Annotated in this window: 48 protein-coding genes (2 of these 48 only partly in view); 23 read left to right on the top strand and 25 right to left on the bottom strand. The window is 67.0% G+C overall.

The window, feature by feature from the left end; translation table 11 throughout:
* From BLS50_RS20195 to BLS50_RS20175, 5 genes are all read left to right on the top strand, one after another.
* On the top strand, window positions 1-265 hold the final stretch of the coding sequence (locus BLS50_RS20195) for a C45 family autoproteolytic acyltransferase/hydolase (RefSeq protein WP_074803720.1). The gene continues 785 nt to the left of window position 1, outside the view; the window shows 265 of its 1,050 coding nt (coding positions 786-1,050); its start codon lies beyond the left edge, outside the window; it ends in the stop codon at window positions 263-265.
* A 15-nt stretch (window positions 266-280) separates the two neighbouring features.
* Entirely contained in the window at window positions 281-1,615 is a 1,335-nt protein-coding gene (locus BLS50_RS20190) for an aspartate aminotransferase family protein (protein WP_074803718.1), read from the top strand.
* A gap of 25 nt (window positions 1,616-1,640) precedes the next feature.
* Window positions 1,641-2,195, top strand: a complete 555-nt coding sequence (locus tag BLS50_RS20185) for a carboxymuconolactone decarboxylase family protein (protein ID WP_074803716.1) — start codon at window positions 1,641-1,643, stop codon at window positions 2,193-2,195.
* A 205-nt stretch (window positions 2,196-2,400) separates the two neighbouring features.
* Window positions 2,401-3,300 (top strand): lipid A hydroxylase LpxO, encoded by a 900-nt coding sequence (lpxO, locus tag BLS50_RS20180; protein WP_074803714.1) that lies wholly within the window; start codon window positions 2,401-2,403, stop codon window positions 3,298-3,300.
* 156 nt (window positions 3,301-3,456) lie between these two features.
* Window positions 3,457-4,290, top strand: a complete 834-nt coding sequence (locus tag BLS50_RS20175; RefSeq protein WP_074803712.1) for an extensin — start codon at window positions 3,457-3,459, stop codon at window positions 4,288-4,290.
* A 95-nt stretch (window positions 4,291-4,385) separates the two neighbouring features.
* On the opposite strand, the gene ahpF is transcribed toward BLS50_RS20175, so the two are convergent.
* The 4 genes from ahpF to BLS50_RS20155 all read right to left on the bottom strand — a co-directional run bounded on the left by ahpF (window position 4,386) and on the right by BLS50_RS20155 (window position 8,064).
* Window positions 4,386-5,987, bottom strand: coding sequence for an alkyl hydroperoxide reductase subunit F (ahpF, locus tag BLS50_RS20170; RefSeq protein WP_011547974.1), 1,602 nt, complete (start codon window positions 5,985-5,987; stop codon window positions 4,386-4,388).
* Between the two features lie 118 nt (window positions 5,988-6,105).
* Complete coding sequence (gene ahpC / locus BLS50_RS20165; RefSeq protein ID WP_011547973.1) at window positions 6,106-6,669, bottom strand: alkyl hydroperoxide reductase subunit C; 564 nt, start codon at window positions 6,667-6,669, stop codon at window positions 6,106-6,108.
* Window positions 6,670-6,842: 173 nt separating this feature from the next.
* Complete coding sequence (locus BLS50_RS20160) at window positions 6,843-7,052, bottom strand: CopG family ribbon-helix-helix protein (protein ID WP_043887649.1); 210 nt, start codon at window positions 7,050-7,052, stop codon at window positions 6,843-6,845.
* 115 nt (window positions 7,053-7,167) lie between these two features.
* On the bottom strand, window positions 7,168-8,064 hold the full coding sequence (locus BLS50_RS20155; protein WP_074803710.1) for a LysR substrate-binding domain-containing protein: 897 nt from the start codon (window positions 8,062-8,064) through the stop codon (window positions 7,168-7,170).
* Between the two features lie 178 nt (window positions 8,065-8,242).
* Here BLS50_RS20155 and BLS50_RS20150 point away from each other — a divergent pair, with 178 nt between their 5' ends.
* The 3 genes from BLS50_RS20150 to BLS50_RS20140 are packed head-to-tail and all read left to right on the top strand — an operon-like array spanning window position 8,243 to window position 11,214.
* Window positions 8,243-9,409, top strand: a complete 1,167-nt coding sequence (locus tag BLS50_RS20150) for a branched-chain amino acid ABC transporter substrate-binding protein (RefSeq protein ID WP_074803708.1) — start codon at window positions 8,243-8,245, stop codon at window positions 9,407-9,409.
* Window positions 9,410-9,440: 31 nt separating this feature from the next.
* Window positions 9,441-9,965 (top strand): L-2-amino-thiazoline-4-carboxylic acid hydrolase, encoded by a 525-nt coding sequence (locus BLS50_RS20145; RefSeq protein WP_011547968.1) that lies wholly within the window; start codon window positions 9,441-9,443, stop codon window positions 9,963-9,965.
* Window positions 9,958-11,214 (top strand): Zn-dependent hydrolase, encoded by a 1,257-nt coding sequence (locus tag BLS50_RS20140; protein WP_074803706.1) that lies wholly within the window; start codon window positions 9,958-9,960, stop codon window positions 11,212-11,214. Before BLS50_RS20145 ends, BLS50_RS20140 begins: the two co-directional genes overlap by 8 nt.
* Window positions 11,215-11,247: 33 nt before the next feature.
* Here the strand turns inward: BLS50_RS20140 and BLS50_RS20135 are convergent, their stop codons facing one another.
* The 10 genes from BLS50_RS20135 to BLS50_RS20085 all read right to left on the bottom strand — a co-directional run bounded on the left by BLS50_RS20135 (window position 11,248) and on the right by BLS50_RS20085 (window position 25,069).
* Window positions 11,248-12,084 (bottom strand): c-type cytochrome, encoded by an 837-nt coding sequence (locus BLS50_RS20135; protein WP_074803704.1) that lies wholly within the window; start codon window positions 12,082-12,084, stop codon window positions 11,248-11,250.
* A 289-nt stretch (window positions 12,085-12,373) separates the two neighbouring features.
* Complete coding sequence (locus BLS50_RS20130) at window positions 12,374-13,642, bottom strand: hypothetical protein (protein ID WP_074803702.1); 1,269 nt, start codon at window positions 13,640-13,642, stop codon at window positions 12,374-12,376.
* Window positions 13,639-15,462 (bottom strand): glutamine--fructose-6-phosphate transaminase (isomerizing), encoded by a 1,824-nt coding sequence (gene glmS, locus BLS50_RS20125; protein ID WP_074803699.1) that lies wholly within the window; start codon window positions 15,460-15,462, stop codon window positions 13,639-13,641. The genes BLS50_RS20130 and glmS overlap by 4 nt, the downstream gene beginning before the upstream one ends.
* A gap of 118 nt (window positions 15,463-15,580) precedes the next feature.
* Complete coding sequence (locus tag BLS50_RS20120) at window positions 15,581-16,069, bottom strand: hypothetical protein (protein WP_027809774.1); 489 nt, start codon at window positions 16,067-16,069, stop codon at window positions 15,581-15,583.
* The gene (pgaC, locus tag BLS50_RS20115) at window positions 16,047-17,318 is read right to left on the bottom strand and encodes a poly-beta-1,6-N-acetyl-D-glucosamine synthase (RefSeq protein WP_011547962.1); all 1,272 of its coding nucleotides are present in this window, start codon (window positions 17,316-17,318) and stop codon (window positions 16,047-16,049) included. The genes BLS50_RS20120 and pgaC overlap by 23 nt, the downstream gene beginning before the upstream one ends.
* The gene (gene pgaB / locus BLS50_RS20110; RefSeq protein WP_074803697.1) at window positions 17,315-19,408 is read right to left on the bottom strand and encodes a poly-beta-1,6-N-acetyl-D-glucosamine N-deacetylase PgaB; all 2,094 of its coding nucleotides are present in this window, start codon (window positions 19,406-19,408) and stop codon (window positions 17,315-17,317) included. The genes pgaC and pgaB overlap by 4 nt, the downstream gene beginning before the upstream one ends.
* Before the next feature lie 13 nt (window positions 19,409-19,421).
* Entirely contained in the window at window positions 19,422-22,052 is a 2,631-nt protein-coding gene (pgaA, locus tag BLS50_RS20105; protein ID WP_074803695.1) for a poly-beta-1,6 N-acetyl-D-glucosamine export porin PgaA, read from the bottom strand.
* Window positions 22,053-22,171: 119 nt separating this feature from the next.
* Entirely contained in the window at window positions 22,172-22,948 is a 777-nt protein-coding gene (locus BLS50_RS20100) for a hypothetical protein (RefSeq protein WP_074803693.1), read from the bottom strand.
* 67 nt (window positions 22,949-23,015) lie between these two features.
* Window positions 23,016-23,441, bottom strand: coding sequence for a hypothetical protein (locus BLS50_RS20095; protein ID WP_011547958.1), 426 nt, complete (start codon window positions 23,439-23,441; stop codon window positions 23,016-23,018).
* 632 nt (window positions 23,442-24,073) lie between these two features.
* Window positions 24,074-25,069: a LysR substrate-binding domain-containing protein gene (locus BLS50_RS20085; protein ID WP_011547957.1), complete on the bottom strand. Its 996-nt coding sequence runs from the start codon at window positions 25,067-25,069 to the stop codon at window positions 24,074-24,076.
* Window positions 25,070-25,657: 588 nt separating this feature from the next.
* Between BLS50_RS20085 and BLS50_RS20075 the strand changes: the two genes are divergently transcribed.
* The 8 genes from BLS50_RS20075 (at window position 25,658) to BLS50_RS20040 (ending at window position 37,922) form a co-directional block, all read left to right on the top strand.
* Complete coding sequence (locus BLS50_RS20075) at window positions 25,658-27,073, top strand: circularly permuted type 2 ATP-grasp protein (RefSeq protein ID WP_074803689.1); 1,416 nt, start codon at window positions 25,658-25,660, stop codon at window positions 27,071-27,073.
* 64 nt (window positions 27,074-27,137) lie between these two features.
* Window positions 27,138-28,079 (top strand): alpha-E domain-containing protein, encoded by a 942-nt coding sequence (locus tag BLS50_RS20070; protein ID WP_011547955.1) that lies wholly within the window; start codon window positions 27,138-27,140, stop codon window positions 28,077-28,079.
* Between the two features lie 8 nt (window positions 28,080-28,087).
* Window positions 28,088-29,101 (top strand): transglutaminase family protein, encoded by a 1,014-nt coding sequence (locus tag BLS50_RS20065; protein ID WP_074803687.1) that lies wholly within the window; start codon window positions 28,088-28,090, stop codon window positions 29,099-29,101.
* 93 nt (window positions 29,102-29,194) lie between these two features.
* Entirely contained in the window at window positions 29,195-32,608 is a 3,414-nt protein-coding gene (locus tag BLS50_RS20060) for a transglutaminase family protein (protein ID WP_074803685.1), read from the top strand.
* Window positions 32,609-32,822: 214 nt separating this feature from the next.
* On the top strand, window positions 32,823-35,429 hold the full coding sequence (locus tag BLS50_RS20055) for a circularly permuted type 2 ATP-grasp protein (protein ID WP_074803683.1): 2,607 nt from the start codon (window positions 32,823-32,825) through the stop codon (window positions 35,427-35,429).
* Complete coding sequence (locus BLS50_RS20050) at window positions 35,423-36,508, top strand: transglutaminase family protein (RefSeq protein ID WP_074803681.1); 1,086 nt, start codon at window positions 35,423-35,425, stop codon at window positions 36,506-36,508. Before BLS50_RS20055 ends, BLS50_RS20050 begins: the two co-directional genes overlap by 7 nt.
* 177 nt (window positions 36,509-36,685) lie before the next feature.
* Window positions 36,686-36,958: a hypothetical protein gene (locus BLS50_RS20045; protein WP_027813189.1), complete on the top strand. Its 273-nt coding sequence runs from the start codon at window positions 36,686-36,688 to the stop codon at window positions 36,956-36,958.
* A gap of 73 nt (window positions 36,959-37,031) precedes the next feature.
* Window positions 37,032-37,922: a hypothetical protein gene (locus tag BLS50_RS20040; RefSeq protein ID WP_256334101.1), complete on the top strand. Its 891-nt coding sequence runs from the start codon at window positions 37,032-37,034 to the stop codon at window positions 37,920-37,922.
* Window positions 37,923-37,932: 10 nt separating this feature from the next.
* Here the strand turns inward: BLS50_RS20040 and pip are convergent, their stop codons facing one another.
* Window positions 37,933-38,865: a prolyl aminopeptidase gene (pip, locus tag BLS50_RS20035; protein ID WP_074803679.1), complete on the bottom strand. Its 933-nt coding sequence runs from the start codon at window positions 38,863-38,865 to the stop codon at window positions 37,933-37,935.
* A 330-nt stretch (window positions 38,866-39,195) separates the two neighbouring features.
* Here pip and BLS50_RS20030 point away from each other — a divergent pair, with 330 nt between their 5' ends.
* Window positions 39,196-40,347, top strand: coding sequence for an acyltransferase family protein (locus BLS50_RS20030; RefSeq protein WP_074803677.1), 1,152 nt, complete (start codon window positions 39,196-39,198; stop codon window positions 40,345-40,347).
* Between the two features lie 29 nt (window positions 40,348-40,376).
* Here BLS50_RS20030 and BLS50_RS20025 read toward each other — a convergent pair whose 3' ends face one another.
* Entirely contained in the window at window positions 40,377-41,201 is an 825-nt protein-coding gene (locus BLS50_RS20025; RefSeq protein WP_074803675.1) for a PA3715 family protein, read from the bottom strand.
* A 334-nt stretch (window positions 41,202-41,535) separates the two neighbouring features.
* On the opposite strand from BLS50_RS20025, the gene BLS50_RS20020 reads away from it, so the two are divergent.
* Genes BLS50_RS20020 through BLS50_RS20010 form a run of 4 tightly spaced genes read left to right on the top strand, consistent with a single transcriptional unit; the run spans window position 41,536 to window position 44,443 of the window.
* Window positions 41,536-42,165 carry a helix-turn-helix transcriptional regulator gene (locus BLS50_RS20020; protein ID WP_027807044.1) on the top strand — a complete coding sequence of 210 codons (630 nt, stop codon included), beginning with the start codon at window positions 41,536-41,538 and terminating at the stop codon, window positions 42,163-42,165.
* A complete protein-coding gene (locus BLS50_RS35440; protein ID WP_143028357.1) occupies window positions 42,155-42,361 on the top strand; it encodes a hypothetical protein in 207 nt (68 codons plus the stop codon). Before BLS50_RS20020 ends, BLS50_RS35440 begins: the two co-directional genes overlap by 11 nt.
* Complete coding sequence (locus tag BLS50_RS20015) at window positions 42,358-43,503, top strand: threonine synthase (RefSeq protein WP_074803673.1); 1,146 nt, start codon at window positions 42,358-42,360, stop codon at window positions 43,501-43,503. Before BLS50_RS35440 ends, BLS50_RS20015 begins: the two co-directional genes overlap by 4 nt.
* A 10-nt stretch (window positions 43,504-43,513) precedes the next feature.
* Entirely contained in the window at window positions 43,514-44,443 is a 930-nt protein-coding gene (locus BLS50_RS20010) for an asparaginase domain-containing protein (protein WP_074803671.1), read from the top strand.
* Window positions 44,444-44,605: 162 nt separating this feature from the next.
* Here the strand turns inward: BLS50_RS20010 and BLS50_RS20005 are convergent, their stop codons facing one another.
* From BLS50_RS20005 to BLS50_RS19970, 8 genes are all read right to left on the bottom strand, one after another.
* Window positions 44,606-45,751, bottom strand: a complete 1,146-nt coding sequence (locus tag BLS50_RS20005; RefSeq protein WP_027807041.1) for a branched-chain amino acid ABC transporter substrate-binding protein — start codon at window positions 45,749-45,751, stop codon at window positions 44,606-44,608.
* A 431-nt stretch (window positions 45,752-46,182) separates the two neighbouring features.
* Window positions 46,183-47,247, bottom strand: coding sequence for a 2-aminoethylphosphonate aminotransferase (locus BLS50_RS20000; protein ID WP_027807040.1), 1,065 nt, complete (start codon window positions 47,245-47,247; stop codon window positions 46,183-46,185).
* A complete protein-coding gene (gene aepY / locus BLS50_RS19995; protein WP_074803669.1) occupies window positions 47,247-48,443 on the bottom strand; it encodes a phosphonopyruvate decarboxylase in 1,197 nt (398 codons plus the stop codon). Before aepY ends, BLS50_RS20000 begins: the two co-directional genes overlap by 1 nt.
* Window positions 48,440-50,125, bottom strand: a complete 1,686-nt coding sequence (gene aepX, locus BLS50_RS19990; RefSeq protein WP_023477253.1) for a phosphoenolpyruvate mutase — start codon at window positions 50,123-50,125, stop codon at window positions 48,440-48,442. Before aepX ends, aepY begins: the two co-directional genes overlap by 4 nt.
* The gene (locus BLS50_RS19985) at window positions 50,122-50,889 is read right to left on the bottom strand and encodes a phosphocholine cytidylyltransferase family protein (protein WP_012338349.1); all 768 of its coding nucleotides are present in this window, start codon (window positions 50,887-50,889) and stop codon (window positions 50,122-50,124) included. Before BLS50_RS19985 ends, aepX begins: the two co-directional genes overlap by 4 nt.
* A 35-nt stretch (window positions 50,890-50,924) precedes the next feature.
* Window positions 50,925-51,926 (bottom strand): HpnL family protein, encoded by a 1,002-nt coding sequence (locus tag BLS50_RS19980; RefSeq protein WP_023477255.1) that lies wholly within the window; start codon window positions 51,924-51,926, stop codon window positions 50,925-50,927.
* Window positions 51,923-52,732 (bottom strand): HalD/BesD family halogenase, encoded by an 810-nt coding sequence (locus BLS50_RS19975; protein WP_011694707.1) that lies wholly within the window; start codon window positions 52,730-52,732, stop codon window positions 51,923-51,925. The genes BLS50_RS19980 and BLS50_RS19975 overlap by 4 nt, the downstream gene beginning before the upstream one ends.
* Complete coding sequence (locus BLS50_RS19970) at window positions 52,729-53,424, bottom strand: CDP-alcohol phosphatidyltransferase family protein (RefSeq protein ID WP_011547939.1); 696 nt, start codon at window positions 53,422-53,424, stop codon at window positions 52,729-52,731. Before BLS50_RS19970 ends, BLS50_RS19975 begins: the two co-directional genes overlap by 4 nt.
* 654 nt (window positions 53,425-54,078) lie before the next feature.
* On the opposite strand from BLS50_RS19970, the gene BLS50_RS19960 reads away from it, so the two are divergent.
* Window positions 54,079-55,593, top strand: a complete 1,515-nt coding sequence (locus BLS50_RS19960; RefSeq protein ID WP_011547938.1) for an acetyl-CoA hydrolase/transferase family protein — start codon at window positions 54,079-54,081, stop codon at window positions 55,591-55,593.
* 30 nt (window positions 55,594-55,623) lie between these two features.
* Here the strand turns inward: BLS50_RS19960 and BLS50_RS19955 are convergent, their stop codons facing one another.
* Window positions 55,624-57,162: a DHA2 family efflux MFS transporter permease subunit gene (locus BLS50_RS19955; protein ID WP_074803665.1), complete on the bottom strand. Its 1,539-nt coding sequence runs from the start codon at window positions 57,160-57,162 to the stop codon at window positions 55,624-55,626.
* 134 nt (window positions 57,163-57,296) lie between these two features.
* Here BLS50_RS19955 and BLS50_RS19950 point away from each other — a divergent pair, with 134 nt between their 5' ends.
* Window positions 57,297-57,671, top strand: the 5' portion of a protein-coding gene (locus BLS50_RS19950; protein WP_011547936.1) for a MarR family winged helix-turn-helix transcriptional regulator. It continues 66 nt past the right edge of the window; the window shows 375 of its 441 coding nt (coding positions 1-375); its start codon is at window positions 57,297-57,299; its stop codon lies off the right edge, out of view.

Here is a 57,671-nt window from a genome sequence, read left to right as displayed (position 1 = left end):
CGACCGCCAGCGCCGCGTCGATGCGCTGACGCCCGGCATCGACACGATCGACGCCGCCGCGCTGCTGAGCGTGCTCGGCGATCGCGCGCCGGAAGGGCTGCCGATCTATCGCGACGATCCGGCCGATCCCGACGACGAGAACACGCTGGCGACCGCGGTGTTCGAGATTCATGACACCGCGATCGACTTCACTGTCCATCAACACGGCACGCAGCGCTTCGCGACGCGTATCGTGCCGTCCGGACGCGCACACCGCGCATCCTGATCCATGAGGCCACGCATGACGACCGTTTTCCATCGCGCCCCGCGCGCCACCTTGCCCGTTGCCGTCGCAGGCGACGGCATCGAGATCATCGATTCGACCGGCAAACGCTATATCGATGCGTGCGGCGGCGCGGCCGTATCGTGTCTCGGCCACAGCAACCAGCGCGTGATCGACGCGATCAAGCGACAGGCGCAGCAGTTGCCTTACGCACATACGTCGTTCTTCACGACCGATGTGGCCGAGGAACTGGCCGACCGGCTCGTCGACGGCGCGCCGGCCGGGCTCGACCACGTGTACTTCGTGTCGGGCGGCTCGGAGGCGATCGAAGCCGCGTTGAAGCTCGCGCGCCAGTATTTCGTCGAGAAGGGCGAGCCGCAGCGTCGTCATTTCATCGCCCGGCGCCAGAGCTATCACGGCAACACGCTCGGCGCGCTCGCGATCGGCGGCAATGCCTGGCGGCGCGAGCCGTTCCTGCCGCTGCTGATCGAAGCGCACCACGTGAGCCCGTGCTATGCGTACCGCGACCAGCAGGCGGGGGAAACCGACGAAGCGTACGCGCAGCGCCTCGCGGACGAGCTCGAACGGAAGATCGTCGAGCTCGGCGCGGAAAACGTCGCGGCGTTCGTCGCGGAAACGGTGGTGGGCGCGACGGCTGGCGCGGTGCCGCCGGTGCGCACGTACCTGAAGAAGATTCGCGCGGTGTGCGACAAGTACGGTGTGCTGCTGATTCTCGACGAGATCATGTCGGGGATGGGGCGCACGGGCTATCTGTATGCATGCGACGAAGACGACGTCGCCCCCGATCTGCTGACGATCGCGAAAGGGCTCGGCGCGGGGTACCAGCCGATCGGTGCGACGCTGGTGAGCGACCGCATCTATCGAACGATCGTCGACGGCTCGGGCTTCTTCCAGCACGGCCACACTTACCTCGGCCACGCGACCGCCTGCGCGGCCGCGCTCGAAGTGCAGCGTGCGATCGCCGAAGACAAGCTGCTCGACAACGTGAAGGCGCGCGGCGAGCAACTGCGTGCGTCGTTGCGCGAGCATTACGGCACGCATCCGCATGTCGGCGACGTGCGCGGCCGCGGGCTGTTCGTCGGCGTCGAGCTCGTGCGCGATCGCGACACCAAGGCGACCTTCGATCCCGCGTTGAAGCTACATGCGGCGGTCAAGCGCGAAGCGATGCAGCGGGGGTTGATGGTGTATCCGATGGGTGGCACGATCGACGGCGTGCACGGTGATCACATCCTGATTGCGCCGCCGTTCGTGTGCACCGCGCAGCAGATCGACACGATCGTCGAGCGGCTGTCCGGCGCGATCGGCGCGGCGCTCGCGTCGGCCGGCGCATGAACCCCGATCTCACCGAATCCTCACCATGACAGACAGACTGCCTCCCTTCGATCCCGCATCGGCCACCGACGAACAGAAGGCCGTGCTCGCCGACATTCTCAGCGGCCCGCGCGGCAACCTGAACGGGCCGTTCCTCGGCTGGATCGCCAGCCCCGAACTGGCCCAGCACGCGCAGAAGCTCGGCGCGTTCTGCCGCTATCGCACCGGGCTGCCGCTGCGCCTGTCGGAGCTCGCGATTCTCGTGACGGCCGCGCGCTGGCGCTCGCAGGCCGAGTGGCACATCCATCATCCAATCGCGCTCGAGGCCGGCGTGCCGGCCGCGACGGCCGACGCGATCCGCCGCGGCGTCGCGCCCGTATTCGAATCGGACGACGATGCGCTGATCCATGCGTTCGCCACCGAGCTGTACGACACGCGTCGCGTGAGCGATGCGACGTTCGCGCATGCACAGGCGCGCTTCGGCCACGAAACCGTCGTGAATCTCGTCGCGCTGCTCGGCTATTACGCGCTCGTGGCGATGACGCTCAACACGTTCGGTATGCGCGCAGAAGGACAAACTGATTTGCCGTTTCCGGAATAATCGCTGCCGGCGCGTGCGTCGGTAGCCTGTCGCGCATGCATGCAGATTGCCCGAAAAGCCCGTATATACGGGCTTTTCGGCGTTTTGGCACGGATCGATTGGCCATCTCGTCCGTTGCGAGACCCACACATGCGATCTCACCGTCAGAGCAAGAAATTTTCCTCGTCTCTAGAATTTCTTCAAAAGAGCTATGGGGGAAATATCGATGCGCTGGGTCCTGTTGATCGTGTTCATTGCGTGTGTCGTGTACACGCATCGGCGCGGCAAGGTTCGGCACCGGTTGTTCAGGCAACTCTCCGACCACTCGACCTTTACCGCACCGCTGAACTGCTTTTCATACGCGTTCTCGTCGGTGCCGACCACGCCGTTTCTCGACACGGAGCACTTTCCGGAGCTCGCGGTGCTGCAGCGCGAATGGCGCACGTTCCGCCGCGAAGCGCTCGCGTTGCGCGATGCGAGCCGGATCAGGGCGTCGGGCGAGTACAACGACATCGGCTTCAATTCGTTCTTTCGCCACGGCTGGAAGCGTTTCTACCTGAAGTGGTACGACGCGCCGCATCCGTCCGCGCAGGCGTTGTGTCCGCGCTCGGTCGAGATCCTGTCGCGGATTCCGTCGATCAAGGCGGCGATGTTCGCGCAGTTGCCGCCGGGCGGGACGCTCGGGCTGCATCGCGATCCATATGCGGGCTCGTTGCGCTACCACCTCGGGCTCGACACGCCGAACGACGACGCGTGCCGGATCGTCGTCGACGGCGAGTCGTACGCATGGCGCGACGGCGAGGCCGTGATGTTCGACGAGACGTACCTGCACTGGGCCGAAAACCGCACCGCGCACGATCGCGTGATCCTGTTTTGCGACATCGATCGCCCGATGAAATATCGCTGGGCGCAGCGCGTCAACGATGCGTTCGGGCAACTGCTGATGCGCGCGGCCGCGTCGCCGAACGAAACGGGCGATCGCACGGGCGGGCTCAATCGTGCGTTCCGGTACCTGTATGCGATTCGCCGCGCGGGCAAGCGCTTGAAGGCGTGGAATCGCACCGTGTACTACATCGTCAAATGGCTGCTGTTCGGCGGGATCGCGGTCGCGATCTTCTGCATCTGACGGGCGCGGGCGGGCGGTTTTTTCCGTCTGACGATAGTACGGCGCGGCGCCGATGGCCTCGCGCCGTCATCAATGCAACCAAATGTATTCGTACGAGATCAACGCGCATTGGCCGCGTATGATGGCTTGTTCACATCGATATGTCGGTGAGCAAGCATGACGAGTACCCGTAAAACCATCATGATCGCTGGCGGGCTCCTGGTAGCCGCGGCCGGCACCGCGTACGTGATGCTGCTGCGCGCGGACCACCGTGCGATCGAAGACGCCGGCATCGGCGATTCGGCCGCGCCTGTTGCCGCGGCGCCCGCAGGCAACGATCACGCGGTACAGGGCGCGATCGCGCCGCCCGCACCGGCCGCCGCGACGGCGCCGAAGCAGGCGGCTGCCGTGCCACCTCCCGCACCAACCGCACCCACGCCCGCACCGGCCGCAACCGCGCGCGTCGATGCCGCGCCTGCACCGGTTCCGGTCGTCAGCGACAAGCCGCAACCGGTGACGAAACCGGCCGCACCGCCGCCGAAGGTCAACGTCGTGACGGTGAACCCGGAGGATTCGACCCCTCCGGCGCCGGCCCCGGCTCCGGCCCAGACTGCGGCCGTTCAACCCACCCAATCGGTCCAACCCGCTCGGTCGGCTGCGCCCGCACAGAGCACGCAGCGAGCACAGGTCACGCAACGCGCGCCGCGCAAGCGCGACGGCCTCGAACGCCACGCCGCCGCTGCCGCGCCGCCGGCCGCGATGAAATCCGAAACGCCGGAGACGGCCGCGCTCGTCAGGGAATCGGCGAAGCTCGACCCGTCGTTGCCGCCGCCGTCGATGTCGTCGATCTCTTCGATGCCGGCGAGCACCGGTTCGTACCGGCAGGGAAGTGCGTCGTCCGGCGCGAATCCGGTGGCGGCCGCGATGACCGAGCAACTGGTCAGGCAGTCGAGCAGTATCAAGTCGACGGCGCCCGTCCCGGCGGACGGCGGCACGGCCGCGACCAAGTAACCGCGAACGCCTTCGGCATAAAAAGGGCCCCGCACGCCGACCAAAGCATGCGGGGCCAAGAGAGACAAACTGTGATGCCGGTGCGTTGACGCCCGTCAGGCGGCGACCGCTTCTTCGGCCTGCGGCTGCGCAGTGGCCGCAGGCGCCGCCACGTCCTGCCGGATCAGGTAATCGAAGGCGCCGAGCGACGCCTTCGCCCCTTCGCCGACCGCGATCACGATCTGCTTGAACGGCACCGTCGTCACGTCGCCGGCCGCGAACACACCCGGCACCGACGTCGCGCCGCGTGCATCGACGACGATCTCGCCGTGCTTCGACAGTTCGACCGTGCCTTTCAGCCATTCGGTGTTCGGCACGAGGCCGATCTGCACGAACACGCCTTCGAGGTCCACGCGCTTCGTTTCACCGGAACGCAAATCCTTGTAGACGAGCCCGTTCAGCTTGCTGCCGTCGCCGGTCAGTTCGGTCGTCTGCGCCTGCGTGACGATCGTCACGTTCGGCAGGCTGCGCAGCTTGCGTTGCAGCACTTCGTCCGCACGCAGTTGCGCGCCGTATTCGATCAGCGTGACTTCCTTCACGATGCCGGCGAGGTCGATCGCGGCCTCGACGCCCGAGTTGCCGCCGCCGACCACCGCGACACGCTTGCCCTTGAACAGCGGGCCGTCGCAGTGCGGGCAGTACGCGACCCCGCGGTTACGGTATTCGCGCTCGCCCGGCACGTTGATTTCGCGCCAGCGTGCGCCGGTCGCGAGGACGATCGTCTTCGCCTTCAGCACCGCGCCGTTCGCGAGGCGGATCTGGTGTACGTCGCCCGGAATCAGCGCGTCGGCGCGCTGCACGTCCATGATGTCGACGTCGTACTGCTTCACGTGCTGCTCGAGTGCGGTCGCGAACTTCGGCCCTTCGGTTTCCTGAACCGACACGAAGTTCTCGATCGCCATCGTGTCCAGCACCTGCCCGCCGAAGCGCTCGGCCACGACACCCGTCGCGATGCCCTTGCGTGCCGAGTAGATCGCGGCAGCGGCGCCCGCCGGGCCACCGCCGACGATCAGCGTGTCGAACACCGGCTTGTTTTCGAGCGACTTCGCCGCGCGTTCGCCGGCGCCCGTATCGAGCTTCGCGAGGATTTCCTTCACGCTGCTGCGGCCCTGGCCGAACGATGCACCGTTCAGGAACATCGTCGGCACGGCCATGATCTGGCGCGACTCGACTTCATCCTGGAACAGCGCGCCGTCGATCGCGACGTGGCGAATGCGCGGGTTGATCAGCGACATCACGTTCAGCGCCTGCACGACTTCCGGGCAGTTCTGGCACGACAGCGAGAAAAACGTTTCGAACGCGTAGTCGCCGTCGAGTGCGCGAATCTGTTCGATCACGTCGTCGTCGAGCTTGATCGGATGGCCGCCCGTCTGCAGCAGCGCGAGCACGAGCGACGTGAATTCATGGCCCATCGGGATGCCGGCGAAGCGGATGCCGGCCGGCTTGCCGGGCTCGCCGATCGAGAACGACGGCTTGCGCTCGGCGTCGTCGCGGCGTTCGGTTACGGTCACGCGATCCGTCAGCGACGCAATCTCGTTCAGCAGCGCCAGCAGTTCCTGCGATTTCGCGCTGTCGTCGAGCGAGGCGACGAGTTCGATCGGGCGCGTGATCTTTTCGAGGTACGCTTTGAGTTGGTTCTTGAGATTGGCGTCGAGCATGGCGTTTCGGATTCCGTATTGATAATGCTGGTCGGGCACGTCGTGCCGGAGGAGGGCGCGGGCCGCGCGAGGCGTGGCCCGCCGTCGCGCGCCTCGGGCGAGGTGCGCGGAACGATCGTCAGATCTTGCCGATCAGGTCGAGCGACGGGGTCAGCGTTTCCGCACCCGGCGTCCACTTGGCCGGGCACACTTCACCCGGGTGCGCGGCGATGTATTGCGCGGCCTGGACCTTGCGCAGCAGTTCGCCTGCGTCGCGGCCGATACCGTTGTCGTGGATTTCGCACAGCTTGATCTCGCCTTCCGGGTTGATCACGAACGTACCGCGCAGCGCCATCCCTTCTTCCTCGATCAGCACGTCGAAGTTGCGCGACAGCGTGAGCGTCGGGTCGCCGACCAGCGGGTACTTGATCTTGGCGATCGTGTCCGACGTGTCGTGCCATGCCTTGTGCGTGAAGTGCGTGTCGGTCGACACGCCGTAGATTTCGACACCCAGCTTCTGGAATTCCGCGTAACGGTCGGCGAGGTCGCCCAGTTCGGTCGGGCAGACGAACGTGAAGTCGGCCGGGTAGAACACGACGACGGACCACTTGCCCTTGAAGTTCTCTTCCGACACGGGCACGAATTCGCCGTTGTGGTAAGCGGTTGCCTTGAACGGCTTGATTTGGGTGTTGATGATCGGCATCTGGACAATTCCTTTTCGTCAGTGGTGAGTGGAGTGTTGCCAGTATCCGGGTTCACCCTGAGCTTGTGAAATTGCTTGTTTCAATCCGAGGCATCGGGATTTTCTATCTGCTTCCGGCCCTTGATTGGCGGGGGCCGAAGGCAATTCGTGCGGGGCAGAGGCTGTACATGCCTTCACCATTCCGAACGCAGGTCCTCCTGGCTGGCAATCTCGCGCCCCTTCCATAGACCGAACACATTGTTGACAAGTGTGTGTTCGTGTCGCGCGATATAGGCATCGATTGCGTCGCCGATGATTTCGGCGCGGGGGCGGTCCCTGGCCCCTGCGATGATGCTCAACGCGGCATGCTGGTCATCCGACAGGTCGACCGGGATCGTATGCATTGCAACCTCCATGACTTGACGCAGTCATCATCGATATCCGGCCGCGCAAATGCAAGATCGCCGCCTGTCCGAAGCGAATGCCGATTCCCGGTTCGGCAGGCGGGGCACACCCCGCTCAAATCCCCGCCATCTCCCGCAACCACTCCGCCAGCCGCCGCGCCCCGTCCGGCATGTCCGCGTCCTCGCGCGTGCACAGGTAGTAGTCGCGCCCATCGTCGAGCGCGTGGTCGAACAGTTGCACCAGCTCGCCGTTCGCCAGTTCGCGCTGGACCAGCGGCGCGCGCAGCAGCGCGGCGCCGAGATCGGCGCGGGCGGCGCTCAGCGTGAGCTGGCCGTCCTCGAACATCGGCCCCACCGCGTGCGACACGTGCCGTACGCCGGCGCCCTGCAGCCAGTTGACCCACGTGCTGCGATCCTCGTCATGCACCAGCGGCGCGCGCGCGAGATCGGCCGGCGTGCGGAACGGCCCATGACGCTTCAGGAACGACGGGCTGCACATCGGCACCATCGCGCCCGGCAGCAGCCGCTCGCAGCGGTAGCCGGGCCAGTCGCCGGTGCCGAAGCGGATCGACAGATCCGACGCATCGCTTCGGTAGTTGCGGTGATGCGCGTACAGCACCGTGACGTCGACGTCGGTGTTGTCGGCCAGGAACGCATGCAGCCGCGGAATGAACCAGCCGATGCCGAGCAGCGGAATCAGGCTGACGGTGATCTGGCGCAGCGACGAACGATCGCGCACGAAGCGCGTGGCGCTGCGCAGCACCGAGAACGCCGCGCTGATCGACCGGTAGTAGTCGCGTCCCTCGTCGGTGAGCGCGAGCAGCCGGCCTTCGCGTACCGTCAGCGGCGTCTGGATGAACGCCTCGAGCAGTTGCAGCTGATGGCTGACCGCCGACGGCGTGATGTCGAGTTCGCCCGCCGCCGCGGTGACCGAGCCGAGACGCGCGAATGCTTCGAATGCACGCACCGCGCGCAGCGGCGGATCGTGCGGCAATTGTTCGATATTTTTCATGTATCGAATTTTATCGAAAAGTCGGGGTAAGCGACAACACAAAAATATCCTGTATTTACAGGGATATACGCTAATGTGACGGGAACGGTATAAGCATCCAATAATTGGGTATTTGGGGTTTGGATGTCGAATATTTAATATTTTTCATGTTTTTTGATCCGACTGACCGACCCCGCACATGAAAATCGCCTTCTTCTCCACCCGCCTTGCCTTCTCCGCGGCCGCCCTGGTGGCCACCGTTCCCGCGTTCGCGCAGTCCGCTCCGCAGACGGTCCTGATCGGTCTCGCCGCGCCGCTCACCGGCCCGTCCGCGCGGATCGGCAAGGACTTGCAGAACGGCGCGCAACTCGCGATCGACGACGCGAACGCGAAGCATCCGACCATCGGCGGCAAGCCGGTCGTCTACAAGCTCGTCGCGGCCGACGACCAGTCCGACCCGCGCACGGCCGTCGCGGTCGCGCAGCAACTCGTCGACCAGCACGTGATCGGCGTCGTCGGTCACTGGAACACGGGCTGCAGCGTGCCGGCGTCGCGCGTGTACCGCGATGCGGGCATTCCGCAGATCGCGCCGGCCTCCACCGGCCATCAATACACGCAGCAGGGCTACGCGACGGCGTTCCGCATCATGGGTCACGACGATGCAGGCGGACACTTCACCGGTGCGTACGCGGTGAAGACGCTGAAGGCGAAGCGCATCGCGGTGCTCGACGATCGCACGTCGTTCGGCGCGGGGCTGGCCGACCAGTTCATCAAGGGCGTGCAGGCGAACGGCGGCACGATCGTCGATCGTCAGTACGTGAACGACAAGACGACCGACTTCAGCGGCGTGCTGACCGCGATCAAGGGCAAGCGCGCGGACCTCGTGTTCTTCGGCGGCCTCGACGCGCAGGCCGCGCCGATCGCGCGCCGGATGCGCCAGCTCGGCGTGAACGCGCCGCTGCTCGGTGCGGGCGGCTTCGTGAGCCAGACCTTCCTGTCGCTCGCCGGCAAGGACGGCGACGGCGTGACGGCGCTCGAACCGGGCCTGCCGCTCGACCGGATGCCGGGCGGCAAGGCGTTCGACACGCAATACCAGGCGCGCTTTCACGCGCCGATCGAGCTGCATGCGCCGTTCGCGTACGACGCGGCCGCCACGCTGATCGCGGCCGCGCAGAAGGCCGGCACGACCGAGCCGGCGAAGCTGGTCGCGGCCGTTCGTGCGATCGATCGGCCGGGCGTGACCGGGCGCGTCGCGTTCGATGCCGAAGGCAACCTGAAGGACCCGGCCTTCACGATCTACCAGGTGCGCGGCGGCAAGTGGGCCGTCGTCGACGTGCTCGGCGGCTCGCGCACCGCGGCCAAGTAACAACAAAACGACAAAAACCAGGACGATCCCCATGACAGAAGCGCACCCGACATCCGCCGCCGCACCCGAGGACACACGCCTCGGGATCCTCGCGCGACGCCGCATCGAAGCGGAAATCATCAAGCCGATCTACGAGATCATGAAGCGCGAGTTCGGCGCCGAGCGCGCGCAGGCCGTGATCGCGGAAGCCGTGCGCGGCGCGGCCGTCGACGCGGGCCGGACGTTCGCCGCGCAGGAGCCGGACGGCACGAGCGTGAAGTCGTTCATCGCGCTGCAGGTGCTGTGGGAGAAGGACGATGCGCTCGACGTCGAGGTGCGGCGCGCGGACGACGCGCACTACGACTACGACGTGCATCGCTGCAGCTATGCGGAGATGTATCACGCGATGGGGCTCGGCGAGATCGGCCACCTGCTGAGCTGCGCGCGCGACAGCTATTTCATTCAGGGCTATGCGCCGGACATCGCGCTCACGCGCACCAGCACGATCATGCAGGGCGGCAAGCGCTGCGATTTTCGCTATGCGCTGCAACGCGCGCCGGAGAACGGCGATGCGTAACGATGCCGATACCGCGAGCATGCCGCGCGTCGACGGCGACCGCCTGTGGGCATCACTCGAACGGATGGCGCAGATCGGCGCGACGCCGAAGGGCGGCGTGTGCCGTCTTGCGCTGACCGATCTCGACCGCGAGTCGCGCGACCTGTTCGTGCAGTGGGCGCGCGACGCCGGCTGCACGGTGCGCGTCGACCGGATGGGCAACGTGTTCGCGCGCCGCGCAGGCCGCAATCCGGACGCCGCACCGGTGATGACGGGCTCGCATGCCGATTCGCAGCCGACCGGCGGCCGCTACGACGGCATCTACGGCGTGCTCGGCGGGCTCGAAGTCGTGCGCGCGCTGAACGACGCGGGCATCGAGACCGAGCGCCCGGTCGACGTCGTGATCTGGACCAACGAGGAAGGCTCGCGCTTCGCGCCGGCGATGGTGTCGGCCGGCGTGTTCTCGGGTGTCTATACGCTCGAATACGGGTTGTCGCGCAGCGACGGCACGGGCCGGACGATCGGCGAGGAGCTCGAACGGATCGGCTACGCAGGCGCGGAGCCGGTCGGCGGCTATCCGGTGCACGCGGCGTACGAACTGCATATCGAGCAGGGCGCGATTCTGGAACGGGCCGGCAAGACGATCGGCGTCGTGACGGCCGGGCAGGGGCAGCGCTGGTACGAGGTGACGCTCACCGGGGTCGACGCGCATGCCGGTACGACGCCGATGGCGTTCCGTCGCGACGCGCTGGTGGGCGCGGCACGGATGATCTCGTTCATCGAAGTGCTCGGCCGTCGCTACGCACCGGATGCGCGCGCAACGGTCGGGATGATCGAGGCGCGGCCGAATTCGCGTAACACGGTGCCGGGCGGCTGCTTCTTCACGGTGGAATTCCGTCACCCCGACGATGCGGTCCTCGATGAACTGGACGCCGCGCTGCGCGCGGAACTCGCGCGCCTGGCCGACGAAACCGGCCTCGGCGCGCGGATCGAGCAGATCTTCACGTATGCGCCGGTGCCGTTCGCGCCACGCTGCATCGACACGGTGCGTGACGCGGCGCGTTCGCTCGGACTGTCGCACATGGACATCGTGTCCGGCGCGGGGCATGACGCGTGCTATGTCGCGCGTGTCGCGCCGACCGGCATGATCTTCGTGCCGTGCGTCGACGGGCTGAGCCACAACGAGGCCGAAGCGATTACGCCGGAATGGGCGACGGCCGGCGCCGACGTGCTGTTGCGCGCGGTGTTGCAGAGCGCGCAGGAAGCGTAAGCGCGGCGGGTGCGGCCGGATGGATGGCGCGCGTTATCTTGCCGCCTTGCGCCGCGCCATATACGCGAGATACGCGACGATCTGGTCGAGTTCGCGATCGCTCAACTGATCCGGAGGAAACGCCGGCATGCTGCGGCCCGGCCAGTCGCGTACCGATGCCGGATTGCGGATGTAGCGGCGCAGCGCGGCGGGCTGGAAGTAGTCGACCGGGTTCATCGGCGTGTTCAGGTCGGGGCCGGCGTGGCTGCTGCCCGCGCCGTCGACGCGGTGACACGCGAGACATTGCGTGACGAACAGGCGCTGGCCCGCGCGGGCCGGGTCGTTCGCGGGCAACGCGGTGTCGACCGCGAGCGACGGCCAGCGCGCGAGCGGCGACGATTCGATCGTGATGCGCACGATCTGGTACGGCCACTGCTCGCCGCGCACCGACGACGCGTCCGGTCCGAGCCAGACGAGATAGAACGGCCCCGCGCCGACCTGCTTGCCGGGCAGCTTCGGCCATGGATGGGCCGGGTCCTCGATCGCGAGCCACGGGATCGCGCCGGCCGGCGCGCGGCGGCGCACGAGCTCGAGCGGCAGTTGCGCGGCAAAACCGTCGGCCGCGCGCGTTTCGAGCACGCCGTCGGCCGGCAGCGGCGTGTCGCCGAGCAGCGCGGCGAACGGCACCGCGCGGAACGTCATCGGCCTGCCGTAGGCGATATCGCGCGGCACGTGGATGTCGGCCGCATCGGCGCGCGCGAGCAACGTCTGGCGGGTGAGGGCACGCGTCGTGCCGTCGGTGTCGAGTTCGAGCGTGGACTGGGCCGACGCGCGTTGCCCGAGCAGGCAAACCGTCAGCAGCACGAGCGAAAACCACTGGCGCTTCAGCATTCGTTCTCCGGGAAGGGGCGTTCCGGCGGCGGCAGGAGGCGGGACGCCGCGGCCGATAGAAGGAATCGGGCGACAGTCTAGCCGGTACGGGCGGCGCTGGCGAATTCGGCAGAGGAAAGGCGCGGCAGTTGTGGTCGGGCAGGCCCGCGACGGCATGCCCGACTACCGGGCGACCGAGTGGGCGAGGTGTCGTCTGTCGCGGCGTGGTTCGGACGGCGGAAAGACGAAGGGCACGGGGAGACACGCGGCCTGTCCGCGTTCACGACGACAGTGCGTTACCGGAGCGCCGTCAATGACTCGAACACGACACTTCGTTCTTCGGCATCGGCGTGTCCTGCTTCGGATCGAAATCGGCTTCGCGCAGCCCCGACGGCGTCAGCGACACGAAATGCATCGCCGTGCCGCGCGCCGGGAAGCCGGCGATGCCGGTCGAGCCCCACGGAATCGGCGAGCGCTGCACGCCGCTTACCTTCATGTCCGCCGGCGTGAGCGCGAGCGTCAGCAGCCGCCCGTCGCGGGTCGGCACATACGCATGCGTGCCGACGACGCCGAGGCCCGATTCGCGTACCGACGCGGGCAGGCAATCGAGCGTCGCCGTGCGGCGGCCGTCCGGCGCGATCAGCATCGCGACGCCGCGCTCGTCCGCGGTCGTCGTGACGACGATGAAACGGTCGATCTCCGGCACATAGGCGGCTGAATACACGTAGTACTGGATCGCATCGTTCAGCGATCCGAGTTTGTCCAGTTTCGCGGTGACCGGATCGAACATCGCGTATTCGAGCGTCGCGTCCGTGCTGCCGTCGATGAATTTCTGCCACACGAGCAGCGCGTTGCGCGGCGAGCCCGCGATCACGGGCCACCACTCGCGGCGGCGCGGCGCGACCGCGACATGGTTCAGCACGCGCCCGGCCGCGTCGTAGGTTTTCAGGTAGACGCCGTTGCCGCTGCCGAGGTTGTCGACCCCGCCGCCGTTGACCCAGTCGGCCGAATAGAACACGACGAAGCGGTCGGCGACCGTCGCGACGTGACCCGAGTGGCCGCCCGATTCGACGTCGTTCGGGTAGGGCTTGATCGGTTTCAGGTCGCGGCGGTAGACGCCGTAGCGCTGGCTGACTTCCTGCGACGTATTCCAGCCGTCCTCGAACGTGACGAAGATGTCGCCGTGCGCGTTCTGCGCGATCGAGACGGGCTCCTGCGCCTCGGGGCGGCTGATGAACGTGCGCACGCGCAGCACGCGCGGCTCGCCGGGCGCCCATTCGCCGACGTATATGTCGTGCGGCCAGCTGCCGCCGCGCAGCGCGCCGCGCGGCACGATGCCCGAGCTGCTGAAGAACACCCAGCGTTTGCCGTCGCCGGCGTCGGCCACACCGATGCCGTGCATGAAGCGCCGCGGGTCACCGCTGTCCTGCGGCGCCGGGGCGCTCGGCACGGTGACCGTATGCACGACCGGCGCGCCGGCAAAGGCCGGCGGCGACGCCGTGCCGATGCCGCCCGCGCCGCAGAGGGCAGCCATGGCCAGCCGCATGACCGCCTGTACCGGGCGCGTTCGTCGCGTCATTCGACGGTCACCGATTTCGCGAGGTTGCGCGGCTTGTCGACGTCCGCGCCGCGTGCGCAGCCGACGTGATACGCGAGCAGTTGCAGCGGAATCACGTTGACGATCGGCGACAGCAGGTCGCCCGATTCGCGCACGCGGATCAGGTGCGTGTCGCGGTCGGCGTCGATCTCGAGCTGATTGCCGGCCAGCACGTAGAGCCGCCCGCCGCGCGCGCGCACCTCGGCCATGTTGGACTTCAGCTTCTGGAACAGGCGGTCGTCCGGCGCGATCGTGACGACCGGCATCGCGCTCGTGACGAGCGCGAGCGGCCCGTGCTTCAGCTCGCCGGCCGCATAGCCTTCCGCATGGATGTACGACACCTCCTTCAACTTCAGCGCGCCTTCCAGCGCGATCGGGAAATGGATGCCGCGCCCGAGGAACAGCGCGTTCTCGGTGCGGGCGAACTTCGTGGCCCAGCCCATGATCTGCGTTTCCAGCGCGAGCGCGTGGCTGATGCGATCGGGCAGCGCGCGCAATTGCTTCAGGTGCGTCGCGACTTGTGCGGCATCGAGCCGGCCGCGCAGTTGCGCGAGCGTCAGCGTCAGCACGAACAGCGCGACGAGCTGCGTGGTGAACGCCTTGGTCGACGCGACACCGAGTTCGGCGCCGGCCCGCGTCAGGAACCGCAGCGGCGCATTGCGCGCGATCGTGCTGGTCGCGACGTTGCAGATCGCCATCGACAGGTCCTGGCCCATCGCACGCGCCTGCTCGATCGCGCCGATGGTGTCGGCCGTTTCGCCCGACTGCGAGATGCCGACGACGAGCGTGCGCGGATCGGCCACCGTGTCGCGGTAGCGGTATTCGCTGGCGATCTCGACCTGCGCCGGCACGCCCGCGATGCTTTCGAGCCAGTACTTCGCGGTCAGGCCCGCGTAGTAGCTGGTGCCGCAGCCGAGCAGCAGCACGCTTCTCACCCGCGACAGCAGCGCGCGCGTGGCTTCCGTCGCGTCGAACAGCGCCGGCGAGATCGCGTCGATGCCGTCGAGCGTGCTGTCGATCGCCTTCGGCTGCTCGAAGATTTCCTTCTGCATGAAGTGCTGGTACGGGCCGAGCGCGGCGTCGTCCGCGCGCGCCTTCACTTCGCACAACGGACGCCGCGCTTCCTGCCCACCCGCATCGACCACGGCGATGCGCTCCGGCGTGATCAGCGCGACGTCGCCATCCTCCAGGTACACGAAGCGGTCGGTCAGGTCCCCGAGCGCCGCGCAGTCGGACGCCAGGTAGTTCTGCTCGGCGCCGATGCCGATCACGAGCGGCGAGCCGGCGCGCGCGGCGACGAGGCGCTGCGGCTCGAGCGCACTGAGCACCGCGATCGCGTACGCACCGTGCAGCCGCTTGACGGCGCGTACGACCGCGTCGAACAGGTCGTCGCGATAGAGGCTGTGGATCAGGTGCGCGATGACTTCGGTATCGGTCTGCCCGCGGAACGTATAGCCGCGTTGCTTCAGTTCGGCGCGCAGCGTGTCGTGGTTCTCGATGATCCCGTTGTGCACGACCGCGATCGTGTCGCCCGACATGATCGGGTGCGCGTTCATTTCCGATGGCGCGCCGTGCGTCGCCCAGCGCGTATGCGCGATGCAGGTCTGCGCTTCGAGACCGAGCGTCAGCACGCGGTCCTGCAAATCGGTCACGCGTCTCAACGTACGTTCGCTGCGCAGGCGGCCGTCGCCCTGCACGGCGATGCCGCACGAATCGTAGCCGCGATATTCGAGCCGGCTCAGCGCGTTGACCAGTTGCGGCACTTGATTGTTCCGGCCGCTTGCTCCGACGATTCCGCACATGATTCACCTCGTCTCCAGGAAGTTGTCGACTGGCGCGTGTCGCGCGCCAGCACGATGTCGAAAGCGGTGCCACGTCGCGCGGCAGGCGTCGCGCCCGGCGCGGCACGTTTCCGGCGATTCATTCGCGCGGTTGCGGCTCGGCATGCGCGACCCACTCGATGCCGGAAATCGACCCGTTCGCATCGTGCGACGCGACGAGAATGCGCGTCGTGCGTCGCGCGCCGCGCCGGCGCTCGCTCGCGAACGCGGTGGGCGGTACCGAGCGCACCTTCACGCTGGCCGAGCGCCGCAGCATCTTCGACACGCGCAACCGGTAAGCGAACGGATGCACGACGCGTCCCGCGATCAGCCACATGACGATCGTGCCGGCGATCAGCGCGATGCTGGTCACGTAGAACACGATCTGTTCGATCGGCATCTCGGCCTCGTTGAACGGCAGCAGGTAACGGTACGTATAGATGCAGATCGAGGCCCATACGCCCCCGACCAGCGCAGGCCGCACGAGGCGGAACCACGCGACGAGCACGGGCCCGACGATGTTGCCGCGTTCGGCGATCATGTCGCGCGGTGCGCGCAGGGAAAGGTCAATAATCGGCGCGTTCTTCATGTTGAATGCCTCGGTCGGGACTGACCCAAACGGCGCGCTTGCCACGGCCCCGCAGCACGACGGCGGGCAGGGCGATGACGGTGGTGATCATGCTGATCAGCCAGAACGCGACGGGGTACCAGATGGTGTCAAGGAAGTACATCAGGAGTTTTTCGTCGTAACGACGATCGATCATGCTGCCGATGATCAGCTGCAGGATGCAGGTCGCGACCAGCAGCATCCCGTGCCAGTGCGGCACCACGGACACATGCCAGTTCGGCGGAAGCGGGTAGACGACGTCGATCAGCGCGAGCAGCAGGATGAACGTCATCGAGTACGCCCACGCGATGCCGATCAGGTATTCGGCGAACAGCGGCCACATCATCATCTGCGTCGGCCGCATCAGCGTGCCCGCGTACTTGAGCAGCACCTGGATGCCGCCCTTCGACCAGCGCAGCCGCTGCCGGTAGAGCCCCTTCACCGTCTCCGGCATCAGGATCCAGCTGAGCGCGTGCGGTTCGTACACGACGCGCCAGTCGCGGCATTGCAGCTTCCAGCTGATGTCGATGTCCTCGGTGAGCATGTCCGAGCTCCAGTAGCCGACGTCGGCGAGCGCCGTCTTGCGGAACATCGTGATCACGCCCGACACCGTGAAGATGCGGCCGTACACCTGCTGCGTGCGCTTGATCAGCCCGACTATCGACGAGAATTCGCCGACCTGCATGCGGCCGAGCAGCGACGTGCGCGTGCGGATGCGCGGGTTGCCGGTCACCGCGCCGACGCCCGGGTCGGTCAGGAAGTGCTCGAGCATCCAGCCGATCGCATCGTGCGCGAGCAGCGCGTCGCCGTCGATGCACAGCAGGTATTCCGCGTTCGACACGGCCGCCGCGGTCGTCAGCCCGACCGCCTTGCCTTCGTTGCGCGCGTGATGGATCACGAGCAGCCGCGGGATCTCGACGGCCAGCTCGTTGAGGATCTCGCCGGTGCGATCCTTGCTGCCGTCGTTGACCGCGATGATGTCGTAGTTCGGATACTGCATCCCGTTCAGGTGGCCGATCACGCTGCGCGCGTTCGCGGCTTCGTTGAAGCAGGGCACGACGATCGACACCTTCGGGATGCCGCTCGACGCGATCGTGCGCGTCGACAGCTCGCGGCCTTCCTCGAGCAGGAAATAGTGCACGACGCCGCCGATCATCCACAGATACGACATGAAGAACGGATAGTAGAAGACGAAATCCTGCAGGCGCTGGATGAGGCTATGGGAGGTCATGGTGTCTTGGTTCCCTTCGATTGCTGCATCTGCATCAGCGCGTTGATCGAGGTGGGATCGAGGCGCGACTTCAGCGACATCACGTCGCGCATCGCATCGAGCTCCGGCTGGCCGTTCAGGAAGTTGTCGGGGTAGTAGCCGAAATTCACGGCGCCCTCGCTGCGCAGCCGCCGCATCTGCGCAAGCAGCGTGCCGGCCGGCACCGCCTTCTGCCCGTGCCAGTCGTATGCCTGCAGTTCGAACACGGTCCGCTGCAGCCCGCGCTGCTTCGCGCGTACGGCCTTCACGAGCTGGTCCAGCCAGCCTTCCGGGTCTTTCGCCTGTTCCATGTACGGCATCGCCATCAGCGCGACGTAGTCGTAGGCGGCGAGGAAATCGTCGTAGTTCTGCGCAAACCACGCTTCCGACTCGGGCTTGAGCACCGGCATCGCGAAGATGTTGCGGGCGGTCAGCACGTCGCCGACGTTCTGATGGGCCAGCACGATCTGTTCGAGCTGCCGGGTCATGTCGATCAGGTAGCGCGTCTTCTGGCGCGTCCAGCGCTTCATCAGATCGGGGTTCTCGCGGATCTTGCCGACGTCGGCCGGCAGCCCCCATTGCGAATACACGCGCAGCGCATGCCGGCTCGCGTCCTCGTAGTCGTCGAGCACGGCGTCGTCGCTGAACAGGAGCCCGCTGAACGACGCGTGCTTGCTGAGATCCTCGTAGACCTGCTGGATCATCAGCCGAGCATCGGGATCGAACGGACTCAGCCGGAACACGCGCGTGCCGTTCTCTCTAGCCGGCGCACCGCCGAACGCGCTCACGGCCTGGAGCGAGCGGAGCTTGTCGGCGGGCGGCCGGAACGCGAGCACCGGCATCCACGCGTACACCTGTACGTTGGCGCGCGTATTGAGTTGCCACGCGGCACGCGAGAACAGGTCGGAACGCATCGGCAGGTGCCGGTTCGGGAAATACACGGCTTCGGCCACGCCCGTGCCCTTCGGGTCTGCAAACGCCTGCAGGTACACCGATTTCGGCTGCATCCGGTAGATGCGCTCGATCAGCTTGCCGAGATTCGCCTCCTGCCGTGCGGGATCGGGATCGTAGACCTGGTCGAGATCGACCTGCACGGTGCGCTCGGGCACGTCGACGTCGCCGCGGTTCGACGCCGGTTCGCGCATCGAGCGCTCGAACCCGCCGATGTCGACGTCGTACATCATCAGAATCCGTCTCAGCCGGTCGAGCGGCACGTCCGGCGTATTCGGGCCGGCATCGAGGCTGAACTGGACGTCCATGCCGAGCGACGTCGAGATATTGCGCACGGGCTGGTTTTCCGCGCCGTACGGCCACACCATCGAGCGCGCGACGATACCGGTGCGTTCGCGGATCTGCCGCACGCACGTCTGCAGGTCGTCGTGCACGCGTGCGTGGAACTCGGCGTCGGTTTCATAGCGTTTCTGGTCCTGCAGGTACAGATGCGACGTGGTCGCCGGCAACTCGTTGCCTTGCGGATTCGCGACCGCGCCATGATGGAGATTGTGGGTGTGGCAGCCGAGCTCGACGAATTCCGACTGCCCGAGCTTCTTCACCTCGTCCCACGACAGGAAGAAGTCGCGCGGCACTTGAACCTTGTCGCTGATGCGGATCGGCGTATCCGGCGGCGTGTCGATCCACGCGGTGACGAGGCCCATCACGGCCGGATACTTGAAGCGCTCGAGCAGCGGCAGCACTTTCGTGTAGTGGCTGCGGAAGCCGTCGTCGAACGTGAGCAGCACGGAGCGCGGCGGCAGCGGCTTGCCGCCGCGGCGCGACTCTTCGATCTGCTTGACCGTGATGGTGTGGTAGTTGTTGGTCTGCAGCCACGAGAAGATCGCGGTGAGCGTGCCGGTATCGACCGCGAACGGATCGATGATCGCGGTCGGCGACGAGAACGACGCCATCAGGTTGTCGCGCACGTCGTGCATGCAGATCACGCGAAACGTCTTGCCGTCGGCCGGATCGGACGGCGGCAGCAGGTCGATCATCTTGGCGCCGGTCACGCCCGGGAACAGCGAACAGGCGGCAAACGTGCCGAGGCATCCGCACATGAAGGTCCGTCTGGATTGCATTCAGAGCTCCTTGCTAAAACGGCAGGTTGAGCGACAGGAAGCCGGTTTCGGAGCGCTCGCGCTGGCCGTCGTATGCGTGGCTGCTGACCTCGACGCCGTAGCTCAGCGTGATGTCGTGCTTGAACGTCCACGCGTGCTCGAGGCGCGCGCTCCACAGCGGGCTGGTGCCGAAGCCGCGCTCGTTGTACACGCCGCCCGATACCGACACGCGCTGTTGCAGCCCCGTGTCACCTTTCTTCCACAGCGTCAATTGATGCATCACGGTCGCCGCGGCCGCGTAGTCGCGACCGGGGCTGAAGTAGGGCGCGTCCTGGCGCGTGTTGCTGTCGGTGCCGAGATTCAGCGAGACGTTGACGAGCTGGTTCGCGGACGTGTACACGCGCTGCGTGGCGGTCGCCGCGATCTCCTGGTGCAGGTTCGAATCGCTGTAGCGGCTCACGCCGTAGCTCAGCTTGACTTCGCGCCGGTCGTTCTGGCGATACACGACTTCGACGTTCGCGGAGCGGCCCCAGATGTGCGCGGCATACGCCTTCCACGGCAGCGAGTTGTCGTTGGTGTCCAGCCCGGCGCCGACCGTCCAGTAGTCGTTCAGCGCGTACGCGATCGTCCCGCGGCCGCCGGTCCGGCCGTCCCCGCCCATCGAACGCGTGACTTCGCCCAGCACGGTGAGCGGCCCGTGCCGATAGTCGCCGCCGATGCCGGTGCGCGTGCGGCTGACGCTGCCGCCGTCGGTTTGCGCATGGCCGAAGAACGTGTGCGAGAAGACCCGCCAGTTGTCGCCGAACGGTTGCGAATAGATGTAGCTGTCCGACGTGAAGCTGTTGTCGGCCAGTGCGCTGTTGCCGTGCTCGAAGCTCAGGTCGGTCGTGAACACCGGGCTGCGGTAGGCGTTGTAGTCGCGCTTGAAGCTGCGCACGGAGCCGCTGTCCGGGAACGTGTTGCCCAGGGTCTGGTCGACGGTCTTCGCGGTCGCGTAGTCGTCTGCCGTGAGCGATGCGCGGCCGAGGCCCGCGAGCATCTCGACGCTGTCCGGGTGATCGGTCAGCGATGCGCGATACATCGAGATCGCCTGGCGCGGATGCGACTGGCCCGACACGGCGTCGGCGTGCGCGGCACGGACCTCGGCGTTGAACGGCACCTCTTTCTCGAGCTGTTCGAGGGCGGCGATCCCCTGGTCGACGTGACCCGTGAAGATCAGGTACTGCGCGCGCAGCCGGTAGTAGCGCAGATAGTCGCTTTCTCCCGGACCGACGTTGGTCACCTGCTTGACCGGCGGCAGCGACTTCTCCATGTCGTCGAGCACCTGCTTCGCTTCGGGCGCACGCGCCTGGTCGACGTACGACCAGAACAGCCCTTCGCGCAGCTCGATCGGCTGCGTGCGGGCGCCATACTGGAAGCCGCGGGTCGCGCGATCGGTCGGCGACGCGGTGGCCTGCTGCAACGCCCGCGCGTACACGGCGTTCGCCTTGGCCGGCTCGCTCAGGTACAGGTACGCATCGCCGACGGCCGCCAGCGCGTCGATCGAGATCTCCGCGTTGGACGGAATCGTCTCGAACGTCGTGACGGCCGCCTTCATGTCGCCGCGTGCGGCGAGGGCGACCACCCGGTCACCGGCGAGCGCCGTGCGGACCGGCGTGTACTCCGGCGTGGCCGGTATCCGCTTGTCGAGGTCGTCGGCGGCGCGCAGCGCGTTGTCGAGCCCGTCGAAGCGGTCCGAGCTCGTCATCGAACGCGACTTGTCGCGTCCGCCGCGCACCTGCTGGCGAATCGACAGTTCTTCCAGTTGCGCGATGTCGACGGCGGAGAATGCATCGGGTCGGGCCTTCGCTTCGTCGAGCGCCTTGACCGCGCCGCCGCTGGCCGCGAGGCCGAACACGTCGTTGCGCACCGTCGCGACGTCGGCGGTGCGAAGATTCGGCGCCTGCGCATTCGGCGCCTCGACGTCGGGTCCTTGCGATCGCTGGATCGCCTCGCCGGGGAGCTGCGCGCCTGGTGACTGTGAACTCGGTTGCCGGGACGACGGCGGCTCGACGCCAGGCGGCTGGGCCGCGGGCGTGGGCGAGTTCGGCATCGGCGTGCCGGATGCCTGCGCGACGAGCGTCGGCGTAGCCGGCGGTGCGGAGGGCGCGGCTTGGGCGAGTTGTTGAGGTGCATCCGACGTTGGCACGCGTGGCGCCGGCGCATCCGGCGGCACCGTGTCGAATGCCTGCGCAAGCAGCATCGGCGCATTCGGCGCGTGCGCGGCCGGCGCAGGTGCATTCGACGCGGTTGCGTCCGGCACCGGAGCACTCGGCTGCGCTGCATCCGGGTCCACCACGACGGTGGTCGGCATCGCGGGGCTCGCCTGCGCGATCTGCATCGACGCATCCGAGGCCCGTGCGATCGGCGTCGGCGCATGAGGGGGTTGCGTGCCCGAACCCTGGGCGGCCTGCATCGACGCACCCGTCGGCTGCAGGTCGGGCGGCAGCGCATCCGGCGCACCATGGGAGCCGGCGATTGCACTCGCGTCGCGCGGCTTTGCGTCGCCTTCGGCGGCAAGGCACGGGCCGGATGCGACGAGCAGGCACAGCAACGGCGCATGCAGGAGGACCCGCCGGTTCGGCGGAACGACGGTGGTGCATTGTTGTTGACGATTGTTAGCCACGATGTCTCCTCACTTTGAAACGATCACATCGGTTGCACGCCCGACGGCGTGCGTCGCCGGCTATCGCGTCGCCGGCTATTGCGTCGCCGGGCGGCGAGGCCCGGCGGCATCCGGTCGGTTCACAGGCGGTTGCGGACCGCTTGTCCGAGCAACGCGCGCGATTCGCTGTTCGTCGGATCGATGGCGAGTGCACGGCTCGCGTTCTGCTCCACACAGCTCCATTCGTCGATCCGTGCGCACCAGCGCGCCCTGGCCAGAGCGCGGGCACCTTCCACTTCGTCGTGCGTGACGCTGGTGGCCTCCATGTGCGCCGTGCCGGCGATATACGACTGCGGTTGCAGTCTCGGCCCGGGGTCGGGATGTTTTCTCGTGCGCGCCAGCGCCTGCGAGCGCGACGTCCGGTGCGCATCGCCCGGGCGCGTCGTGTGGCTGCCGGTCGACGCGGCGTGCGGGGCGGCCGCGAGCCGGGGCGGCGGCACGTGTGCGGGCCGCGGGTGTTGCGTGTCCGAACCTGTCGCCGCTTGCGGCGGTACGGCCGGCATGGCCGGCACGGCCGCTTCGGCCGCGGCCGACAGGGCCGGCGTGGCCGACGCCGAAGGCGTCACCGGGCCGACCTGCGCGACCGTCGACGTCGAGCCGGCGGGCGCTGCGGTGCCGGACGCGCCGCCGGTCGCCGCCACGATGAGCTTGCGGTAGTTGCCGACGGCGGTTCCGATCACGCCGGCGATATCGTGCGTCACGCTCGCATGGCCGATCCTCGCGTCTCGCTCGACGTACGCGAAGGCACCGAAGATCGCGGCAAATGCAGCGACGCTGAGCGCCGCATTCTTTCCCGGACCCCACGAGGGTTTCGGCTGACGGGCGGGCGAGCCGTCCGGTCGTTCTGCACGGGGCATTCAAGACTCCTTGATTCGATGCATTCTCCGAATGACGCGATCGGAGCGGGGCGGCGCGACGCGACGTTCACCATCGCAACTGCGTGGTGAGCGTGCCCGTCTCGACGATCGCGAACTGGGTGGCTCCCTGATAGGTCCCCTCGACCCGATAGCTCGCATCCGGCACGCTGAACAGGCAGCGCGATCCCGGGGCGTTGAATTCGACGAGCACGCGCCCGTGCCGGCGCAGGCGCACCTGGACGTTGGACAGGGGCTGCCCGGTGCTCCCGGACAGGAAAGACACGCCCAGGTTGTACGGGCGTCCGTCAGGGGGAAGCGGCGCGGTACCGTCGATCCGTGCGTCGCCGCAGATATACGAAATCACGTACCGGTTTGCCCCCGGACCGGACGCCGGCGGCGGAGCCGCCGGTGTCTGGGCCATGGCGTTCATGCAGAGCGTGGAAAGCACGACGCTCAGGAAAGGGCGAGCCTGCTGTCGAAGCGAGGGTGACATTGCAATCTCCCGTCCGGAATCGATGACGCGCATCGACCCCGAGTCGAATTTGCCAACGTTCTTTTTGCGACACGCTATTGATACACGATGGTTTTTGAACCAACAACCGCGTGTGGCCCGAATGGGACGAGAGAAAAGATCCTATCTAAATAGGATAAAGATGCATTTATGAGGATCGCTTAATGCTGAATAAAGGCGATATTGCCGAACATGAAAATTGCTACGCGGTAGCGATGATCGAGCACGCTTTGGATTACGTCGGAGGTATCGACGTTCGTGCCGAAAAATAACGACTGATAAAAGAAACTATTGCGCCTGTATTCAAGGCGAATCGATGAAGATCCGGATACAGATCGCACATCATGAAATGAGGGTGCGACGTTTTTGATGATTCTGACAGTTACAGGTAAATAGAAACTTGTGTAACAAGGTATTTCTGTCTTGAAAAGAGGGCCGATTATTCTTACTTAATACGGAAAACAGTAAAAAATACGACATGAATCGCAAACGTTTGCGCGTTCTGAAGATCGATTAAGAGCCGTTGAGGGATTTTACGGAGTGCGACGGGATTATCGATTGCTATCGGGAGAACGCGTATTCGCGCCATGGATATCCAAGGCGCGAATACGCCATTAGCGGCTGCCGCCCGCGCTTCGCCGTGCGCTGCGCATCGCCGGCGCGGCCGCTTCTTCAGTACCGATCGCACCGTCGATCGCCGCGCGCGGCCGGTTCATGATGTAGGCCCACAGCTGCTCGGCCGCGAGCCCGCGCTTGCGCGCCGATCGATACAGGCGGATTTCGAGTTCGGTGATCCAGTCGCCGGTGCCCGCGCACACGAGCGTGCCGTCGGCGAGCTCCTTCGCGACGCAGCTTTCCGGCAGCCAGCCGATGCCGTGCCCGGCCACGACCATGCCTTTCAGCGCCTCGGACATGTGCGTCTCGAAGCACCGGTGCAGCACGTACGGCTCGGTCGCATTCAGCAGCAGCATCTCGACGATGTTGCCGAGAAAGGCGCCCGACGAATACGCGAGCAGCGGCAGCGGGGCATCCGGCGTGCCGGGCAACTGGAACACCGGCTTGCCGCGCGCGTCGGGCGACGACACGGGCAGGATCCGCTCGACGCCGAGGCTGACGAACGGGAAGTGGTTCGGGTCGAGCACGATCGGCAACTGCGGATGGTGATAGCCGAGCAGCAGGTCGCATTCGCCTTCGACCAGCTGCTGCACGCCTTCCGGCACGTTCACCGCATTGACGCGGGCAGTGACGTGGCCGACCTCGCTATTGAGCTGCTTGAGCCATTCGGGAAACAGCGTGAACACCAGCGTATGCGCGACGGCGAAGCGCACGACCTGGTCGCTCGCCGCGAACTGGTCGTAGCCGTTCACGAGATTGCGCGCCGCATACATGCTGCGCAGGATGTCCGCGGCGAGCCCGCGGAACATCTGGCCGGCCGGCGTCAGCGCGACCGGATTGATGCTCCGGTCCACCAGCTTCGCATCCATCCAGGTTTCGAGGGCGGCGATTCGTCTGCTGAACGCCGACTGCGTCAGGTGCCGGTGACGCGCGGCCCGGGAAAAGCTCTTGGTATCCGCAAGGCTCAGGAAATCTTCCAGCCACTTTGCTTCCATTTCGATCTTCGCTTTTTATAGTCGGGCGCCTGAAAGGCGGCGCCGTCTGCTGCACCAACGTTGTAGCGTACCGCGCATCGCGCCGATGGGGCCGATGTTTTTTTTCGATCGGTGTCAGTCGAAATATGCATGGGCGTTGTCGGCGGGATTACGGCTGCATAGCGTTGAGGGGCCGGACCGGTTAACCGGACAGTTCATTGCGTCGGACTGTCCGGGCCCGCCTGGACGGCACTTCCCCCAGGGCCGGCTGCGCCGTGTGCGTGCCGGCCCACCCGTTCATGGTCGTTTCGGGGGCGTCGGCTCGCCGCTTTTGGTGCAGTGCAGATTGCACATCCGTGACACGTGGGAGAACTATGTTCGTCGGACGCGGCGCAGCATCGATCGTGCACGCTCGCGGCGCACCGCAAGCGCCCGGCGCGTCCGAGGTTGCACCGTTGTGGTGCGTAATGCCGCGCAGGCATGCCTGACGCGACGGGAAAAACGGGGGGATATCGAGCGGATCGAGCAAGGCACGTTCCTTGCAAAGCATTCAGTACGCCGGTCCGGCATGCGCAATGCCGGGGAAAACGATCGATGGAGAGAAGATCGATGAAGCCATTCGATGAAATGCTGCAATCCGGCGACATGGTAAGGGCGCCTTACGCGCGCCTGAAGCAATGGCTCGACACGCAGAACCCTGCGAGCCTCGCCCAGAAGGCCCATGACGCGGAAGGTGTGTTCCGCAAGACGGGCATCACGTTCGCCGTCTACGGCGACGCGGAGGCCGCCGAGCGGCTGATTCCGTTCGACATCGTCCCGCGCATCATCTCGGGGGCGGAATGGAGCCGGCTGTCGCTCGGCATCGAGCAGCGCGTAATGGCGCTGAACGCGTTCCTCGACGACATTTACCACCGCCAGGAAATCGTGCGCGCGGGCATCGTGCCGAAGCACCTGATCGCGCACAACGAGGCGTTCATCCCCGAGATGATCGACTTCCGGCCGCCCGGCAACGTTTACACGCACATCATCGGCGTCGACATCGTGCGCACCGGCGAGAACGCGTTCTACGTGCTGGAGGACAACGCGCGCACGCCGTCCGGCGTGTCGTACATGCTGGAAAACCGCGAAACGATGATGCAGCTCTTTCCCGAGCTGTTCCAGCAGGTGAAGGTGCGCCCGGTCGAAACCTATCCGCAGATGCTGCGCCAGTCGCTCGCGGCCGTGTGCCCGCCGGGCGGCAATGCCGACAACCCGACCATCGCGGTGCTCACGCCCGGCATCCACAATTCCGCGTACTACGAACATTCGTTCCTCGCCGATCAAATGGGCGTGCACCTCGTCGAAGGCAGCGACCTGCAGGTGATCGACGGGCGCGTCGCGATGCGCACGACCGAAGGCTTCCAGCCGATCGACGTGCTGTACCGCCGCGTCGACGACGCGTTCCTCGACCCGCTCACGTTCCGGCCCGACTCGGTGCTCGGCGTGGCCGGCATCATGGACGTGTACCGCGCGGGCAACATCACGATCGCGAATGCGCCCGGCACCGGCATCGCCGACGACAAGGCGATCTACTCGTACATGCCGGAGATCGTCGAGTTCTACACGGGCCGCAAGGCGCTGCTGGAGAACGTGCCGACCTGGCGCTGCGGCGAGGCCGACAGCCTGAAGTACGTGCTCGCGCATCTCGACGAACTGGTCGTGAAGGAAGTGCACGGCTCGGGCGGCTACGGGATGCTGGTCGGGCCGTGCGCATCGAAGGCCGAACTCGAGGCATTTTCCGCGAAGCTGCGCGCGCGTCCCGCGAACTACATCGCGCAACCGACGCTCGCGCTGTCCACGACGCCGATCCTGACCGACTCCGGCCTCGCGCCGCGCCACGTCGACCTGCGCCCGTTCGTGCTGGTGTCGGACCGAATCCGCATCACGCCGGGCGGGCTCACGCGCGTCGCGCTGCAGGAAGGATCGCTCGTCGTCAACTCGAGCCAGGGCGGCGGCACCAAGGACACCTGGGTGCTGGCCGACTGAGCCGGGCACGACCGCGCGCGCCGGAGCCGGCGCGCGAACCGAACGAAGACGGAGTGGACACGAGATGCTTCTGGGACGTACTGCAAGCGGCCTCTACTGGATGTACCGCTATATCGAGCGCGCGGAGAACATCGCGCGCATCGTGGATGCCGGGCTGCGGATGGCGCTCACGCGCACGGCCGACGCGCCGGCCGAATGGTCGTCGGTGCTCGTCAGCTCGGGCGCCGACGACGGCTATCGGGAGAAATACGACGCGTATGCGGCCGATACCGTGACCGACTACCTGCTGCGCGACCGCGACAACCCGTCGAGCGTGCTGTCGTGCATCGAGGCCGCGCGCTCGAACGCGCGGATGGTGCGCACGGCGCTCACGCGCGAGGCGTGGGAAAGCGTGAACGGCGCGTGGCTCGCGTTGCGGCGCGCGCTGGCGCAGCCGGTGCCGGAAAGCGAGCTGCCGGCCGTGCTCGACGAAGTGAAGCGCGAAACCGCGCTGATCCTCGGCAGCTTCTACAGCACGATGCTGCGCAACGAGATCTTCGATTTCGCGCAGATCGGCGCCTTCATCGAGCGCGCGGACAACACCGCGCGGATCATCGACGTGAAGTATCACCTGCTGCTGCCGTCGGTGTCGCACGTCGGCACGATTCTCGACAACTACCAATGGGAGACGATCCTGCGCTGCGTCGCCGCGCACCGTTCGTATCGCTGGGTGTACGACGTGCAGTACAAGCCGCTGAACATCGCCGACTACCTGATCCTGAACGGCCGCATGCCGCGTTCGCTGCGCTATTGCTACGGACGCGTCGTGTCGAGCCTGAACCTGCTCGCGAAGGATTACGGCGTGACACACCCGTGTCACGACACGGCCACGAAGATTCTGCAACTGCTGTCCGATACCTCGGTCGAGCGGATCTTCAAGAGCGGCCTGCACGAGTTCCTGACCGACTTCATCGGCCGCAACAACAGCCTCGGGCTCGAAATCGCCCAGGCTTACAACTTCGACTGAGACTTGCCATGCGACTCGCCATCCGACACATTTCGCGTTATCAGTTCGACGATCAAGCCAGCCATGCGCTGCAACGGCTGCGCCTGCGCCCGCAGTCGGGCCCCGGCCAGACGGTGCGCGCGTGGCAGGTCACGATCGATGGCGTCGAGCCGACGCTGTCTTACGCCGACGGGCTCGGCAACCGGATCGATCTCGTGCGCCACGATCGCGGCGCGAAGGCCGAGATCGTCGTCGTGGCGGCCGGCGTCGTCGAAACGCAGGACCGCGCGGGCATTCAGGGGAATTCCGAAGGCTATGCGCCGCCGTGGATCTTCGAGCGCGAGACCGCGCTCACGAAGGCGGGCGAGACCGTGCGCGAGCTCGCTCAGGCGCTGCCGATCGAGCCGCACGGCCTCGACGCATTGCACTGGCTGATGACGGAAGTACACGGCCGCATCGCGTACGCGCCGAACGTGGCGGCCGACGCCGCCGTCGATGCGGAAACCGCGCTGCAAAGCGGCGAGGGCACGAGCCGCGACCATGCGCACGCGTTCATCGCGGCCGCCCGCGTGCTGAAGATCCCCGCGCGCTACATCTCGGGCTACGTGCTGGCCGACAGCGCGATGCAGCGCATCGCCGACGCGAAGCAGAACGCGGGCGACGTCGAGGAGGAGGAAGCGCTCGCGCTGCAGAGCGGCGACGGCATGCAGCAGGTGCTCGGCGCGTCGCATGCCGCGCAATCGCAGTCGCAGTCGCAAGGGCAGTCGCAGTCGCAATCCCAGGGGCAGTCGCCGGCGGCGCTCGGCGCGCAGCCGCAAGCCACGGCGCTGGCGCAGCAGCCGGCCGGCCACGCATGGGCCGAGGCCTATGTCGAAGGGCTCGGCTGGGTCGGCTTCGACCCGTTCATGAACCGTTGCCCGGACGAACGCTACGTGCGCATCGCGGTCGGCCTCGACCATCGCGACGCGCAGCCGGTGACGGGGCTCGGCGCGACGGCCGTCGGCGTCGAGATCAGCGTCGTGCAGACGCCGGAACTCGTCTGACCCGCGGCACGCCTTCGCCGCATCCGCCATGCCGGGCCGCCGCGTCGCAAGCGACGCGGCGTGCGCGGCCGGCCCAACCCGACTCGAGCTCCCATGTCCATCCACGTCGCGCTGCATCACACCACCCGCTATCGCTACGACCGGCTCGTCAACCTCGGCCCGCAGGTCGTGCGGCTGCGGCCCGCGCCGCATTGCCGGACGCCGATCCTCGCGTATTCGATGACGGTCGAGCCCGCGCAACACTTCATCAACTGGCAGCAGGACCCGTTCTCGAACTATCTCGCGCGACTCGTGTTTCCGGAGCGCACCGAGCATTTCGAGATCACGATCGATCTCGTCGCCGAGATGTCGGTGTACAACCCGTTCGATTTCTTCCTCGAAGCGAGCGCGGAGCAATACCCGTTCAGCTATGACGACGCGCTGAAGACCGAGCTCGCGCCGTATCTCGCATGCGACCCGCAGACGAGCGCCGCGCCGCTGTTTCGCGCGTATCTCGACGGCGTGGACCGCACGCCGGCGGGCACCACGAACTTCCTCGTCGCGTTGAACCAGCAGCTTCAGCGCGACATCGGCTATCTCGTGCGGATGGAGCCCGGCGTGCAGACGCCCGCGCAGACGCTCGAGCTCGCATCCGGCTCGTGCCGCGACAGCGCGTGGCTGCTGGTGCAGCTGTGCCGCCATCTCGGCATTGCCGCGCGCTTCGTGTCGGGTTACCTGATCCAGCTCACGCCCGACGTCAAATCGCTCGACGGCCCGAGCGGCACGTCGGTCGATTTCACCGACCTGCACGCGTGGTGCGAGGTCTATCTGCCGGGCGCCGGCTGGATCGGCTTCGACCCGACGTCCGGCCTGCTCGCCGGCGAAGGGCATATTCCGCTCGCGTGCACGCCGCAGCCGACCAGCGCCGCGCCGGTCGAAGGGTTGATCGACGAGTGCGAGGTGTCGTTCGAGCACGAGATGAGCGTGACGCGCGTGTACGAATCGCCGCGCGTGACGAAGCCGTATACGGAATCGCAGTGGGACGCCGTGCTGGCGCTCGGCACGCAGGTCGACGGCGCGCTGGCCGCCGGCGACGTGCGGCTCACGCAGGGTGGCGAGCCGACCTTCGTGTCGATCGACGATCGCGACGGCGCCGAGTGGAACACCGATGCGCTCGGCCCGACCAAGCGCGGCTATGCGACCGAACTCGTGCAGCGATTGCGCGCCGAATACGGCGACGGCGGCTTCCTGCATTTCGGGCAGGGCAAGTGGTACCCGGGCGAGCAACTGCCGCGTTGGGCGCTGTCGATCTTCTGGCGCGCGGACGGCCAGCCCGTGTGGCGCGATCCGTCGCTGTTCGCCGACGAGCGCGAGCCGTCCGCGTACACGACCGGCGACGCGAAGCGCTTCATCGATGCGCTCGCGGCGCGGCTGAACCTGACCGGCGAATTCATCCAGCCCGGCTACGAGGACGTCTGGTACTACCTGTGGCGCGAGCGCCGGCTGCCGGTCAACGTCGATCCGTTCGACGCGCGCCTCGACGACGAGCTCGAACGCGCGCGGCTGCGCAAGGTGTTCGAGCAGCAGCTCGACAGCGTGGTCGGCTATGTGCTGCCGGTCAAGCGCACGGACGATACGCCTGGCCTCGAGGGGCCGCGCTGGCAAACGGGCCCGTGGTTCTTCCGCGACGAGCGGATGTACCTCGTGCCGGGCGATTCGCCGATGGGCTATCGGCTGCCGCTCGATTCGCTGCCGTGGGCGGCCCGCGGCGACCATCCGTATCTCGTCGAACGCGATCCGTTCGCGCCGCGCGACGCGTTGCCGGACGCCGCCGCCATGCGTGCCCGCTACGCGGGCCCGGCCGATGCGCCGCGCTATCTGTCCGGCGTGCATCGCGAAGCGTCCGCGCAGACGGTGATGCAGTGGCGCGACGATGGCACCGCCACGCGCGGCCGACCGGGCGCCGCGGACCCGCATCGCCGGCCCGAGCGCTTCGAATCGGCCGCGTGGATCACGCGTACCGCGCTGTGCGTCGAAGTGCGCAACGGCATCCTGTACCTGTTCATGCCGCCGCTCGCCGCGCTCGAGGATTATCTGGAGCTGCTCGGCGCGATCGAGCTGACCGCGCAGGCGCTCGGCGTGAAGCTCGTGCTCGAAGGCTATCCGCCGCCGCGCGACGCACGGCTGAAGCTGTTGCAGGTGACGCCCGACCCCGGCGTGATCGAGGTGAACATCCATCCGGCCGCGAGCTTCGACCAACTCGTCGACCACACCGAATTCCTGTACGACGCCGCGTGGCAGTCGCGGCTGTGCAGCGAGAAGTTCATGGTCGACGGGCGGCACGTGGGCACGGGTGGCGGCAACCACTTCGTGCTCGGCGGCGCGACGCCGGCCGACAGCCCGTTCCTGCGCCGCCCCGATCTGCTCGCGAGCCTGATCGCGTACTGGCACAACCATCCGTCGCTGTCCTACCTGTTCTCGGGGCTGTTCATCGGGCCGACGAGCCAGGCGCCGCGTGTCGACGAGGCCCGCAACGACCAGCTCTACGAGCTCGACATCGCGTTCGCGGAGATCCAGCGCAACAAGCTGCTGTTCGGGCAGGACATGCCGCCGTGGCTCGTCGACCGCGTGCTGCGCAACCTGCTGATCGACGTGACGGGCAACACGCACCGCAGCGAGTTCTGCATCGACAAGCTGTATTCGCCCGATTCGTCCACCGGCCGGCTCGGCCTGCTCGAACTGCGCGCGTTCGAGATGCCGCCGCATGCGCGGATGAGCATCGTGCAGCAACTGCTGCTGCGCGCGCTGGTCGCGCGCTTCTGGGCCGCGCCGTACACGACGCCGCTCACGCGCTGGGGCACCGCGCTGCACGACCGGTTCATGCTGCCGGAATTTCTTCAGATGGATTTCGACGACGTGCTGGCCGAGTTGCGCGACGCCGGTTTCGCGTTCGATCCGGCGTGGTTCGCGCCGCACTTCGAATTCCGTTTCCCGCTGTTCGGGCAGATCGCGGTGAACGGGATGGAACTGTCGCTGCGCGGCGCGCTGGAACCGTGGCACGTGATGGGCGAGGAGGGCGCGGCCGGCGGCACGGTCCGCTACGTCGATTCGTCGGTCGAACGGCTCGAAGTGCGCGTGACGGGGCTGAACGACAACCGGCACGTCGTGACCGTCAACGGCCGCGCGCTGCCGCTGCAGCCGACCGGCACCGTCGGCGAATACGTCGCGGGCGTGCGCTACAAGGCGTGGTCGCCGCCGTCGGCGCTGCATCCGACCATCGGCGTGCACGCGCCGCTCACGTTCGACATCGTCGATACGTGGCTGCAGCGCTCGCTCGGCGGCTGCCGGTATCACGTCGCGCATCCGGGCGGGCGCAACTACGCGACGTTCCCGGTCAATGCGTACGAGGCCGAGAGCCGCCGGCTCGCGCGCTTCGTCGAGATCGGGCACACGCCGGGCCGGATGGACGTTGCGGCTGCCTCACCGAGCCGCGAATTCCCGTTCACGCTCGACTTGCGGCGGCCGTGAACGATCGATGACGGGGCGGACGACGATGCGCGGTTCGCGATCTCCGGGCACACCGGCCGGTCGCGGCGCCGCCGGAATGCTAGGATGCGGGCAGATTGCGGTTCCGCACCGCGGCTTGCCGCCCGACTGGCGGCGCGCGTGCGCGGCCGCACCCTGACGACGGAACGACATCGTGCCGCCCATTGACCTCGACCATCCCGCCGCCCTCGACGCGATGCCCACGCTTTTCGATACCGGCGCGCAGCCGGACGCCGCCGAACTGGCCGCCGCGCTCGCGGCGCCGGCCGCTGCCGGCCGCTACGACGAACTGCGCGGCAGCGCGGCCGGCCTGAACGCGCCCGCGCTTGCGCCCGCCTGGCGCAGCTTCTTCACGTCGATCGGCAGCGACGGCGTGGCCGACCTCGACCGCCGCGCCGATGCGCTCCACCGGCGCATGCGCGAGAACGGCCTGTTCTACCAGTTGCACGAGCAGCGCGCCGGCGACGGCGCGGTCGGCCCGTGGTCGCTCGACCTGCTGCCGCTGATCGTCACGCCCGACGACTGGGTCGCGATCGAGCGCGGCGTGCTGCAGCGCGTGCGGCTGCTCAACGCGACGCTGGCCGACCTGTACGGGCCGCAGACGATCCTGGAGCGCGGGCTGCTGCCGCCCGCGCTCGTCACCGGCCATCCCGGCTACCTGCGTGCGATGCGCGGCGCACACGTGCCGGGCGATACGTGGCTGCACGTCGTCGCGTTCGATCTCGCGCGCGGCCCGGACGGGCAGTGGCGGATCGTCGCGCAACACACGCAGGGCGCGGCCGGCCTCGGCTACCTGCTCGAGAACCGGCTGATCGTGTCGCGGCTCTTTCCGCGCGGCTTCCGCGGGCTGCGCGTGCAGCGTCTCGCCTCCGCGTACCGCGCGCTGCTGCAAAGCATGCAGTCGCTGAGTCCCGCCGCGAAGAATTCGCGGATCGTGCTGCTGACGCCGGGGCCGCACAGCGCGACCTATTTCGAGCATGCGTATCTCGCACGCTATCTCGGCCTCACGCTCGTCGAAGGCGGCGACCTGACCGCGCGCGACAACCGCGTATTCCTGAAGACGCTGAGCGGGCTCGAGCCGGTGCACGGCATCCTGCGGCGCGTCGACGACGCGTGGCTCGATCCGCTCGAACTGCGGCCCGATTCGATGCTCGGCGTGCCGGGGCTGTTGCAGGCCGTGCGCGCGGGCAACGTGCTGCTCGCGAATGCGCCGGGCTCGGGCTTCCTCGAATCGCCGGCGATGCTCGGCTTCATGCCGCGTCTCGCGGAAGGCCTGCTCGGCGAAACGCTGACGTTGCCGGCTGTGCATTCGTGGTGGTGCGGCGAGGCGGCCGCGTGCGACGACGCGCTGCCGCGGCTCGCACGCAGCATCGTCAAGGCATCCTATCCGCCCGACGTGCAGGAGAACGGTGCATTCGAACCGGTGATCGGCGCGCGGCTCACGCAGGCGCAACTGGCGGAATGGCGCGCGCGGATTCTCGCGCGGCCCGAACATTACACGGTGCAGGCGGATCTGCCGTTGTCGCAGGCGCCGACCTGGCCGCGGCCCGATGCGCCCGACGGCAACGACAGCGCGCGGATCGTGCCGAAGCCGCTGCTGCTGCGCGTGTTCGCGCTCGCCGACGGCGCGCAGCGCTGGCGGCTGCTGCCGGGCGGGCTGTCGCGGGTCGGCACGCGCGACACGCTGTTCAATGCGCCGATGCCGCATGGCGGCAGTACCGTCGATACGTGGGTGATGACCGAGGGCATCGTTGATTCGACGACGCTGCTGCAGACCCACCTCGGCCCCGACGATCTCGTCGAGCGGCCGCGCGCGATCGCGAGCCGCGCGGCCGAGAACCTGTTCTGGCTCGGCCGCTACACCGAGCGCGCGACCAACCTGATGCGCCTGGCGCGTGCCGCGCTCGAACGGCTGCGCGGCGAGGACGACGTCGACAGTCCCGCGCATCTGGAGCTGATCGACACGCTGTGCCGCGACACCGGCCTGATCGCGGCCGACGCGCCGAACGCCGTCGATGCGCCGCGCGCGTTCCAGCATGAGCTGGCGACGTCGCTGACGCGCGGCGCCGACCGCACGTCGGGGATCGCGTCGTGCCTGTTCGGCATGCGCGGCGCGGCGGCCGCGATCCGCGAGCGGCTGTCGAGCGATCAATGGCGGCTGATCGACGACGCGACCCAACTGTTCGCCGACAGCGCAGGGCAGCAGGAAGCGGAGGAGCAGGTCGGCAACGACGCGCTGCAGTTGCTGGAGCGCCTCGGCCTGCTGCTCGGCGCGATCACCGGCGCGCAGACCGACAACATGACGCGCGACGACGGCTGGCGCTTGCTGTCGATCGGCCGGCAGATCGACCGGCTCGACTTCCTTTGCAGCGTGCTGAAGTTCGCGTTCGACGAAGGTGCCGTGCATCGGCAGGACGGCTTCGAACTCGTGCTGGAACTGTTCGACAGCACGATCACGTTCCGCTCGCGCTTCCAGCGCGGCTTCGACGTCGCGCCGCTGCTGTCGCTCGTCGTCCTCGATACCGACAACCCGCGCTCGCTCGGCTGGGTCGTGCAGGCGCTGCGCGGCCGGCTGACCAAAGTGGAGCGCAGCGAAGGCTATGCGCTGTCCGAACTGGCCGAGACGGTGCCGGACATCCCCGCGTGGTCGCTGCACGAGCTGTGCGAGACCACCGAAGGCGGTCGGCACGACAAGCTGCTCGCCGCGCTCGATACGACGGTGAAGGCGGTCTGGGAGCTGTCGAACCGGATCGGCGAGCGCTATTTCAGCCACGTGCGCGAGGCGGGCAGGACGCTATGGTGACGACGAAAGGCGCGCCGAAAACGCCGGCCGGCTCCGGAAGCGCACGGCAGGCGCCGGCCTCGGCTCCCGTTCCGGCTCCAGCCCAGGCCCAGAGCCAAGGCCAGGCCGCAACGAACGCACCGGCCGCCGTCGCACCGGGCCGGTTGCTGCGTGTCACGCACGACACCGAATACCGTTACGCGGCACGCGTCGAATCCGCGCAGCACCAGGCACGCCTGCAACCGCTCGCGACGCCGCGCCAGCAGGTGCTGTCGTTCTCGCTCGACATCGAGCCCGCACCGGAATCGGTCTGCACCGAACTCGACGCGTTCGGCAATGCACGCGCGTCGTTCGCGCTGAACCTGCCGCACGACACGCTGCTGGTACGCAGCCGCAGCACCGTGCGCGTGACGCCGCCCGCGTGGTCGCTCGGTGCCCGCGGCGAGCCGCCGCCTGCGATCGCGAACCCGGACGCCGCGCAGGCCACCGCGTGGGAGGCCGTGCGCGACCGCTTGCGGTTCCGCGCGGGGCAGCCTTACGACCCGGCGAGCGAATTCTTGTTCGCATCGCCGCACGTGGCGTGCGACCCCGAACTCGCCGCGTACGCGGCCGCGAGCTTCACGCCGCAACGGCCGCTGGTGCAGGCGGCGTGGGATTTGATGCGGCGCGTGCATGCCGATTTCGCGTACACGCCGAACAGCACCGACATCACGACGTCGGCGCTCGACGCGCTGCGGTTGCGCAAGGGCGTCTGCCAGGATTTCGCGCACGTGATGATCGGCGCGCTGCGCTCGCTCGGGCTGGCCGCGCGCTACGTCAGCGGCTATCTGCTGACGCAGCCGCCGCCCGGCCAGCCGCGGCTGATCGGCGCCGATGCGTCGCATGCGTGGGTCGAGGTGTACGACCCGGCGTGGCCCGAGGATGGCGGCTGGCTGCAACTCGATCCGACCAACGATCGTGCGCCGGGCGACGACTACGTGATGCTGTCGATCGGGCGCGACTACGCGGACGTGACGCCGCTGCGCGGCGTGATCCGCGGCGGCGGGGCGGATCAGGAGCTGAAGGTTGGCGTGACGGTCGAGCCGCTCGACGCGGCTTGAGGGTGCCGCGGGTCGCGCTTACGCGCTTTAAGTCTTCGTTAATTCTGCACGCCTAGCATGATGATGCCGGCGAACGATTCGGACCCCGGTCCGACGCGCCGGCGGCACGCGCGGGTGCGTCGACGTCACGGCGCCGCGCCGTCGCGCGTCGCCATTTCCATGCAACGGCGGCAGACCATGATCAAGCACTTCGACTACACGCTCGGCAACGAGACAATCGCGCTTTGTGCGAGCTTCGGCGCGGGCCCGGCATTCCGCCGCGTGCTCGTGAGCCGCGCGGATTCGATGGAGACGCTCGTGGTGCTCGACGCGCGCGGGCTGTCAGGCTTGCTGAAGGTCGCGACCGAGGAACCGGAAGGGCTGCTCGACGACGCGATCCGCAAGGTCGGCGACGAACAGCTCGTCGAGCAGGCGATCAGCGGCCGGACGATCGTCGAAGGCGCTTTGTGATGCCATAGGCGGCTGCGAAGGGGCGGATCGAGGAGTATGCTGCGGGGCCGATCCGCTCATTCCTGCATGTCCGATGTCCACGACCGACGCCGCCATTCCTGGTACTCGCCGCTATACGACGATTCGCGTGATCGCGTATCACGGCATCCTGCAAAACATCACGGCCTTGCTGGCCTTCGTCCCGTTCGCCAGGTTCATCCTGCACGACCGGTCGCTGGCCGCGCTTTCGTCGTGGTCGTGGCAGCTTTGGGCGCTGCAGGGGGCGTCGTTCGCAGCGATGCTTGCAGGCCTCGTCGGTCACGTCGCGCTTGCATTGCGTCGCCGCTGGGGTCGAACGCTGAACGTGGCGGTCTGGATCGCGCTGAGTGCCGCGATGCTGATGCTGTCGTCGTGGATCACGGTGGTCATTGCACTGCCGCTGGGTCTTGCGACGTTCGCGCTGATATACAACCGGACGAGCAATGACTTTCTGAGCCTGCCATACACCATGACAGCGCCGACGGCTCGGCGCTTCGCGTCCGTCGGCCTGCTGGTTGCGTCGTCCACGCTGCATTACTGGGCGATCGCGTACGCGACGTTGCGCACCGGCACGTTCGGCTACGTGTTGCCGAATACGCCGCCGATGGATTTGCTGATTGCGGCCGCGGCAACGCTGCTCCTCGGCACCGCCGTTGCGCCGCGCGGGCAGCGCGCATGGTATTGCGGCATGTCGTTGATGACGTCCGCTATCGCGATGCTGTCCATGCTGTTGAGCTACGTGCCGGTGGCGACGTCGCTGATTCGCTACATGCCGCACGAATATTCGCGTGTGGCGATTCCGTGGAGTCCGATCACGCAGTACGCGGCCCTCACGTTCTGCGTTGCGCTGGTGTTGATTCGCGTGACGAAGCCGCCGAAACGGAGTGACCAAGGCCTCAATCCCGACGCGCCAGCGGAGTCGACGAGCCGGGAAACGACTCGCTGATACCGAGCCGTCAGCTCGCGAACCGGTCCGTCGCCGCGACCAGCGCCTCCAGAATCCCCGGCTCGTTGTACGCGTGTCCGGCACCGGGCACGATTTCGAACGTCGCCTCCGGCCACGCCTTCGATAGCTCCCGCGCCGTGCGTGCGGGTGTCGCGATGTCGTAGCGGCCCTGCACGATCACGCCCGGAATGCCGGCGAGCCGATGCGCGTCGCGCAGCAACTGGCCTTCCTCGACGAAGCCCTTGTTCACGAAGTAGTGGTTTTCGATCCGCGCGAACGCGAGTGCGTAGTGACCGTCCGCGAAGTGCGCGGCGAGCGCGGGATCGGGCAGCAGCGTGATCGTGCGGCCCTCCCAGATGCTCCACGCGCGCGCGGCTTCGAGCTTCGCGGCTTCGTCGTCGCCGGTCAGCCGACGATGGTAGGCGGCCATCAGGTCGCCGCGCTCGGCTTCCGGAATCGGTGCAAGGAAGTCCTCCCAGTGATCGGGGAACAGCCACGACGCGCCTTCCTGGTAATACCACAGCAATTCCGCGCGACGCATCGTGAAGATGCCGCGCACGATCAGCGCGCTCACGCGTTCGGGGTGCGTCTCGGCGTACGCGATCGCCAGCGCGCTGCCCCACGAGCCGCCGAACACCAGCCATTGTACGGCGCCGACCATCTCGCGCAGGCGTTCGATATCGGCGACCAGATCCCACGTCGTGTTGTTCTCGAGGCCCGCGTGCGGCGTCGAGCGTCCGCAGCCGCGCTGGTCGAACAGCAGGATGTCGTAGCGCTCGGGATCGAACAGGCGGCGATGGTCGGGGCCGCAGCCGGCGCCGGGGCCGCCGTGCAGGAACACGGCGGGCTTGCCGGCCGGGTTGCCGCAGCGCTCCCAGTAGATGTGATGGCCGTCGCCGGTGTCGAGGTGGCCGTGGGCGTAAGGTTCGATCGGTGGGTACACAGGCAGGCTCCGGGTGAGGGGCGACAGGGGGCGGACGACGCGCGGGCCGGTGTGCGGGCGGCAAGGTACTGCGAAGCGTGCTGCACCGCAAAATTTGTTGCGTGGGCATCGGACCGGCCGCCGCCGGACAAGGCTTGTCATTATGCCCATTCACTGCGCCGGACGTCGGCACGTTGTGGCAGGGCGTTCGTCGCTGGCGGTATGTGCGCCGCGGATTTTTGAAGCAATTTCATTCCGATATTTTTCATACAAAATCCCGGCGGCAGGTCGGCGGGCCAATCGGACCGCCGGCAACGCCTGTTTCTCCACCGTGCCAACGGAAACCAGCCGATGAACCATCGCGTCACGCAGTTGACCGGGTTGCGCGCCGTCGCGGTCGCGATGGTCGTCGTCGGTCATGCCGAGCATGTGCTGCCCGGCGGCTATACGGGCTGGTATGCGCCGTTGCGGCTGATCGCCGACGGCCGGCTCGGCGTGCTGATCTTCTTCGTGCTGAGCGGTTTCCTGATCACCAACGTGCTGCGCGCCGAGTTCGCGCGCACGGGCGGTATCGCGCTGACATCGTTCTACGTGCGCCGGGCGCTGCGGATCTGGCCGGCTTGCTACGTGTATCTCGCGGCCGTCGCGATCATGGCGTTCGCCGGCGGATTCGACGTCGATCGCCGGCAGTGGCTCTATGCGGCGCTGCATCTCTGGAATTACTCGGCATGGTTCGGGCTGACCGGCGACAACGCGCTGCATCCGGACGGCGCGTGGTATCTCGGCCATTTCTGGTCGCTCGCGCTCGAGGAGCAGTTCTACTGGTTCTGGCCGCTGCTGTTCGTGTTCGGCATCCGCCGCGCCGGCACGCGCTGGCTGGCCGCGCTGATCCTGACCGTGCCGCTGGTGCGCACCGTGACGTATTTCGTTGCGCCGACGCTGCGCGGCCAGCTCGGGATGATGCTGCACACGGGCGTCGATCCGATCCTGATCGGCTGCTATGCGTCGCTCAACCGCGAACGGCTCGAAGCGTGGATCGGCTCGTGGCGCGGCGAGGCGCGCATCGTGACGGCGCTCGTCTTCGTCGTGCTGCTCGGCATGCCGCTCGCCGAACACCGGCTCGGCGGCTTCTGGAATGCGACGTACGGCGTGACGCTCGAAGCCGCGCTGATCGCGATCGTGATTGTCGTGCTGAATTTCCGCGGCGAGTTCTGGTGCGCGCGCTGGCTGCGCGCCGGGCCGGTGGTGTTCGTCGGCACGATTTCGTTCAGTCTCTATCTGTGGCAGCAGCCTTTTGCGAACCCGCGCCTGCCCGTGCCGCATGGGTTTCCGCTCGGCATCGTGTGGGCGCTGATGGCCGCGACCGCCAGCTATTTCCTCGTCGAGAAACCGTTCCTGCGGCTGAAGGATCGCTATACCGCGCGCGAGGCGCGGCGCGTGCGGGACGACGCGTTGCGGATGCCGGCGCCGACCGAGGCGATCGGGCCGAAGGCGGTGGAGTAGGCGTGCGGGGCGGCGTCGCGCCCGCAGCATTACTTGAAGCGTTGCATCGCGGCCGACGAATACCAGAAGTTCCGGAACATGTCGATTCCATAGGACTTGCCGTCGTAGTGGACGATCGTGCGCGCCGTGCGCTTGCCCGTATCCGAGTAATCACCGTTCTTGCGCTGCGTCTTCGTGATGTGTGCCGTGATCGACAGGTCGGCGAAGCCGTGGCTCGACGTTTTCTCGACGGCGATCGTCATGCGGGCGTCTTCGCTGCGCGCATCGCCTGTACCCGGGCCGCAGGCGTCGCCTTCGACGCTGACCCAGCCGTACAGATTCGTGCCGAACACCGGGCGGATACGGCCGCCTTCGCGCACCCACAGCGTCAACTCTTCACTGGTGTTGGCATCCGGGCAACTCGGCCCACGCGCGCTGCTGGTAAACACGACGCCGAACGCGCGCACGTCGGGTGACAAACGGTAGGGCGCCGTATCGATGCGGTAGCTGTTCTCGTCGATCTCCGTCACCGCGTCCTCTTCGACCACCGACCGATCGGCCGCCACGACCTTGCCACCCTCGACGAGCGCGACGACCTGCAGCTTTTTGCTTTCATCCGGGTTTTTGCTTTTCGGCAGCGAATCGAAGGCGACGGCCGCGATCGTCGTTTCCGGCGCGTTCGGCATGGCCTTGCACGACGACGCGACGACGAGCCGGTCCGCGTCGCGCGTGGCGATGCGTGCGCTCGCGATGCCGGCCCAGCGGGCGATGGCCGTGACGGTTTCGTCGCTGCAAGACTGGCTGTCGGCGGCGTGGGCGATAGGGGCGGCGGCGAGCGCCAGCAGCGGGGCAAAACGAAGGATTCTCGGGGTCATGAGGGAGAGCGGTTTTTATGGATGGCTGTGGATATCGTTTAACGGCCCGGAAACGGGCATCTTCGGAACTGCCCGCGTCGTCATGAGCGTAGCCACGGTGCATATGATCGCCTCTCGACAAACACGCAGGAAAGTGGCGCGGATGAGCATCAATGTTAGCAACATCGCACGAAGCAAGGCCGTCCATGGCAGCGTGTTCGGCTCGACCTTCAGGAACCAGCCGGTACTTCGAGCAATGCCCGGGATTTAACCTGGACGAATTGTTGTTAATTTGACAAAACGTCTTGAAATGGCCAAACTGCCCGGGATGCCAAAGCAACCCACTGGACCCGACATGCCGAAGAAGACTCCCGACCAGCAGCTACTGCTGGGGCAGCTCAAACAGGTCGCCGAAGGGCTGGCCCGGACCTTCGCCCCATTTACCGAGGTCGTGGTCCATGACCTCCTCGATCCGGAGCACGCGGTGCTCGCGATCCACAACAATCTGTCAGGTCGGGAAGTCGGACAGCCTGCGACCGAACTGGGGCTTGCGCGGATCATGGACGCCGCCTACGAGCAGATCATCGCCAACTATCCGAATCAGTTCTCGGACGGCCGCCAGGTGAAGAGCACGTCCATCGGCATCAAGGACGCCAAAGGCGACTACATCGCCGCGTTGTGCCTGAACGTCGACCTCACGTTGTTCCGGGGATTTCAGAACATGCTGAGCAGCTTCATGGCGGTCGAGGGCACCACGCCTGCCAGGGAATCGCTGGACCCCGCCAGCGCCGATCTCATTCGCACCCGTATCGACGAATTCGCCGCGCGCATGGCGTCGACCCCGCGCTCGCTCAAGCCGGAGGACCGCCGCTCGCTCCTGAAGGAGCTCAAGGCGGCCGGCCTGCTCGAGGTTCGCCGGGCGATGGACACCATTGCCGTCTACCTGGGTGTCTCGCGCGCCACGGTGTACAGCGATGTCAAATAACGCCACGCTCCTTCTCGTCGACAAGCATCTCGTCGATCCATTGCGCGTACCGGACGACGTGACCGCGGTGGGGCGCGAGGCCTTCCAACTGCACGGGCGGCGCGCGGGCCGCGTGTTTCACCCCCAACGTCACAGCCCTTATCGCCCTGCGCTTGCGGCGATCCGGCATGTGCCCAAGCGGAGCCGGAAAACGTGAAACCGCACTATGTCGAGCCGCTCAGCGGCACTACTTATCCTCTCGACACGCCCCGGTGGTGCTCGGACGATCGCAGGCCGCTGCTGATCTCGCCGCAGGCCGGCATTTCCCGGGACGACATCGATCGACACCTTCGCTCCCAATGGCGCTATCGCGCGTCGCTGCCCGTCGAGATCGTCTCTCCCATCTCCATGGGGGAAGGGTGCACCCCGTTGGTCCAGAAGACGTGGGGCGACCACCGGCCGTATTTCAAGCTGGAGTGGTTCAGTCCCACGAGCAGCTTCAAGGATCGCGGCACGACGGTGATGCTCTCGATGCTGCGGCAGCAAGGCATCGCGTCCGTTCTGGAGGACAGTTCGGGCAACGGCGGCGCGTCGGTGGCGGCTTATGGTGCTGCCGGCGCCATGCGCGTGAAGATTCTGGCGCCCGCCTACGCATCGCCCGCGAAGATCGCCCAGATGCGAGCCTATGGGGCGGAGGTGCAACTGGTCGACGGGCCTCGACAGGCGTGCGAGGACGAGGCCGTCCGGCAGTCCGCGAGCATCTTCTACGCCAGCCACAATTGGCAGCCCTTTTTCCTCGAAGGGACCAAGTCGATCGGCTACGAGATCTGGGAGGACCTCCACTTCCGGGCGCCGGACAACATCGTCATGCCGGCGGGCGCGGGCAGCAACGTACTCGGCTGTTATCTGGCGTTCTCGGAACTGATGCGCGCGGGGCAGATTCACAAAATGCCCAGGCTCTTCGTTTGCCAGCCATTGAACTGCTCTCCGATCGATGCCAGCTTCCAGGCGGGCGTCACGACGCCCGTTGCGCGCGAGGTTCGAAAGACGGTCTCCGAGGGGACGGCCATCGCCCATCCTCTACGCCTGGCGCAAGTGGTGAACGCGGTCAGGGAGACGGGCGGCACGACGGTGGCCGTGGAGGAAGCAGCAATCGTCGACGCGCTCACGCGCATTGCGCGGCTGGGCCTTTTGCCGGAACTGACTTCGGCGACCGCGGTTGCAGGATTGGATCGGCTCACGCAACAGCGGGCGATTCAGGCACGAGAGGAAACGGTCGTCCTGCTGACGGGCACGGGTATCAAGAACGCCGAAGCCATCGCGGAGATGTACTCGGACATTCCCGATACGCTTGCCTGAAGGCTCCCCCATGAAAATCGGACTCCTGAATTGCGGCGGCACCATCACGGAAAACTATCAGAGTGATGGGACGATCCAGCGGCTATTGGCGCGCGATCTGATCGTATCGAGCGGTCAAGCAGACTGGATCGGACATGACATCGATCCTGTCGATAGCTGCGACCTGACTTTCGCGTCACTGTGCCGGGCGCGTGACGTCATGCGGCAGGACCGCGAGAGCGACGCTTTCGTCCTGTGCTGCGGCACCGACGCAATGGAAGATGTCGCCTATGCAGCCGCTCTGCTTTTTGATCGTGACCGGCCTGTCGTTTTGACCGGTGCGGCGATCCCGGGCGGCCATGCCAATGCCGATGGTCCGCGCAATCTGGCGGATTCCGCCCATCTGGCACGGGCCCTGCCGCAGGGCGCGAGCGCACTGGTGGCCTTCGCGGGACGGATTTTCGATCCGGTCTCGATCGTCAAGGTATGGCCGCAGGCCATTCAGCCCTTCGGGCCGGAAACAGCGATCCGCGGCTCCATCGAGGCCGACATCGTTACGCTCACCGGTTCGGGAACCGTTGACGACAGTTACGCGGAACTCGATGTATCCGACCTCGGCGCCCGCGTTGCGATCGTCATGGAGACTTTCGGGGCACTCGTAGGTTTGCCGGCTATCTCCGAACTCGACGGTATCGTCGTGGCAGGCAAGGGTGCAGGGGGTTTCTCGGCGCAATCGGAGAGCTTCCTGAGCGAAGCCGCGACGCATATCCCTGTCGTGCTGTCGACCCGCTGTGCCCATGGTTTCCGGGTCAATCCAGCCGTAACCAAATATGCGTATGATCGCGCCCACAATCTCGGCCTGATCACGGCAGGTTATGACGGCCTGAACGCATCAAAGGCGCGAATCCGGCTCATCGTGGAGCTGGGTCGTGCAAATCGCAGCGCAAAGGCGGGGCGCTGATACGCGATCGCGTCGGAGTCCGTCGCTGCAGGTGGAAGCGGCGACGGCAATCGATTGCATCGTGAGTCCGTCGCAGCTACTCGTTGATCATCGATGCCAGCATGGCGGAGTTCGACGGTGCCGGCGCGGGGCCTGGAGGCGCCCGCGTCAGCCCCGCTTCGCTCACATCTTCTCGACTTCCAGCAGCGTTCGCTTGCCTTTCACGTACTTGTAAAGAGAGATGGAGCTGTCCTTCAGGTCGCCGTGCTCGTCGAACCGGATATTGCCGATCAGCGTGTTCAGATTGGTCGCGGGCATGGCGGACAGGATGCCGGCGCGTGTGATCGAGTTGGAGCGTTTCATCGCATCGACGATCACGTAGACGGCACTGTAGGCAACCGGCGAGTAGACCACCGGATCGTGGCCGTACACGGCCTTCAGTTCCTTGCTGAACGCAGCGCTGCCGGCCATCGCGGACAGATCGCCGCCCGCGACCGAGCAGACCAGATTGTCGGCGGCGTCGCCGGCCAACCTGGCCAGATCGGTGGTGCAGACACCGTCGCCCGCCAGAATCCGGGCGCGGAGCGCCAGCTGCATGGCCTGCTTGGCGAAGGGGCCGCCGGTGGCGTCCTCGCCGCCATACATGATGGCGTCGGGGCGTTCGGCCTTGATCTTGGTCAGGATGGCCTTGAAGTCGGTGGCCTTGTCGTTGGTCGCATCGCGCGATAGCACCTGGATACCTTCGGCCTTGGCGGTCTTCTCGAACTGGTCCGCAAGACCTTGCCCGTAGGCCGTGGCGTCGTCGACGATGGCGACCGTCTTGACCTTCTGGTTTTTGGCGTACTTCGCGAGGGCGGGGCCCTGCTGGGCATCGGTGCCGATCACGCGGAAGGCGGTCTTGTAGCCTTGCAGCGTGTACTGAGGATTGGTGGAGCCCGGCGTGATCTGGGTGACGCCGTTGTCGCGATAGATCTTGGACGCGGGGATGGACACCCCGGAGTTCAGGTGGCCGATCACGGCCACGACGCCGTCGTCGACCAGCTTCTGCGCGACGTTCGTACCGATCCGGGGATCGGCCTGGTCATCCAGCGACTCGATCTCCAGCACGACCTTCTGGCCGCCGATGACCAGATTGCCGGCCTTGTTGATCTGCTGCGCGGCGAGCTTGGCGCCATCGGCCGCATCCTGGCCCATGTGTGCAATGTTGCCGGTCAGCGGTTCGGCGCTGCCGATCTTCACGACCACGTCGGCGAGAGCAGCTTGACCGTAGGCCATTGCAACGCAGGCGAGCGTCAGCGCGGCGTTGACGGGTTTGAGTTGAAATTTCATATGTTTGAGCCTCTTGTTGAACCGGGTTGCTGTTGAAAATGCATGCAGCGTCTCCTGTCGAAGTCACGACATGGGCGACATTTCGACTGTGAGTATTCGTCGGAGCAGTCCATCACTCGAGGGCAAACTGATTAGCATCCCGTAGCGTTTCGATCGGAAACCTGGCCGCTCGTTAGCAGTCCGGCTGTCCCATGGGCTCCTCTTTCTGGAAAGATTATCTAGAATTAAATAAAATGTATTGTAGGGGTAAACGCTTAGTTTTTTGTCCGGCATCGACCGGAGGCGGAACGACTTGCTGAGGAATGGGAGGTAGGTCCGGATTGGAAAAAACGCCGCATCCCGGTCCAGACAGTCGTTCGGCCTTTCTCTGAGCGTCGCGAACAACAAAAAAGGCCCTTGCGGGCCTTTCGTAGACGAGGTTCGGACAACGCTTACCGAGTCAGCGCCGTAAACCCGTCCAGCAATCGATCGACATCAGCCGCCTGAATCGCGCCCATCGTCGAGATCCGGAACAGTTCCTTCGACAGCCCGCCTTGCCCCGCGTAAATTACGAAGCCACGCGCCTTCAGTCCGTCGTGCAGCGCTTCATACGTGACACCCTGCGGCAACCGATACGCACGCAGGACGACCGACGACGCGCCTTCCGGCAGCACCAGCGGCATGCCGCGCGCAGCAAGCCCGGCCTGCGCCTGATCGGCAAGCGCCTTGTAATGCGCATGCCGCGCACGCCAACCGCCGGCCTCATCGAACTCGCGCAGCGCCTCGACGAGCGCGTAATACGCATGCACGGACGGCGTAAACGGCGTATTTCGCTGATCCTGCAGCTTCGCGAGACGACCGAGATCGAGGTAATACGTGCGGCTCGCCGCTTTCGCGAGCGCGCTGCGGCGCACGATCACGAACGCCGCGCCCGGCACGCCGTGCAGGCATTTGTTCGCGGTCGCGGCAACCGCGTCGATGTCGCCGCCGGCGAAGTCGATCGCTTCCGCGCCGAAGCTGCTGACACCGTCCACGAGCATCTTCACGCCGCGCGCACGGCACACTTCTGCAATCGCGCCGAGGTCGTTCAGCCGGCCCGTCGTCGTTTCGTGATGAATCACGGCGACATGCGAGTAGCCACCCGCATCGAGCTTCGCAGCGATCTGCGCGAGATCGGGCGCCTGCATCCACTCATGTTTGAGCACCGCATGCGCGATGCCGTACTGCGTGGCGATCTGCGTGATCCGCTCGCCGTACACGCCGTTCTCGATCACGAGCAGCTTGCCGTCCTGCGGCACGAGCGCCGCGATCATGCTCTCGACGGCGGCCGTGCCCGAGCCCGTCATCAGCACGGCGGCCCATTCGGCCGGATCGAGTTCGTACGCGGCGACGAGGCGCGCGCGCGCTTCATCCTGCAGGTCGAAGAATTCGCTTTCGCGATGGCACAGATCGGGTTGCAGCAGGCTGCGGCGCACGCGTTCGGAGAGCGTGACCGGGCCGGGGTTCAGCAGCAGCATCAATGGGCTCCTTCAACGTGGGCTTCGGTCTGCGCGGCGCCGATGTGCCGCATCAGACGGGTCTTGACCTCGACCGGCGTGACGGTCGGGCGGGGCAGGCCGTCGGGCACGCCCGTGCGGATCGCCACGCGAACGAACTGCACACCGGATGGCCGGACCCCGTCAGCTTGCGCGGAAAGCGTCGCATCGAGCACGTCGAGCGTATCGCCTTCGACTGCAGACGCGTAGCCGCACGCGGCCGCGACACCCGCGAACGACACATGTTGCGACACCGTCGCCTGGCCGCCCGTCGATTCGTGCGCGCCGTTGTCGAGCAGCACGTGCGTGAGATTGGCCGGGCCGTAAGTGCCGAGCGTCGCGAACACGCCCATGCGCATCAGCGCGGCGCCGTCGCCGTCGACGGCCACCACGCGCAGGTCGGGGCGTGCGAGCGCGAGGCCGAGCGCGAGCGGCGTCACGCAGCCCATCGAGCCGACCATGTACAGCTGGTTCGGGCGATCGTCGAGCGCATAGAGTTCGCGACCGCAGAAACCGGTCGACGCGAGCACGACGGTCGAATCGACTGGCGTATGCGCGATCACGCGCTGCAGCGCGTCGTGACGGGTCGGCCACGCATCGGCCGACACCGCGCCCGACGCCGATTGCGCGGCGACGTGCGCACGCGGTTTCGCGGCCGGGTTCGCCTTCAGCTCATACGGCGCGACGCTGCCTTTCTGCATCACGAGCGCATACGGGCGGCCCGTTTCGTCCATGTGCGCGATCGCGCGGTCGAGCGCCGGGCCGACCTGTTCGGGGTCGGTCGGGAACGTCTCCCACGGGATTTCCATCGTGTCGAGCATCGCGGGCGTGATCGGGCCCATCAGCGCGTGCTGCGGCTCGTCGGCCACGCCCGGCTGGCCGCGCCACGTGACGATCAGCAATTGCGGCAGGCGAAACGTCCAGGTGAGCGACGTGAGCGGGCTCACCGCGTTGCCGAGGCCCGAGTTCTGCATCATCGCGATCCCGCGCTTGCCGCCGAGCGTCGCGCCCGCGATCAGCGCGACCGCGTCGCCTTCGTTCGCGGCCGACACGTAGTGCAGCGTCGGGTCCTGCAACACGTAATTGATGAACGGCGTCAGGTACGAGCAGGGCACGCCCGCGTACCAGTCGAAGCCGCGTTCGCGCGCGGCCTCGACGAACTGGGCCGCTTCGATCATTGCGCGCCCCCGTTGCCGGTGCCCGGTTCGGACAGCGGCGTCTGGCCGTGTGCGAAGTCGCCCGCGCGGCGGAAGTCTTCGAGATCGTTGACGCCGCGCCAGTGGCCGTGCACGTATTGCACCTCGATCTTCTCGCCGGCGGCGATCAGTTCGTTCAGCAGCGACGGAATGTCGAGCGTGTCGAAATCAGGACGCGCCTGCAGCGTCGCGAGCATCGCCTTCAGGCGGTCGACGCCCGCGCCGCGCACGTTCAGCAGACCGATCCAGCGGCCGTGCGGCGTGCCCGTGGCGACGTCGCTCGACACGCGTTGCAGGTAGGTCTTCTGGCCGAACAGGCCGCGATCGTCGGCCGCCGAGCAGAGGGCGAAGTCGCGCACGCTCTGGTTGGTCTCGGTGAGCGACGAATCGACCACCACGCTGAACTCGGCCTCGCTCTCCGCGAGGTCGCGCACGATGTAGCTGCGGAACAGCAGGTCGCCGTACGAGATCACGGTATCGCCGGTCAGGCGCTCGGCCGCGCAGGCGAGCGACGCGAGCTCGCCCGTTTCCGCGTGGCGTTCGTTGACGACGAGCTTGATGCCCGACGTATCGATCGCATCGGCGCGATAGCCGCCGACCACGGTGATGTCGTTCACGCCGTGCGTCTTGAAGCCGTCGACGAGCCAGCGCAAGAGCGGCTTGCCGGCGACCGGCAGCATGACCTTCGGCTTGTCTTCGGTCACGGCTTCGAGGCCCTTGCCGCGGCTCGCGGCGAGCACGATCGCGGCATTCGACGCGCGCGACGACGACGACAGGTAGATCCGCTCGGCGGCCGAGTACTCGTCGGCGTCCTGCAGGCGGAAGATCTCGTTGACCGATGCCACGCGGTCCTCGACGTTGATCAGCGTTTCGCTCTCGTGGATCTCGCGCGCGGTCGCCTGCATCGCGGATGCCGACGCGCGGATCAGATGATTCGCCCAGATCACGGTGCTGATGCCGGCCTGGCGGAACACGTCGGTCGGCGTGCTGTAGTACTTGGTCGGCACGATCACGAGCGGCGCCTTGCCGCTCCATTCGCGCGCGAACTGCAGGATCTCGTCCGGGCGCGACAGCTTGCTGTGGATCAGGATCGCGTCGGCGCCGGCTTCCGCATACGCGTTCGCGCGGCGCAGCGCCTCGTCCATCCCCCAGCCCGCGATCAGCGCCTCGACACGCGCGACGATCGAGAAGTCGGGATCGGTCTGCGAATCCTTGCCGGCCTTGATCTTGCCGCAGAACTCGTCGATTTCCGCGAGCGGCTGGCGCTCGCCGCCGATGAAGCTGTTCGTCTTCGGGAACTGCTTGTCCTCGATGCACACGCCCGCGATGCCACGCTGTTCGAGCTTCTTCACGAGGCGGCGCACGTTGTTGAAGTTGCCGTAGCCGGTGTCGCCGTCGAGCAGGATCGGCAGGTCGCTCGCGTCGGCCATGAATTCGAGCACGTCGACGACTTGCGTCCAGCTCGCTTCGTTGTTGTCGCGCACGCCGAACTGCGCGGAGATCGCGAGGCCCGACGCCCAGATACCCTTGAAGCCGGCCTCGCGGACGATCCGCGCGGACAGGCCGTTGTGCGCTTCCATCAGGAATTCGAGATCGCTGCTGACAAGCATGCGGCGCAGGCGCGCGCTGCGTGATTCGGTGAAGTTGGGTTCGCGTGCGTTCATCGTGCGGCTCCGGCGGTGGTGCGTTGAATCAGGGGAAGAATGTCTTGCGTCGCGCGTGCGACGTCGTTCGGGAAATCGATCTCGATCCACGGCAAGCCGGTGACGTCGGCGACGTCGAACGAATGGCCGCCTTCGAGCAGCAGGTCGCGCACGGCTTCCTCGTGCGGCATGTTCGCGCGGCCGCTGTCGACGTAGCCCGCGACGAGGGTCGCGAGGCGGCGCGCGGTGCCTTCGGTGAAACGGAAGAAGCCGACCGATTCGCCGATCGTGTCATAGTCGAGGTCGACCGCGAGTTGCTTGCGCAGCTCGACCGGCACGCCGTTCTTCAGGCACAGCTTGACGGGTTCGTCGCCGGCCTCGAAGTCGCGGTCGATCAGCAGGCGGTCGACCGTCTTGTCGGCGTCGGCCACCAGCGCGTGCAGGATGTTCTCGTCGTACAGCACGTCCGCGTCCATCAGCAGCACGTCGCCGCCGCGCGTCATCGCATCGGCGACGGTATGCACGGTCAGCACGCTGCCGAGGTCGTAGCGGTCGTTGATCACGATCTCGGCGGTGCGGCCGAGGCGCTTCAGTTCCTGCTCGACCTTCTCGTGCTGGAAGCCGAGCCCGAGCACGATTTCATCGACGCCCGCGGCGTCGAGCACGCGCAGATGGCGCTCGAGCAGCGACACGTCGTCGAAGCGCAGCAGGCACTTCGGGAACTGCGCCTCGGGCGGTTGTTGCAGGCGCAAGCCGAGGCCTGCCGCAAGAATGATGGCTCGCATGGGTTCTCCAACCAAAAAGCCGGCGATCTGAACGATCAGTCGGCGAGCGGCTGCGGCGCACGGCGCCGCTGCCAGTTTCTTTCACTGAAATGCAGATAGAGCAGGCCGGGCAGGCCGAGCGCGAGTTCGCGCGCGCGTTTCGCGAGCGACAGCGCGAGCGCCGCGTCGGGCGGCAAGCCGACCAGCGGCGCGAGCAGCAGGTAGCCGCCTTCCTGCGCACCGAGCGAGCCCGGGATCGCGAAGGCCGCGCCGCGAATCGCCTGGCCGACGCTTTCGAGCAGCAGCGCGTCGAGCCAGCTCACCGGATGCCCGAGAAAGTGCAGCGCGAGCCACACTTCCGCGGTGCCGACGATCCAGCCGGCGAGACTCAACGCGAAGGTCTTCGCGACCTTCGCGCGATCGCGATACAGCGCGCCGACCGCGTCGTCGATCGCGTCGGCGCGCGTGGCCAGCGACGACCAGTCGCGCGGGCCGAGCAGCTTCGACGCGAGGCGCAGGCCGCGGCCGAACAGCCCGCGCCGCTGCGCCGCGTAGAACGCGACGGCGAGCGCGCCGAGCACGCCGGTGGCGATCAGCGCGGGCGTGCGCAGATACGCAACCGATTCGTGCGTCGCATACAGGCTGAACGCGGCGATGCCGATCAGCGCGAACGCCATCTGCGAGAGCGCCTGCATCGTCGTGCTGACGGTCACGGCGGCGGCCGCGTCGGCCATCCGCGTGCCGCGCTGCGCGAGGTGGCGCACCATCAGCACCGGGCCACCGATCTGCCCGGCGGGCAGCAGGCTGTTCACCGATTCGCCGACCCAGCGCGCGCGCAGCGCGTTGCCGAGTTCGGCGCCCGGCTGCCCGCGGCGGAACATCACGGAGATCGCGACCGCGTCGATCGCGAGCGGCACGACGTGGAACGCCGCGACGAGCGCGAGGCCCCAGCCGGCCGCGAGGAACGTGGACGCCACCGCGCCGACGCCCTGCCAGGCCAGCAGTGCGATGAAGAGTGCGGTCCCGAGGGACAGCAGGATGAGGCCCGCGCGTGTCATGACCCGCTCGTGCGTCGCGTCGCCAGCTGCTTGAACACCTGGCGGAAACCGAAATACGCGATCGCGTCCTTCATGTTCGAGATGAAGCGCTTCCACGGCCGCATGCCGGGGTTCGTCACGTATTCGAACGTGAGCGACACGCGCATCTCGTTCTGGCCGAGCGGCGTGATGCGGTGGCGCAGCTTGTCGCCGTCGAACAGCACGATGCCGCCGTCGGCGATCTGCACGGAACCCGGTTCGTCGGCGACGTCCGGGTTGCGCGTATGCAGCTCGTAGTCGAGCCGGCACGACGATTCGTCGATCACGCCGATCAGCAGCGTGTAGCGCCGGCCGTCGTAGTACGACGTGTCGTAGTGCCAGCCGATGTGGTCGCCGGGCTTCGTGTAGTAATACAGCGCGTACGCGTGCGGATCGTCGGCCGGCGACAGCATCAGCTTGTCGCCGGTGATCTTCTCGAGGAAGGAGATGAGTGCCTTCGAGCGATACAGCTCGGCGATGTAGGGCGCCTGCTCGTCGATCGTATGGCGGCTCACGCTGCCGCCCTGCTTGTGGCCGGGCAGGTAATTGCGGTTCAGGCCGGCCTGCATCGCGCGGGCGGCGTTCGCCAGTTTCGCGTGCGCGTCGGGCGGCAGGAACGCGTCGAGATAGAGGAACGAGCCCTGGCGCGTGTAGTCGCCGCGCAGGCGGTCGAGGTCGAGCTGGCCGACGCAGTCGGCCACGGTGCGATCGGGGTCGGCCGCGGCCGCGCGCACGGGCGCGGGGCGTGCCGGGCTCAGCACGGAATCGTCGCGCGTGCTAGGAGTCATTTGGAAGCCTGGATTTCGGTTGGGTTCTGCGCGGCCGGGTTTTGCGGAAGGTTGCCGCGCCGCACGATGCGCCACCAGTCGATCACGACCCAGGCGGCGAACAGCGGGGCGCCGATCGACGCCGCGAGCAGGAACGGCTCGACGCCGTCCACGAGCGTCACGATCGGCAGCAGGTACAGCACGTCTTCGGTCTCGAAGCCGCCGGCGAACGCCTGCTTGGTGCCGGCCTTGCCGGCGATCGACTCGATCCGCATGCGCAGGAAGAAAATCAGGGCGACGGCCGCGCCGGCCACCGCGCCGAGCAGCACCGGCGACGCGGCCATCTGGCCGCCCTGGGCGACGATGCCGACGCCCATGCTGACGAACAGCGCGACCGTCACGAGCGCATCCGCCGCGAGGTCGTAAAAATGACCGATCTTGCTGGACTTGCCGCTGATGCGCGCGAGCTCGCCGTCGGTGTGGTCGACGAAGTTCGACAGCACGATCAGGAACGCGCCTGCATTGCTCCAGCCGAAGCCGCCGTGCGCGAGGCACCAGGCGCCGGCGAGGCCGATCAGCAGACGAAGGGTAGTGAGGTGATTCGGGGTGACCGGCGTATCGACGAGCGGTCGGACAAGCGAGCGCGCGAGCCGCGCATCCCAGGTGCGTGGCGGGGGCGGCTCGGGTCGTGTGGCGGTTTTTCTTTGGTCCATCGGCGAAATATATACGGAATTGTAATTTGGTGCTTTTTATTCGATCAATGTCCTGACATACGGGAGTGTTACCGCGTCTTGCAGGCATCGGCCGGTTCAAAAACGCACCTATGAACGAGGCGGCCAACCGGGCCGCCGGACCCGTCTTCCAGTGTGGTTCGCATCGCGCGGCTGTCAAGGCCGGACGGGCCTCGCAGGCCGATCCGGCCGGGTTTTTCGCGCCGGTCGGCTGGTGTCGCGCGGCGCATGCGACCTTGATCTCCGTCAGGCCGGGAAAAACTGCATCGGGCGACAATCGGCCGCGCCGGACGGGTATCGGCGATTGCCGAGCCAAAGGCGGCCAATGTCGATGCAAATCGGTTGATTGACGCGCGCCGGTCGGCGATCGCGAACGGGCGATTCGCCCGATGCTTTCATGTACCTTTCGCGTGCACCCGGCACGGGCGGATCGCCTGTCACAGAACGCTCGTTCGATACCCGGCAAATCCGGCAAGGATCTTTTGCATCCAGCGGACATTTCGCGGCGATGGCCTCTGCGATACTCCGACCGTGCCCGTGGTGCCGGGCCGCCCCTCGCGGCCCCAAGGGCTTCGCGTCGCTCAGGAGACACCCCCCGCGACGTCAACGACAGACCCAAGCGTCAGATAACCAGCCATGTCTTCTTCACGCATCCTCGCTCCCGCCCTGCGTTCGCTCGTCCGCACCGCCGACGAAGCCGCCGCGCTGATCCGCCCCGGCATGACCGTCGCCATGAGCGGCTTCACCGGGTCGGGCTATCCGAAGGCCGTGCCGGCCGCGCTGGCTGCCCACATCGACGCGGCGCACGCGCGCGGCGAGGACTTCCGGATCAACGTACTGACGGGCGCATCGACCGCACCGGAACTCGACGGCGCGCTCGCCCGCACCAACGGCATCTCGATGCGGCTGCCGTACCAGTCCGACCCGACGTTGCGCGACAAGATCAACGGCGGCGAAGTCGATTACCAGGACGTCCACTTGAGCCACGTCGCGCAATACGCGTGGTTCGGGCTGTACGGCGACCTCGACGTCGCGATCGTCGAGGTCGCGGGCATCCGCGAGGACGGCCTGCTGATCCCGTCCGCGTCGATCGGCAACAACAAGACCTGGCTGGAGCGCGCGAAGCACGTGATCCTCGAAGTGAATGCGCGCCAGCCGCTCGGCCTCGACGGGATGCACGACATCTATTACGGCACCGCGCTGCCGCCGCACCGCAAGCCGATTCCGCTGACGAAGAGCGACGACCGGATCGGCGAGCCGTACCTGCGCTGCCCGGCCGACAAGATCGTCGCGATCGTCGAGACCGACGCGCCCGATCGCAGCAATGCATTCTCCGCGCCGGATGCGACGTCCAAGCAGATCGCGCTGCAGCTGATCGACTTCCTGCGCCACGAAGTGAAGCGCGGCCGCCTGCCGGAAAACCTGCTGCCGCTGCAGTCGGGCGTCGGCAACATCACGAACGCGGTGCTCGCGGAACTGAGCTCGGCCGGCTTCTCGAACCTGACGGCCTACACCGAGGTGATCCAGGACGGCATGCTCGACTTGCTCGACGACGGCACGCTGAGCTTCGCGTCGGCCACCGCGCTGTCGCTGAGCCCGGCCGCCGTGCAGCGTTTCGCCGACGAAATCGCGACGTTCCGCGAGAAGATCGTGCTGCGCCCGCAGGAGATCAGCAACCATCCGGAGCTCGTGCGCCGGCTCGGCTGCATCGCGATGAACGGGATGATCGAAGCCGACATCTACGGCAACGTGAACTCGACGCACGTGATGGGCACGAAGATCCAGAACGGCATCGGCGGCTCGGGCGACTTCGCGCGCAACGGCTACCTGTCGTGCTTCATGTCGGCGAGCACCGCGAAGGGCGGGGCGATCTCGCGGATCGTGCCGATGGCGAGCCACGTCGACCATACCGAGCACGACGTCGCGGTGGTCGTCACCGAGCAGGGGCTGGCCGACCTGCGCGGCCTGTCGCCGAAGCAGCGCGCGCGCAAGATCATCGCGACCTGCGCGCACCCGGACTATCGCCCGATGCTCGAGGACTACTTCGAGCGCGCGTCGCGCGACAGCTTCGGCAAGCACACGCCGCACCTGCTCGCCGAGGCGCTGTCGTGGCACGAGCGCTACGTGCGCACCGGGACGATGAAGGCCTGACGCGGCTTCGGACGGGCGCATGCACGCTCGTCAATCCAGCGCCGCATGCGCGACGTCGACGCTCGCCGTTTTCTGCGGCGGGCGGATCAGCAGCAACAGCGGGATCATCAGCAGCGTCGCGACGAACATCAGCTTGAAATCGTTCAGGTACGCGATCATCGCGGCCTGCTGGTTGATCGTGCGGTCGAGCAGCGCGAGGTCGACACGGCTGCCGGCCAGCGCCTGCACGGCCGGGTCGAACGGCGTGATGTGGGTCGCGAGGTCGGCATGCGCGACCTGCGTGTTGCGCGTCATCAGCGTCTGCACGATCGAGATGCCGATACTGCTGCCGATGTTGCGCATCAGGCTGTAGGTGGCCGTGCCGTCCGCGCGCAGCTCGGGCGGCAGTGTGGAGAACGACAGCGCGCTCAGCGGCACGAACACGAGCCCGAGGCCGAAGCCCTGGATCACGCCGGGCCATACGATGTCCGCTTCGGACAGCACGACGGTGTACTGCATCATCTGCCACAGCGCGAGCGCGGAAATCGCCAGCCCGGCGAGCAGCAGCATCCGCGCATCCACGTATTTCAGCAGCCTTCCGACGAACAGCATCGCGATCATCGTGCCGGCGCCGCTCGGCGCGGTGACGAGGCCCGTCGTCGCGACCGGGTAGCCCATCAGGTTCTGCAGCATCGGCGGCAGCAGCGCGCGCGTCGCGTACAGCACCGCGCCGACCACGAAGATGAACAGCGTGCCCGTCGCGAAATTCGGATCGCGCAGCAGTTCGGACTTGAAGAACGACGCCTTGCCGACGGTCGCCGTGTGCGCGAGGAAGAACGCGAAGCTCAGGGCCGCGACGAGCGCTTCGATGCGGATCTCGTACGAACCGAACCAGTCGAGCTGCTCGCCGCGATCGAGCATCGCCTGGAACGCGCCGATCGCGAGCGCGAGCGTCGCGAAGCCGAACGCATCGAATTTCACGTGCGGGCGTGGCGCGCGTGCCGGCAGGAAGGTCATCACGCCGGCGAGCGCGAACGCGCCGATCGGTACGTTGATGAAGAACACCCAGCGCCAGTTGTAGCTGTCGGTGAGCCAGCCGCCGAGCGTCGGGCCGAGGATCGGGCCGACCATCACGCCCATTCCCCAGATCGCCATTGCCTGGCCCTGTTTCTCGCGCGGATTGATGTCGAGCAGGATCGATTGCGACAGCGGCACCAGCGCGGCGCCGAACACACCCTGCAGCAGCCGTGCGCCGACGATCTGCACGAGCGTCTCCGACAGCCCGCACAGCGCCGACGCCACCGTGAAGCCCGCAATCGATACGATCAGCAGCCGCTTCACGCTCAGCCGGTCGGACAGCCAGCCGGTGAGCGGCGTCGCGATCGCCGCCGCGACGATGTAGGAGGTCAGCACCCACGTGATTTCGTCCTGCGACGCGGACAGCGTGCCCTGCATGTGCGGCAGCGCGACGTTCGCGATCGTGCTGTCGAGGGTCTGGATCAGCGTGGCGAGCATGATCGACAGGGTCAGCATCGGCCGGTTCAGGGCGGGCGAGGCGGGGGTATCGGCGGCGTCGGCGGCGGGGTTCAAGCGGTGTCTCCGTGGGGCGGCCGCCGTGGTCGGCGATCCGGTATGGCGCAAATTATAAGCATGCTTATTATATAGCCACTTATCGCCGGGTCGCGAGCCACGGGCCGGTTCCGGCTTGACCCTATAATCGCCGCATGGACAAGACCTACGAGAACCGGATCGGTTACCTGATCGCCGACGTGGCCCGTCTGAACGGACGCCTGTTCGACCGGCGCGCGAAGCGCATCGGGCTGACGCGGGCGCAAAGCCGCGTGCTCGCGTACCTGACGTGGAAGGGCGAGATGAACCAGGCGCGGCTCGCCGAATGGCTCGAGATCACGCCGATCTCGCTCACGCGGCTGCTCGACCGGATGGAAAGCTATGGCTGGATCGAACGCATCGCGAACGACGATGATCGCCGCGCGTTCGTGATCCGGCTGACCGACAAGTCGCGCGAGATCTTTCCGCAGATGCTGGAGGTGGGCGATACCGTCGCCGACGACGGGCTGCGCGGCTTCACGCCCGACGAG

The sequence above is a fragment of the Burkholderia orbicola genome (assembly GCF_900100915.1).
GTDB lineage: Bacteria > Pseudomonadota > Gammaproteobacteria > Burkholderiales > Burkholderiaceae > Burkholderia > Burkholderia orbicola.
Note: the sequence above shows the minus strand (reverse complement) of the source record. Positions and strands in the feature narration are given on the sequence as shown.

Coding starts and splice junctions, on each gene's coding strand:
- BLS50_RS20065 (WP_074803687.1), top strand. CDS start 28,088: ATGCGACTCGCCATCCGACACATTTCGCGTTATCAGTTCGACGATCAA.
- aepX (WP_023477253.1), bottom strand. CDS start 50,125: ATGAACGCACGCGAACCCAACTTCACCGAATCACGCAGCGCGCGCCTG.
- BLS50_RS20190 (WP_074803718.1), top strand. CDS start 281: ATGACGACCGTTTTCCATCGCGCCCCGCGCGCCACCTTGCCCGTTGCC.
- BLS50_RS20075 (WP_074803689.1), top strand. CDS start 25,658: ATGAAGCCATTCGATGAAATGCTGCAATCCGGCGACATGGTAAGGGCG.
- BLS50_RS20085 (WP_011547957.1), bottom strand. CDS start 25,069: ATGGAAGCAAAGTGGCTGGAAGATTTCCTGAGCCTTGCGGATACCAAG.
- BLS50_RS20055 (WP_074803683.1), top strand. CDS start 32,823: ATGCCCACGCTTTTCGATACCGGCGCGCAGCCGGACGCCGCCGAACTG.
- BLS50_RS20140 (WP_074803706.1), top strand. CDS start 9,958: ATGCGTAACGATGCCGATACCGCGAGCATGCCGCGCGTCGACGGCGAC.
- BLS50_RS19985 (WP_012338349.1), bottom strand. CDS start 50,889: ATGCGAGCCATCATTCTTGCGGCAGGCCTCGGCTTGCGCCTGCAACAA.
- BLS50_RS20050 (WP_074803681.1), top strand. CDS start 35,423: ATGGTGACGACGAAAGGCGCGCCGAAAACGCCGGCCGGCTCCGGAAGC.
- BLS50_RS20070 (WP_011547955.1), top strand. CDS start 27,138: ATGCTTCTGGGACGTACTGCAAGCGGCCTCTACTGGATGTACCGCTAT.
- BLS50_RS35440 (WP_143028357.1), top strand. CDS start 42,155: ATGTCAAATAACGCCACGCTCCTTCTCGTCGACAAGCATCTCGTCGAT.
- BLS50_RS19970 (WP_011547939.1), bottom strand. CDS start 53,424: ATGGACCAAAGAAAAACCGCCACACGACCCGAGCCGCCCCCGCCACGC.
- BLS50_RS20185 (WP_074803716.1), top strand. CDS start 1,641: ATGACAGACAGACTGCCTCCCTTCGATCCCGCATCGGCCACCGACGAA.
- BLS50_RS20000 (WP_027807040.1), bottom strand. CDS start 47,247: ATGCTGCTGCTGAACCCCGGCCCGGTCACGCTCTCCGAACGCGTGCGC.
- BLS50_RS19980 (WP_023477255.1), bottom strand. CDS start 51,926: ATGACACGCGCGGGCCTCATCCTGCTGTCCCTCGGGACCGCACTCTTC.
- aepY (WP_074803669.1), bottom strand. CDS start 48,443: ATGATCGAAGCGGCCCAGTTCGTCGAGGCCGCGCGCGAACGCGGCTTC.
- BLS50_RS20095 (WP_011547958.1), bottom strand. CDS start 23,441: ATGTCACCCTCGCTTCGACAGCAGGCTCGCCCTTTCCTGAGCGTCGTG.
- BLS50_RS20060 (WP_074803685.1), top strand. CDS start 29,195: ATGTCCATCCACGTCGCGCTGCATCACACCACCCGCTATCGCTACGAC.
- ahpF (WP_011547974.1), bottom strand. CDS start 5,987: ATGCTCGACGCCAATCTCAAGAACCAACTCAAAGCGTACCTCGAAAAG.
- BLS50_RS20025 (WP_074803675.1), bottom strand. CDS start 41,201: ATGACCCCGAGAATCCTTCGTTTTGCCCCGCTGCTGGCGCTCGCCGCC.
- BLS50_RS20155 (WP_074803710.1), bottom strand. CDS start 8,064: ATGAAAAATATCGAACAATTGCCGCACGATCCGCCGCTGCGCGCGGTG.
- BLS50_RS20160 (WP_043887649.1), bottom strand. CDS start 7,052: ATGCATACGATCCCGGTCGACCTGTCGGATGACCAGCATGCCGCGTTG.
- BLS50_RS19975 (WP_011694707.1), bottom strand. CDS start 52,732: ATGACTCCTAGCACGCGCGACGATTCCGTGCTGAGCCCGGCACGCCCC.
- BLS50_RS20010 (WP_074803671.1), top strand. CDS start 43,514: ATGAAAATCGGACTCCTGAATTGCGGCGGCACCATCACGGAAAACTAT.
- pgaB (WP_074803697.1), bottom strand. CDS start 19,408: ATGCAATCCAGACGGACCTTCATGTGCGGATGCCTCGGCACGTTTGCC.
- ahpC (WP_011547973.1), bottom strand. CDS start 6,669: ATGCCGATCATCAACACCCAAATCAAGCCGTTCAAGGCAACCGCTTAC.
- BLS50_RS20030 (WP_074803677.1), top strand. CDS start 39,196: ATGAACCATCGCGTCACGCAGTTGACCGGGTTGCGCGCCGTCGCGGTC.
- BLS50_RS20150 (WP_074803708.1), top strand. CDS start 8,243: ATGAAAATCGCCTTCTTCTCCACCCGCCTTGCCTTCTCCGCGGCCGCC.
- BLS50_RS20135 (WP_074803704.1), bottom strand. CDS start 12,084: ATGCTGAAGCGCCAGTGGTTTTCGCTCGTGCTGCTGACGGTTTGCCTG.
- BLS50_RS20020 (WP_027807044.1), top strand. CDS start 41,536: ATGCCGAAGAAGACTCCCGACCAGCAGCTACTGCTGGGGCAGCTCAAA.
- glmS (WP_074803699.1), bottom strand. CDS start 15,462: ATGTGCGGAATCGTCGGAGCAAGCGGCCGGAACAATCAAGTGCCGCAA.
- BLS50_RS20100 (WP_074803693.1), bottom strand. CDS start 22,948: ATGCCCCGTGCAGAACGACCGGACGGCTCGCCCGCCCGTCAGCCGAAA.
- BLS50_RS20175 (WP_074803712.1), top strand. CDS start 3,457: ATGACGAGTACCCGTAAAACCATCATGATCGCTGGCGGGCTCCTGGTA.
- BLS50_RS20120 (WP_027809774.1), bottom strand. CDS start 16,069: ATGAAGAACGCGCCGATTATTGACCTTTCCCTGCGCGCACCGCGCGAC.
- BLS50_RS20145 (WP_011547968.1), top strand. CDS start 9,441: ATGACAGAAGCGCACCCGACATCCGCCGCCGCACCCGAGGACACACGC.
- BLS50_RS20045 (WP_027813189.1), top strand. CDS start 36,686: ATGATCAAGCACTTCGACTACACGCTCGGCAACGAGACAATCGCGCTT.
- BLS50_RS20130 (WP_074803702.1), bottom strand. CDS start 13,642: ATGACGCGACGAACGCGCCCGGTACAGGCGGTCATGCGGCTGGCCATG.
- lpxO (WP_074803714.1), top strand. CDS start 2,401: ATGCGCTGGGTCCTGTTGATCGTGTTCATTGCGTGTGTCGTGTACACG.
- BLS50_RS19960 (WP_011547938.1), top strand. CDS start 54,079: ATGTCTTCTTCACGCATCCTCGCTCCCGCCCTGCGTTCGCTCGTCCGC.
- pgaC (WP_011547962.1), bottom strand. CDS start 17,318: ATGACCTCCCATAGCCTCATCCAGCGCCTGCAGGATTTCGTCTTCTAC.
- BLS50_RS20005 (WP_027807041.1), bottom strand. CDS start 45,751: ATGAAATTTCAACTCAAACCCGTCAACGCCGCGCTGACGCTCGCCTGC.
- BLS50_RS20040 (WP_256334101.1), top strand. CDS start 37,032: ATGTCCACGACCGACGCCGCCATTCCTGGTACTCGCCGCTATACGACG.